Genomic DNA, 57391 nt, shown 5'->3' with positions numbered 1-57391 from the left:
GCTTCGGTGGCTTCTTCTCGGCGCAGCAACTGCAGGCCGGATTCTCCCGCAAGGCCCGCGACACGGCCGCGCTGCTGGACCGGTATATCGCCGCTTGCTACCGGATGAAGGAGGGGTTCCTGATCAGCGCCGGCCTGCACGACGAGGCCGACGCCGCACACGCCGCCGCGTTGCGGGCCATCGCGCCGAGGCAGTCGCGATGACCACGGAATTCCGCTACGGCCCACCCCCGCCGCGCCCCACCGACCCGGAATACATCAGCGCGATGGAACATTTCGAGTCGATGCCGCACGAGCAGATCTACGCCGGAACCCAGCAGATCGACGCCGGCGAGATCCTGCAGGCGTCGTCGGCGTGGCTGGAGGCCGCCGCCGCGCTCGCCACGACGATGCCGCTGGCGCACGGCTCGGTGGATCACGCCATGTTCGACGGCCACTGGGAGGGCGCGGCCGCCGAGGCCGCCGAGGCCTGCGCCCGTGGCCTCACCCGATCCGTCGAGGAACTGGCCGCGGTCCTGGGCGAGGTGGGCGCCCGCCTGGGCGCGCTGGCCGCCGCGGCCGAGGCGGTCAAGCTCGCCGTCGTCCCACCCGGGAACTCCGGCCCGATCGGCGACATCGCCCGCCTGCTGGAGAGCGCGCACGTCATCGATGCCCGGATCGCGCAGGAGGCCCTGCACCAGGAGGCCCTGCTGGCGATGAACATGATCTACAAGCCCGCCTACCAGGCCGCGGGCTCCGGCATCCCGGCCGTCCCCGATCCCCCGGCACTCCCCGGCACCACTCCCCCACCGCCGAACCCCGCTGCCCCGCAATCGACCCCACCCCACCGAACCACCCCCGACCAGCAGCAGAACCACACGCCCCCGGCCCCGAACCGAACACCCCCGCCGGAATCACCCACCCAGCCCACGCCTCCGCCGCAATCCCTCGCGCCTCCACCACAGCCGTCCACACCCCCAGCACCTCCGCCACCCGACCACACGCCCGCACCTCCGACCAGCACACCCTCGCCGGCTCCGCAGCCCCACGCCCCGGCGGAACCGGGCCCGCCCCTCCCCGACCAGGAGGGTCAGCCCGGCATCACCGGCCCGATCCCCAACACCACCACCCCGGCCCCCGGCCAGCGCGGCGTCAACTGACGACCGTCAGCTGCCTTCCCACTCCGCACGCAGTGTCTCGACGGTCCACGTCGGCCGACCACAGCCGAGAAAATCGTTGTCCCCGGTAAGGATCCCGCCATCGAAGGCAAGCGAAAGAGCCACGACGGGCCGGTCGGCAGGATCGCGCGGAACCCTGCGGCGCGCAACAGCTTCCCTGTGTGCACAGACGGAGTGCGGCACCACTTCCGACGCCCGGCCACTACTGCGCGCGCATCATCACACAGCGCCTGCGCTTGATCCGCCGACAGCCGACCGCGCTCGACGATCAGAGCGATCCGGCGCTCCAACTCGTACTGCGTCTCGCTCCACTGCGCTTCCGCGACAACTACTTGCCGAGCAGGATGCTGCAGCAATTCGCGCCCTCACCGGCGCAGCAATTCGGCAACAAGGACGCTGGCGTCGGCAACGATGATCACTCGGCCTGCTTACGCAGATCGAACAGGTCTGCGAGTTCGTCCTCCGACATCCCGGACTCGGTCAACACGCGTTCAACCGTCGCGCCCAGCTTGGCCAGGGACTCGTTCACCTCGTCCTCGTCGGGAGCGAGCGGTAGGTAGAACCCGATGATGCGGCCATGCTGACGGACAGCGATCGGGTCGGAGCCGGATAGATAAGCGGCAGCATGATCCCGGAACTCGCGCACTCCGATGCTCTTCATGTCCAGCACCTCCGGAATTTGTGTACACAATGTGGCCACAGTTATCCCCGACCGGGTTCGCTGTGCAAGCCCCGACGGTTTACACCTTCACCAGGTCGTCGGCGTGGATGACCGGGCGCTGCATGCCGTCGGGAAGGTCGGTGGTGGAGCGGCCCATCATGGATTGGAGTTCGGTGCTGTCGTATTCGACTACGCCGCGGGCGACCAATCGGCCGTCGGGGGCGACCAGGTCGATGACGTCGCCGCCGTGGAAGCGGCCGCGGACGCCGGTGATGCCGGCGGCCAGCAGGGAGCGGCGGCAGCGGGATACGGCCCGCACCGCGCCCTCGTCGAGCAGCACCGCGCCGCGGCTGTCGGCGGCGTGCCGGACCCAGAACTTGCGGGCCGACAACCGCACCGGGCGGGCGGCGAAGGCGGTGCCGACCGAGGCGCCGCTCAGTGCGGCGGCGGCCTCGGCGGCGGCGGCCAGCAGCACCGGCACTCCGGCGTCGGCGGCGAGCCGCGCCGCCGACAGCTTCGAGGCCATGCCGCCCGTGCCGAGCGCGCCGCCGCTACCGGCGATCACACCGTCCAGATCGGCGCTGCCGCGCACCTCCGGAATGAAGGTGGCGGCGCCCTTGCGGGGGTCGCCGTCGTAGAGTCCGTCCACATCCGACAGCAGCACCAGGGCGTCGGCGCCGACCAGATGGGCGACCAGCGCCGCCAGCCGATCGTTGTCGCCGAACCGGATCTCCTCGGTGGCGATGGTGTCGTTCTCGTTGACCACCGCGATCGCGTGCAGCGACCGCAGCCGGTCCAGGGTCCGCTGCGCATTGCGATGATGTTCGCGGCGGGAGAAGTCGCCCGCGGTCAGCAGCACCTGGCCGACGGTGCGGCCGTACCGGGCGAACGAGGTGCCCCAGGCGTGCGCCAGCGCCAGCTGACCGACGCTGGCCGCCGCCTGCTTGGTCGCCAGATCCCGCGGCCGCGTGGACAGCTCGAGCGGCGCCATGCCCGCACCGATGGCGCCCGAGGACACCACGACGACATCGGACCCGGCCCGCATCCGCGCCTCGACCGCGTCGGCCAGCTTGTCCAGCCGCGCCGTGTCGAGACCGCCCGCCAGGCTGGTCAGCGCCGACGACCCGATCTTCACGACCACACTGCGCGCCGTCGCGATCGCCGTGCGCGCCGCACTCGTTTCCCGCTCCGAATCCACCTGTGCCATACCGCAACTCACTCCCACAACACCGAACTACCCAGCCGCGAACGGGGATCGCACATCCCGATACCCGCCCTCCCGGCTGTACCGACGCGGGCGACGAGAGCCGATGCACCACGGCTCGATTCGCGATCCGACGGCATCCGGTCGCAGGCACGTCGACTGCCACACATCGACGCCCCCGCACCCTGCACCCGGCACCGGCACGAACCAGGAGGGTGCACATACTCCACGACGAAAACCGATGCGCTACAGCATGGTCCGCGCCCCGGCAGCACCGAACACGAGGCACCGGACAGACCGAACGCCGGTGCGCCCACGCCCTGTGTCCGAACCTCGCGCACCGCCCGGCACCACGCGCACTGTGCGGCGAGAGCCGATGCGCCGCAGTACGGTCCGCAGCCCGGCAGCACCGAGCGAGATGCACCGGACGGACCGGACAAGCCTGTCCGCGTATCCGCCGCGACAGCACGGACGGGCCGCACGACCGTCGGCGAGGTGCGCGGCGGCCGGTTCACCGCTGGTCCTCGTCCTCCGAGACCAGGCCGCGGCGCACCCGGGACGCGTGTTTGCGTTCGGCCGCCGAGACGCGGTCGGACTGATCGAGGCGCGGGTCCGTGCCCCGGCCCGACATCACCACGTCGACACCGGCGGAGACCTGCGGTTCCCAGTCGAAGCTGATGTCGCCGATGGTCACCGGGGCGCCCGGCTCGGCACCCAGCCGCGCCAGCTCCTCCTCCACGCCGAGGCGGGCCAGCCGGTCGGCCAGGTAGCCGACGGCCTCGTCGTTGTCGAACTGCGTCTGGTGCACCCAGCGCTCCGGACGTTCACCACGCACGATGAAGCCGCCCGGCACCTCCGGATCCGCCTCGACGCTGAAGCCGCTCTCGCCCCGGACCACCGGCCGGATCACCGGGCGCCGCGGCGGCGCCTTCGGATGCGCCTCGCGGTACTCGCGCACCAGCGTCGCGAGCGCGAAGGTCAACGGCCGCAAGCCCTCCCGGCTCACCGCGGAGATCTTGAACACCGGCCAGCCGCGCGCCTCGAAGTCGGGGGTCACCATCTCGGCGAGCTCGTCGGCATCGGGGACGTCGGTCTTGTTGAGAATCACCACGCGCGGGCGCTCGGCCAGATCGCCGAGCCCGGAGTCGGCCTGCAACTCGGGCTGATAGGCGGCCAGCTCGGCCTCCAGCGCGTCCACGTCCGACACCGGATCGCGGCCGGATTCCAGTGTCGCGCAATCCACTACGTGCGCCAGCACCGCGCAGCGCTCGAGGTGGCGCAGGAAGTCCAGCCCGAGCCCGCGCCCCTCGCTCGCCCCGGGAATCAGGCCGGGCACGTCGGCGACGGTGAAGGAGGTGTCGCCGCTGGACACCACGCCCAGATTGGGCACCAGCGTGGTGAACGGGTAGTCGGCGATCTTCGGCTTCGCGGCCGACAGCACCGACACCAGCGACGACTTCCCCGCCGACGGGTAGCCGACCAGCCCGATGTCGGCCACCGATTTCAGCTCGAGGGTGAGATCGTGCTCCTCGCCGTCCTCCCCGAGCAGCGCGAAACCGGGCGCCTTGCGGGCCCGCGACACCAGCGCCGCATTCCCGAGCCCGCCGCGGCCGCCGCGCGCGGCCACGAACCGGGTGCCCGCGCCGACCAGATCGGCCAGCAGCCTGCCGTTCGCGCCGACCACCACGGTCCCGTCCGGCACCCGCAGCAGCAGTTCGCCGCCCTGCTTGCCGTCCCGGTTGCCACCCTCGCCGGGCTTACCGTTGCCGGCCCGGGCGTGCGGGTGGAAGTGGAAGTCCAGCAGGGTGTGCACGTTGGGGTCGACCTCGAGGATCACGTCCCCGCCGTTGCCGCCGTTACCGCCGTCGGGCCCGCCCAGCGGCTTGAACTTCTCCCGATGCACCGAGGCACACCCGTGGCCGCCCTTCCCGGCCCGCACGTGCAGCACGACGCGATCGATGAATCTGGACATGCCCTGATCATCCTCCTTATCGATCGATCGGTCGGCAGGTGCCGAAACAGGAAAACGGGTCAGGGTGTCGCACCCTGACCCGCTTCGCAGTGTGTGGCGCGGCTCAGGCCTCCGCCGGCTCCGGAACCACGATGTTGACGGTCTTGCGGCCGCGCTTGGTGCCGAACCGGACCGCGCCCGCCTCCAGGGCGAACAGCGTGTCGTCGCCACCGCGACCGACGTTCGCGCCCGGGTGGAAGTGCGTGCCGCGCTGCCGGACCAGGATCTCGCCGGCCTTGACGGCCTGGCCGCCGAAGCGCTTCACGCCGAGCCGCTGGGCATTCGAGTCGCGACCGTTACGAGAGCTGGACGCACCCTTCTTATGTGCCATTGCTGTGGAAACTCCTCGTACTGGGGGTCGAACCCCGTAGCCGCTCTTACTTGATGCCGGTGACCTTCAGGACCGTCAGCTTCTGACGGTGGCCCTGACGCTTGTGGTAGCCGGTCTTGTTCTTGAACTTGTGGATGCGGATCTTCGGGCCCTTGGTCTGCTCGACCACCTCGGCGGACACCGACACCTCGGCCAGCTTGTCCTTGTCGGTGGTCAGCTCGGCACCGTCGACGACCAGCACCGGCGGCAGCGACACCGCGGTGCCCGGCTCGCCCTCGATCTTCTCGACCTTCACCAGGTCACCGACCGCGACCTTGTACTGCTTTCCGCCGGTCTTGACGATCGCGTACGTTGCCATCGGTCGGCTACCCTCTTCCTCTACTAGTGCTCGGCACTGTACTCGTGCGGCCGGATCGCCCGGCCTACGCCGGAAACCGCCGCACATCTGGTCTGGTAATCACGCCGCCTCGGTGCCTGGCGGGCTCTGGTATCGAATACCGCACACTCTCGTATCGAACCGAGCCCGGCCCCGCCCTTCGGAGTGCCCTGTACTTCGGAAGTACACCGGCAGTCGAGTGGCACAGCGCAAAGGCTGTCACCGGGCAGCGACTGGCCAAGATTACAGGACGTCGGTCCTCCCGGCCAAACCGGGGGTCACGCCCGGCCCGCACCGTCACCCGGCAGGCGGCGGCCGGTGCCGGGCGGCCGGCGTCGGCCCGGGGAACCTCGTTCGCCCGATACGGCCGCACCGCCGGTCAAGTACCGCTGACCGCGCCGGTACACCCCGGGTATGCGGCCCGGATCCGCACCCGGCGAGACGGAGCCGACGCGCGAGGCGGGCGAGCCCATAGAGCGCCCTCCGTTCGACGAAGGATCCGACCGGAGTGGGCCCGACCGCCGCCGCGTTGCCCCGGAACGCGTCGAGGCCCAGAACGCGTCGAGGCCCAGAACGCGTCGAGGCCCAGAACGCGTCGAGGCCCAGAACGCGTCGAGGCCCAGAACGCGTCGAGGCCCAGAACGCGTCGAGGCCCAGAACGCGTCGAGGCCCAGAACGCGTCGAGGCCCAGAACGCGTCGAGGCCCAGAACGCGTCGAGGCCCAGAACGCGTCGAGGCCCAGAACGCGTCGAGGCCCAGAACGCGTCGAGGCCCAGAACGCGTCGAGGCCCGCACCCGGATCCGGGTGCGGGCCTCGACGACGAACTAGCGACGACGAACTAGCGACGACGAACTAGCGACGACGAACTAGCGACGACGAACTAGCGACGACGAACTAGCGACGACGAACTAGCGACGACGAACTAGCGACGACGAACTAGCTCGGCCCTACTGCTCCGGGGCGCCCGCGGCCCGGCCCGCCGAGCGACGGCGTGGGCGACTGCGCGGCGCCACGGGAGCCGGAGGAGCTTCGGCGAAGTCGGCGGCCGGGGCCTCCTGCTCGGTGCTGGACAGCACGAACACCGCGCTCTCGTTGCCGCTGCTGGGCGCGGTGGCGGTGCGTGCCACCCGACGGCGACCACGACGGGCCGTGGCGGGCTGGTCCGCCGAGGCGGCAGTCGCCTCGTCCGGGGCCTCCGCCGCGGCATCGGCTCCCGCCGGGGTCTCCACACTCGAAGCAGTTCCGCTCTCCGTAGCGCCGAACTCCGCGGTACCGCTCTCGGTAGTGCCGAACTCCGCGCTACCGCTCTCCGTGGCATCGGTGCCCGCCGCAGTGCCGGACCCTGCGGTCCCGATCGCCTCGGCCGTACGGGTGCTGTCAGCGACAGCGGTCCCGCTCTCCACGGCCGCACTCCCCGCGGCAGCATCCGTACTCGCCCGAGTGCCGGTCCCCGCAGCAGCCCCGCTCGCTACGGTCGCACTCCCCGCGGGAGGCTCGGTATCCGGCGCAACGCCGGGCCCCGCAGCGGTCTCGCTCCCCGCAACGGTCTCGCTCGCCGCAACGGCCCCGGTTCCCTCGACGTCGGTCCTCGCGGCAGCGTCGGTCCCCGTAGCAACGTCGGTCCCCGTGGAAACGCCAGCCCCTGTGGAAACGCCGGTCCCCGCAGGAACGTCGGTCCCCGCGGAAACGCCGGTCCCCGCAGGAACGTCGGTCCCCGCGGAAACGCCGGTCCCCGCGGAAACGCCGCTCCCCGCGGAAACGCCGCTCCCCGCGGAAACGCCGGTCCCCACAGGAACGTCGGCCCGTGCAGGAACGCCGGTCTCCGCCGCGGTCTCCGCGGACGTGTCCACAGCGGCGTCGGTTCCCGCGACCGTGCCGGTCGTCGACACATCGCCGTTGTCCGCGGCAGTGTCGGCAGGTACGACAGTGTCGGCAGATGTGGCAGTGTCGGCAGATGCGGCAGTGTCGGCAGATGCGGCAGTGTCGGCAGATGCGGCAGTGTCGGCAGATGCGGCAGTGTCGGCAGATGCGGCAGTGTCGGCAGATGCGGCAGTGTCGGCAGATGCGGCAGTGTCGGCAGATGCGGCAGTGTCGGCAGATGCGGCAGTGTCGGCAGATGCGGCAGTGTCGGCAGATGCGGCAGTGTCGGCAGATGCGGCAGTGTCGGCAGATGCGGCAGTGTCGGCAGATGCGGCAGTGTCGGCAGATGCGGCAGTGTCGGCAGAGTCATCAGGTGCGCCGGTAGCGGCAGGCGCGGCGATCGCCGAGATTTCCTCGGGCGAGCCCACCGCCGGGGCCTCTCCCACCGGCTGCGCCTCGGCAGCGTTTCGCTCCGCCGCCGTGGGCTCCCCGGCCTCCGGCTGTGCGCCGACCGTCTCGGCCGCATCGCCGGCGGCGACGGTCTCGGCCGCATCGCCGGCGGCGGACCTACCCGCCGCGGTGTCGCCGCCGCGCCGCGCCCTGCGGCGCCGACGAGGTGCCGGGCGGCCCGAAGACGCCTGGTCCGGCGACACATCGACGTCGCCGGAAGCCGCCGCGGCCTCGGCCTCGACGGGCTCCACCGACACGGTCTCCTCGGCCTGATGCGCCGCCATCGCCAACGCCACCGGATGCGCCCGCTTGGCGGCCGCGTCCTCCTCGGACGGGGCCTCCGCCTGCACCGTGCCGTTCGTGGCGGGTGCCGCAGCGGATCCGGACGACTTGTCCTTGTCCTTGCGCCGACGACGACCCTCGCGCCGGCCCGTGCTCTCCTCGACGGCCGGCGTTTCGACGGGGTAGCTGTGCACGAGGATGCCCCGGCCGTGGCAGTGCTCGCAGGTGGTGGAGAACGCCTCCACCAGGCCGGTGCCGAGCTTCTTGCGGGTCATCTGGACCAGGCCCAGCGACGTCACCTCCGACACCTGGTGCCGGGTGCGATCGCGCCCCAGCGCCTCGGTCAGCCTGCGCAGCACCAGATCCCGGTTGGATTCGAGGACCATGTCGATGAAGTCGACGACGATCATGCCGCCGATGTCGCGCAGCCGCATCTGGCGCACGATCTCCTCGGCCGCCTCCAGGTTGTTGCGGGTGACCGTCTCTTCCAGGTTGCCGCCGCCGGCGCCGGTGAACTTGCCGGTATTGACGTCGATCACGGTCATCGCCTCGGTGCGGTCGATGACCAGCGTGCCGCCCGAGGGCAGCCACACCTTGCGATCGAGGGCCTTGGCCAGCTGCTCGTCGATGCGGTAGGCACCGAATACATCCACGCCGGAGGAACCGGAACCGTTGCCGTGCCGCTCGACGCGGACCAGCAGGTCCGGCGCCACCGTGCGGATGTAGTTCTCGACCGTCGTCCAGGAGCGGTCACCCTCGATGACCAGCTTGGAGAAGTCCTCGTTGAACAGGTCGCGGATCACCTTGACCAGCAGGTCGGGTTCCTCGTAGAGGGTCTTCGGCGCACCCGAGCCGTTCGCGGACTGATCCTGGATGGTCTTCCAGGTGGCCTGCAAGCGCTCCACGTCGCGGGCCAGCTCGGTCTCGCTGACGCCCTCGGACGCGGTGCGGATGATGACCCCGGCGTCCTGCGGCACGATATCGCGCAGGATCTCCTTGAGGCGCTTGCGCTCGGTATCGGGCAGCTTGCGGCTGATGCCGGTGGAGCTGCCGCCCGGCACATACACCAGGAAGCGGCCCGCCAGCGAGATCTGGGTGGTCAGCCGGGCGCCCTTGTGGCCGACGGGATCCTTCGACACCTGCACCAGCACCGTGTCGCCGGGCCTGAGCGCCTGTTCGATCTTGCGCTCCTTGCCGCCGAGCCCGGCGGCCTCCCAGTTCACCTCGCCGGCGTACAGCACACCGTTGCGGCCGCGGCCGATGTCGACGAACGCCGCCTCCATGCTGGGCAGCACGTTCTGCACCTTGCCCAGGTAGACGTTGCCGACCATGGACGCCTGGCCGCTGCTGGTCACGAAGTGCTCGACCAGGATGTTGTCCTCGAGCACCGCCACCTGCACGGTGGCCGCCGGATGTTCGGGGAAGGTCTTCTCGCGGACCACCATGACCCGGTCCACCGATTCGCGGCGGGCCAGGAACTCCGACTCGGTCAGGATCGGCGGCCGGCGGCGGCCCGCCTCGCGCCCGTCACGCCGGCGCTGCCGCTTGGCCTCCAGCCGGGTGGAGCCGCTGATGCCCTGCACCTCGTCGCCGTTGCGGCGCTTGTTGCGCGGCTCGCGCTCGTGCACGACCGTATTCGGCGGATCGTCGTCGTTCGAATCGCCCTCGGCGCCATCGTCGCCGGACTTGCGGCGACGGCGACGGCGGCGACGGCGGCTGGAGCCCTCCGGGACGGCGTCGTCGTCCGTGCTGTCGCCGGCGGATTCGGTGTCGCCGGAATCCGATTCGGCGGTTCCGTCGGAGTCCTGGGCCGCATCCGCATCGTCCGACTCGCCCTCGGAGTCCTGGTCGGCCTGCTGCTCGCCGCGACCCCGTCCGCGGCCGCGACGGCCGCGGCGACGGCGGCGCGACCGGCCGCCGTCCTCGCCGTCGTCGCGGGATTGATCGTCGTCCCAGGTGTCGGAGTCGCCGTCGGACTCGTCGGTGGTGTCGGCCTGGTGAGCGGCCGGCTTGTCCCTGCCGTCCTTGCCCTGAGAAGAGTCGTCCTCGACCTGAGCAGGGTCGTCCTTGCCCTGAGGAGACGTGACCTGAGAAGACTTGGCCTGAGAAGAGTCGTCCTTGCTCCGGGCGGAGTCGTCCTTGCCCCGGGCAGACCGTCCGGTCTGATCGGACTTGCCGGTGTCCTCCGGGGCCTCGCCCGCCTTGTCGCCCTTGTCCCCGGCGGGCTCGGACTGCCGCTCCGCACGCCGCTTGCGGCGCATCTCCTCGGCGGCGGTGGCGTCGGGCGGCAGGAACAGCGGCGCGGCCACCACGGACGCGGATTCGAACACCACCGGCTCGGGGGCCGGCGGTTCCGGCGGATGGAACGGGCTGGTGAACAGCGACTGCCGCTGCGGTTCCGGCGGGGGCGCGACGCCGGACGGCCCGGAGGCCGCCATCGCCGGCACCTGCGCGGCCGGGTGGTGTTCGGACGACTCGCTATCGGATCCGGCGGACTCGGTCACCTCGGTGGTGACCCGGACCTCGACCGACTCCACCGGCTCGGCGGACGCGGCCGGCCGCACCACCGCCTCGGCCGTCTCGGTCACGACCGTCTTTCCGGACGGTCCGGTCACTCCGGTCGTCTCGGCCGTACCGGACGACTCGGCCGTACCGGACGACTCAGCCGTACCGGACGACTCAGCCGTACCGGACGACTCAGCCGCATCGGACGAGTCGGCACCCTCGGGCGGGACGAGCGCCTCCCGCACCGACTCCGCGACCGTGCGGTCCAGGTTCGACTGCGGGCTGCGCGCCTCGGCGCCCAGTTCGGTCAGGTGGGCCAGAATGCGTTTGCTGGTGGTTCCCAGCAGTTTCGCCAGCGCATGGACCCGGATTCGTTCGGGCAACTGCGCCGCCTCCCCTGCCCCGGCCGCCTCGCTGGAGGCGGGTTCACCATTACTTTGCGACGTATCCTGCGGCTCTTGATCGGCCACGAAATCTCCTCGGGCCCCCGGGCGCGTCCTCCCGAACCGGAAGTGACGCGGCCGACGCGGGGGCGCTGTCCGTTCGCCTCACACCGCGGGGGCGCGAGGTCCTATGGTCTCGCCCCGCGTGCCCCGTTATCACCTTGTCGTTCATCGGCGGGCTAACTGGTCACGCGGCGCCTGGCTGTTGGCTTCAACACCGGATTCGAGCGCTCATCCAGCGGGCCGCCCGGACAGCCGAGTCTTGGTAACCGTCCGGCGGCAGCGATGATCGACGTCGCATCGCGGTGCCATCGGATATTTTCGCCCCCTGCCGCAGACGGCCGACGGCGATCACATCCGTTGCCAGTATCCCACACCGTGTGCCGGACACTCGCCATGGACGTCCTTACCGGCGCCCGGCACGGCCGCGCGCACGTCACACCGCGCCGGTGGCCCGGCCGCGGGCGCGAGCCCGCGCGGACCCCGGACAACCTCGGCGAACTCCGCCGACGCGGCCGATTCGGGCAGGGTGGGCGGGCGGACCTACTGGGTGAGTTCGGGGAACCAGAGCGCGATCTCGCGCTTGGCGGATTCGGGCGAGTCGGAACCGTGGACGAGGTTGTACTGGGTCTCGAGAGCGAAATCACCGCGGATGCTGCCCGGCACGGCCTTCTCGACCGGGTCGGTGCCGCCGGCGACCTGACGGAACGCGGTGATGGCGCGCGGCCCCTCGAGGACCGCAGCCACGACCGGGCCGGAGGTGATGAACTCGATCAGCGAGCCGTAGAACGGCTTCTCGGCGTGCTCGGCGTAGTGGGCCGCGGCGACCTCCTGGGAAACCTGCTTCAGCTCCAGTGCCGCGATCTTCAGCCCCTTGCGCTCGATGCGGGTGATGACCTCACCGATCAGCCCCCGGGCCACGCCGTCGGGCTTGATGAGTACCAACGTCTGCTCAGTCACGGCGACACTGTAACCGGCGCACGCGCCGGATTCAGAACCGTGTCGAGTTCACTACCGCCTGCGCCGACGCTACGAGCGCTGGCTGGGCAGCAGCCCCTTGTCCATCCGGCGCCGCACATCCGACCGGAGCACCAGGATGAACGCCCAGACTGCGGCGAAGATCACCCCGATGACGAAGATCGACACGTGGATGAAGCCGCCGAGCAGGAGCAGGACCTGCAGGGCCAGATTGAACGGCAGCGCCCACGGCCGCCGCTGCAGCCCCGCCCCGGCGAACATCACCACCGCCAGCCCGACCACACAACCGACCGACCACCAGCTCAGCCCGCTTCCGACAACCCCGATCACCGGCAACGCCAGCAACACGGTGATGGCCTCCAGCACGAGCGCACCGGCCATCACCCCGCGCAGCCCCTTCCACGGATCGGTAGCCGGAGCCGGCACCGCCGGCTCGCCTCCCACGGAAGCACTGTCGCTCATGCTGCTACCTCTCCGGCACGGGCACGCCCCTGCCGCCTCCGGACCCGACCGCTCACACTGCGTCGCACTGCGGCACGACCGGGACCCTCCGCAGTGACGCTCCGCCGCCACCGGGCTCGACCGCTCATACTGCGTCGCACTCCGGCACGAACGGGACCCTCCGTGGTCACGCTCCGCTGCCGTCTCCGGGCCTGACCGCTCATGCCGGGTCCTTTCCGAACAGGGAGCGGGCCGCGCCTGCGGTGACGACCGAACCGGTGATCACGATGCCGGCGCCGGAGACCGGTTCGCCGGACTCCCCGCCCTCCTCGGCGAGGGCGATCGCGGTTTCGACGGCGTCGGCGAGCGGAGCAGCGGTGACGACACGTTCGTCGCCGAAACGCTGCACCGCCAGGTCGGCCAGATCGTCGGCCGCCAGGGCGCGGGGCGAGCCGTTGCTGGTCACCACGATCTCGTCGAGCACCGGCTCCAGCTCCCGCAGGATCCCCGCGGCGTCCTTGTCGGACAGCACCGACACCACGCCGACCAGCTTGCGGAAGTCGAACTCGCCGGTGAGCGTGGCCGCCAGCGCCCGCGCGCCCGCCGGATTGTGGGCGGCATCGATGAAGATGGTCGGCGCGCTGCGCATCCGCTCCATCCGGCCGGGGCTGACCGCGGCGGCGAATCCGGCGCGGATCGCCTCGATGTCGAGCTGGTGCTGCGCGCCCGCGCCGAAGAACGCCTCGACGGCGGCCAGCGCCAGCACCGCATTGCGGGCCTGGTGCTCGCCGTGCAGCGGCAGGAAGATCTCGTCGTACACCCCGCCCAGGCCCTGGATCTCCAGCACCTGCCCGCCGACGGCGACCCGCCGCGACAGCAGTTGGAACTCCGCGCCCGCGCGGGCGACCGCGGCGTCGGCCTCGACCGTGCGCCGCAGCAGCACATCCATCGCCTCCGGATCCTGCTCGGCGATGATGGCGACGGTCTCGCGCGGCACCAGCGGATCCTCGGCGGCCTTCTTGATGATCCCGGCCTTCTCCCCCGCGATCGAGGTGAGGTCGGAGCCCAGGTAGTCCGTGTGGTCCAGCCCGATCGGGGTGATCACCGCGACCTGGCCGTCCACGACGTTGGTGGCGTCCCAGGTGCCGCCCATGCCGGTCTCCACCACCGCGACGTCCACGGGAGCCTCGGCGAAGGCCGCGTAGGCCATCGCGACGAGTACCTCGAACTTGCTCATGCGCGGGCCCCCGGCGGCCTGCGACTGCCGATCGATCATCTCGACGTAAGGCTGGAGTTCGCGGTAGATCTCGACGTAGTGGGCCGGGCCGACGGGCTCGTTGTCGATGGCGATGCGCTCGGTGGCCAGCTGCAGATGCGGGCTGGTGAAGCGGCCGGTGCGCCGGTGCAGGGCGGTCAGCAGCGCGTCGATCATGCGGGTCACCGACGTCTTGCCGTTGGTTCCGGCGACGTGGATGGCCGGGTAGCCGCGCTGCGGTGACCCCAGCAGATCCATCAGCGCGGCGATGCGGGCCAGCGTCGGCTCGATCTTGGTCTCGCCCCAGCGCTGGTCGAGTTCGGCCTCGACGAGCGCCATTTCGGCCAGATCGACCGGGGACGGGCCCGAGTGCAGACGCTCGGCCCCGCCGCGCTGCCGCTCCGGTTCGTCGTTCACACCGCTCCCTCCATAGTCACTCGGCTGCGATGATCACTCGGCCGCCATGATCACTTGGCTGCCGACTTATCGATCTCCTCGAGGCGTGCGCCGATCCGCGCCACCTCCGATTCGGCGACCTCCCTGCGGGTACGAATCTTGGCGACCACCTCGTCGGGCGCCTTGGCCAGGAACGCCTCGTTACCCAGTTTGGCAGTCGTACTGTCCAGTTCCTTGCGCGCGGCGGCAAGATCCTTCTCCAGGCGGCGGCGCTCGGCGACCAGATCGACCGCGCCCGAGGTGTCGAGTTCCACCGTGACGGTCGTCGCGGACAGGCGCACTTCCACCGCGGCGGTGGCCGAGAAATCGCCGGAGCCACCCGACGGCTCGGTGAGGCGGGCCAGCGCGGCGATCTCGGCCCGCAGCCCGGTGAGGTCGGCGGTCTCGATGCCGACCAGTCTCGCCGCGACCTTCTGCTTGTCGGTCAGTCCCTGGTCGCTGCGGAAGCGCCGGATCTCGGTGATCAGCTTCTGGGCGTCGTCGATGCGCCGGGCGGCGGCCGCATCGGTGGCGATGCCGGTGGCCTGCGGCCACTGCGCGATCACGACCGACTCGCCGCCGGTGACGGCCCGCCACAACGTCTCGGTGACGAACGGCATCACCGGATGCAGCATGCGCAGCAGGGCATCCAGCACGCTGCCCAGCACCACCCGGGTGTGCGCCGCGCGCTCGTCCGATTCCGCGGTGCTCCCGTCGGCCCCGGCGAACTGCACCTTGGCCAGCTCCAGGTACCAGTCGCACAGCTCGTCCCAGGCGAAGTGGTACAGCGCCTCGCAGCCCTTGCCGAACTCGTACCGGTCGAACGCCGAATCCACCTCGGCCCGAACGGTTTCCAGTCGATCCAGGATCCAGCGATCGGCATCGGTGAGGGCGTCGCGGACCGGGATCTCCCCGGGTGCGGCGCCGTTCATCAGCGCGAACTTCGTCGCGTTGAACAGCTTGGTGACGAAGTTGCGGGAGGCCTGCACGTGCGGCGGGCCCACCGACAGATCGCTGCCGGGCTGCGCGCCGCGCGCGAGCGTGAATCGGGTGGCGTCGGCGCCGAACTCGTCGATCCAGGTCAGCGGATCGATGCCGATACCCTTCGACTTCGAGTACTTGCGGCCGAACTCGTCGCGAATCAGGCCGTGCAGGAACACATCCCGGAACGGGACCTGCACCGAACCCGGCTGCTTCCCGGCGGCGATGGCCGGATCGCCGGAGACGAACATGCCGAACATCATCATCCGGGCCACCCAGAAGAACAGGATGTCGTAGCCGGTGACGAGCACGCTGGTCGGATAGAACTTGGCCAGTTCGGGGGTCGCGTCGGGCCAGCCCATGGTGGAGAACGGCCACAGGCCCGAGGAGAACCAGGTGTCCAGCACGTCCGGGTCCTGCACGTACCCCTCGGGCGCCTGTTCATCCGGCCCGACACAGACGACCTCGCCCTCCGGCCCGTACCAGATCGGGATCCGGTGGCCCCACCACAACTGGCGCGAGATGCACCAGTCGTGCATGTCGTCGACCCAGGCGAACCAGCGCGGCTCCTGACTGGCCGGATGAATGACGGTGTCGCCGTTGCGGACCGCGTCGCCGGCCGCCTTCGCCAGCGATTCCACCTTCACCCACCACTGCATCGACAGCCGCGGCTCGATCGGCTCGCCGCTGCGCTCGGAGTGGCCGACGCTGTGCACGTAGGGCCGCTTCTCGGCGACGACGCGGCCCTCGCGGGCCAGCCGCTCGCGCACCATGACGCGCGCCTCGAACCGGTCCATGCCGTCGAATTCGGTTCCGGTGCCCGTGATCCGGCCGGTCTCGTCCATGATCGTCGGCATCGGCAGGTCGTGGCGCAGGCCGATCTCGAAGTCGTTCGGGTCGTGCGCCGGGGTGATCTTGACCGCGCCGGAACCGAACTCCGGGTCGACGTAGTCGTCGGCGACGACCGGGATCTGCCTGCCGGTGATCGGGTGGTACAGCGTGCCGCCGAGCAGCGACCGGTACCGCTCGTCGTCGGGGTGCACGGCCACGGCGGTGTCGCCGAGCATCGTCTCCACTCGGGTGGTGGCCACGATCACGTGCGGCTCGTCGTCGTTCAGCGAGCCGTAGCGCAGCGACACCAGCTCGCCCTCGACGTCCTCGTACTTGACCTCGATATCGGAGATGGCGGTGCGCAGCCCGGGCGACCAGTTCACCAGTCGTTCGGCGCGATAGATCAATCCGGCGTCGAACAGCCGCTTGAAGATGGTCTGCACGGCGCGCGAGAGGCCGTCGTCCATGGTGAAGCGGTCGCGACCCCAGTCGACACCGTCGCCGAGGCGGCGCATCTGGCCCTGGATGCTGCCGCCGGACTCGCGCTTCCAGTCCCAGACCTTGTCGATGAACAGTTCGCGGCCGAAGTCCTCCTTGGTCTTGCCGTCGACGGCCAGCTGCTTCTCGACGATGTTCTGGGTGGCGATGCCGGCGTGGTCCATGCCGGGCAGCCACAGCACCTCGTAGCCCTGCATGCGCTTGCGGCGGGTGAGCAGGTCCATCAGCGTGTGGTCGAACGCGTGGCCCATGTGCAGATTGCCGGTGACGTTCGGCGGGGGCAGCACGATCGAGTAGGGCTCGCCGGCACTTGCCGGATCGGCGGTGAAGTAACCAGCGGCTACCCAGCGCTCGTACAGCTCGCCCTCTACCTCACCCGGATTCCAGCTCTTGGGGAGGGCGTCGGCACGATTGCGGGAGTTCTCAGAGGCTGCGCTGGTCACCGTGCGATTCTAAGGATTGGGGGGTGCGGCACCGGCGACGGGGCGTTGGTTGCGGGCGACAACGCAGGGAAATCCCGCATGACCAGGGACAACCTCGGTGCGCCGCTACTCGGAACGGGTGAACAGAGGGCGGGGTTTTCGGCGGATGAGGGACACCGAAAACCCCGCCCACGACAATCAGACTACCGCCGATTGGGGCCGGATCCCCTAATCCATATGCAATTCTCAGGTTTTGCCCGAATCCTTTGTGTTCGTGCAGGTTTGCACCTCAGTCGGTACTCAGACATCACACTATTCGCGACAGGGGGACGATGTGTGACAGCACAATCGGAAACTCGAGCGATCCACACCGGAGCCGGCGCCCGACGGGTCGGTGGACGCCCGGAGTCGAGGCCGCCCGCGAGCCCTCGCCCGGATCGGCAACCGGTTCCGCCGAAGTACCGGCAGGCCGCGCTCCCCGCGGCCGAGCCGGTCTCCCGAATCGTCCCGGAGGCTCCCGAATCGTCCCGGAGGCCGCGCGTTCGGTCGGCACGGTCGTTCGTTCGGCCGATAGCCGCGATCGGAAGGTGTAGCTCAGGGTTTTCCCTGTTGCCGAAACGATTTCGGGCCGGGAAGCTGGAAAGGATGAGTCCCCCGCTGGAATCCGGCCTCGAACCGGCTCCCGAATCGCGCGTGCTGACACCCGAGGCCGTGGTCGACCTGCGCGGCCGGACGGTCGACGAGTTACGTTATCCGGCGACGGCGGCCGTGGTGTTCAACGGCGTGCCGGGGGCGGGCAAGAGCACGGCGCTGCGGCGATTGTTCGGCAGCATCGACGACGCCGTGGACAGCGTCGAACTCGGGGGCGCGACGCTGGTCGACTCCCAGCAGTCGCGCAACTGGTGGCGGCTGCGGCTGGGCCGACTGCCGTATCCGGTGTGGCTGCCGATCGTGCACCTGACCCACTACCTCCGCATCCGTCGCGCGCTGCGTGCGGCCGCGACCCCGGTGGTCGTGCACGACTGCGGCACCCGGCGCTGGTCGCACAGGCTGATCGCGGCCTGGGCCGAGCAGGGCGGCCGGGACCTGCATCTCGTGATGATCGACGTGCCGTCCGACGCGGCGCGCGACGGCCAGCGCACGCGGGGGCGGCGGGTGAACCGGCTGATCTTCGCCCGGCACTACGGCCGCTGGCGCCGGCTCGTCCGGCGGGTCACCAGCGGCACCGGGCCGCGCCCCGTCCCGGCCTCGGCCGTCCTCGTCGACCGCACGACGATCGCGCAGCTACAGGCGGTCACCTTCTCCTCGTGATCCCTTGTCCCGCAGACAGAGCGACAGCCTGAACAACTCCGGGTGCCGCACCCGGGGCCGGTACCCCGCGGTCGGGCCGCACGGCCTGGTGTCCCGGTGCATGCCCCGATGGCGGTGCAGCGCAAAAGCCCACGGGCAGCGTCCCGCAAGACCTCCGTCGACGGCGCCGGCCGCATTCAGGGCACGAGAACAGGCTGGACGGCGGGAAGTGCGCGGAAGACCGCGGGCAGCATGCCCGCCGGGTCGCCGTCCGCGGTCACCGGGGCGTGCGGGGCGGTCAGGGTGATCTCGGCCGCGCGGTAGCGGGTGACGGCGGGGTGATCGATGCGCTTGCCGGCCGACAGCGCGGGGAGCATGCGCACCATGTCGAGGCGGGTCATGGCGCCGACCACCGTGAGGTCCAGCAGCCCGTCGTCGATCGCCGCGTCGGGACAGACCAGCATGCCGCCGCCGTAGGTGCGGGTATTGCCGACGGCCACCATCACCGCCTCGGTCTCGACCACCGTTCCGGATTCACCTGCCGCGCCGGATAATTCGATGCGGTACGGCACCGCCAGACCGCCCAGAAGTTCGGCGAGCGCCGCGACGGTGTAGCGCAGCGGGCCCTTCGGCCGGCGCATCCGGTTGGCGCGCAAGGTCACTCGGGCGTCGAAGCCGGTGCCCGTGACGGTCGCGAAGCGGAGGCGTCCGCCGTATTCGGTACCGGCCGTACCGGATTCGATCTCGCCCAGATCGAGGGCGCGGACGGTTCCGGCGAGCACGATGTCGACGGCGGCCTCCGCGTCGCCGTCGGGGATGCCGAGTTCGCGGGCCAGATCGTTACCGGTGCCGCCCGGCACCAGACCCAGCGGCACTCCGGTGCCCCCGATCGCCTGCAGCGCCAGGCACACCAGCCCGTCTCCACCCGCGCACACCACGGCGTCCGGCGCTGTCCCGGACACGGCCTCGCGCACGAGCCGGACCGATTCGGCGGCCGTCGCCCCGCGCACCTCGGTGACCTCGACGCCACGCCCGGTGAACCGTTCCCGGGCAACGGCAGCGGCCGCCAGACCACGCCCCTGCCCGGACAGCGGATTGGTGACCAGCAGAACCGAGCGTGTGCCGCTCACGAAACCAGCACCTCCCCGTTCGGGAGACCGGCGAACCCGGTGCACGCGGCACCGCGCGTGCCACTCCCGGGGCACTGTTCGCGGCGCTCCACGGCACCCGGCATCAGGACCTGCGACGCAAAGCTCGTCGACCGCCCAGCACCGCAGTCGGGCAAGCGGCCTACGACCGGCCGGGAAAGGGCAGCGATACTACCGAATTCACTCATGGAATCAACTTGCCGGGATTGAGGATTCCGGCCGGGTCGACCGCGTCCTTGACCGCGCGCAGCACCCGCGTGCCGAGTTCGCCGATCTCGGCGGGCATCCACGGGCGATGGTCCTCGCCGACGGCGTGGTGGTGCGTGATGGTCCCCGCGGCCGCCGCGATCGCATCGCCCGCCGCCCGCTTGGCCCGCAGCCATTGGTCGATCGGGTCGTCGAGTTGCTTGGCCACGACGGTGAAGTAGAGCGACGCACCGGTCGGGTAGGTGTGCGAGATATGGCACATCACCAGCGCCGGGGTGCCCTGGCCGGTGAGCGAATCGGTCAGCGCCGCGGTCACCGCCGCCTTCAGCTCGGGGAGATTCGACCAACTCGTCGCGGTTTCCAGTGTCTCGCAGAGGATTCCGATATCCAGCAGGGCGTCCCGCAGGTACGGTGCGGAGAACCGGCCGCGCTCCCATTCCCGCGCCGGCCGGTCGCCCAACGCCGCACCACCCGCCGCCGCGAGCAGCGCGCTCGCTTCGGCGTTCCGGGCGTCGACATGCGCGGCGCTGCCCTCGAAGGTCGTGATCGCCAGGCAGCCCGCCACCGGGCTGCCGCCCACATCGCCGGATCGGGCCAGATTCAGCCCGGTCTCGGCCTCGTCGGACAACCGCAGCACGGTGGGCGCGGCGCCGGACTGCACCACGGCACGCAGCGCCGCCGCGCCGGTCGCGAAGTCGGGGAACGACCAGGCATGGTAGGCAACGGTTTCCGGCACCGGATGCACGCGCAGCGTCACCTCGGTGATCACGCCGAGCGTGCCCTCCGATCCGGCGAACAGTTCCCGCAGGTCGGGCCCGGCGGCCGAGGCGGGTGCGCGGCCGAGATCCAGCGTGCCGCTGGGGGTCGCGATCCGCAGCCGTTGGATCATGTCGTCGAAACGGCCGTAGCCGGCCGACGCCTGTCCCGACGAGCGGGTGGCGGCGAAACCGCCGATACTGGCGAACTCGAAGCTCTGCGGGAAGTGGCCCAGCGAAAGACCGTGCCCGGCAAGCAGTTCCTCGGCGCGCGGGCCGGTCAGTCCGGCGCCCAGCGTGGCGGTGCCGCTCACCGGATCGACCTCGCGCAGCGTGTCGAGCCGCCGCAGATCCAGGGCGACAACGGAATCGAAGCGCCCGCCCTCCGGCGCCACGCCGCCGACCACGCTCGTGCCGCCGCCGAAGGGCACCACGGCCAGGCCGAGTTCGGCGCATCGGGACAGCACCGCCAGCACCTCGTCGTGGTCGGCGGGAAAGACGACGGCGTCAGGGGCATCCTGCGGTCCGCCCGCGCGGCGCCGCAACAGATCCGGCGTGCTCTTACCACCGGCGTGCAGGAGCCGGTCCCGGTGGCGGGCCGACACGTGATCGGCACCCACCACCGCGGACAACTCCGCGACCTGGGCAGCCGTCAGCATCGAATCGCGGAGTGGCACGTCGCCCTCATCGCGACGGGCCACCGGCTCACCGGACACTCCGAACACCTGCGCCACCAACGTGCGGATCCGATCCGGAAGTGGCGCATGACCGGACGGAATGCCCCAGGCGTCCCACACCATACCCGCGGGCACCGACGACTCGCCCGGCATTTCCGCCGACCGTATCGGTTGCTGTGTGTCGACCATGCGTTACAGTCTGACATAGAATGTCAAGCAGTAACGAAACGGTCGGCGGGCTTCCCCGGCCACGTCCACAACCCGGCCACGTCCACAACCGGTGGTGACACACCCATGCACGCGATCGATACAACCGAGTCCGACGAACTGTCCGCGATCGACCTGGCGATCCTCGACGCGGGGCGCGCCTGCCTGGCGGAGTTCGGGGTGCGCCGCACCACCCTCACCGAGGTGGCCCGCCGTGCGGGCGTGAGCCGCCCGACCGTGTACCGGCGGTGGCCCGACACCCGTTCGCTGATCGCCGAGCTGCTGGTGCGCGAGCTGCGCGGCATCGTCCAGCGCACCATCCCGGTGCGCGGCCCGGCGCGCGCGCGGCTGGTGGAGGGCATCGTCGCCGGCGCGGCGACGCTGCGCGCGAACCCGTTGTTCGCCAAGATCTTCCGCACCGACACCGACCTGATGCTGACCTACGTGTTCGGCCGCATCGGCCGCAACCAGCGGGAGCTGATGCTGCTGTTCGCCGCCGTCATCCGCGAGGGCCACCGCGACGGCTCGATCCGCGCGGGCGACCCGGAGCAGCTGGCCACCATGCTGCTGCTGATCAGCCAGTCGGCGGTGCAGTCCGCGGGCATGGTCGGCGAACTGCTCGACGAGGACCAGCTGGACGCCGAACTGGCCCACGCGGTCGACGGCTACCTGATCCCCGACGGCGGCGAACGCCTCGCATGAGAACGGGGCGACCCGGGGGTCCCGCACCCGCCCAACGGTTTACGTCGAGAGCGGGCCCCGCACCGATGCGCGAACCGGCCGCGTCGACCGGGCGGCCGGGCCGGCGGGAGACGACCACGTGACGGGAGACGAAATGCGCGGCGCCCATGGAGAACCGCGAGACTCGGCACTGAACGCGGCACGCCGGCAACGAGAGCTGGCGGAGCTCGGGGACGGTGGTGCGATCGATGTCCTGGTGATCGGGGGCGGGGTCACCGGGGCGGGTGTGGCGCTGGACGCGGCGGCGCGGGGGTTGCGCACCGTACTCGTGGAGAAGCACGATCTGGCGTTCGGGACCAGCCGCTGGAGTTCGAAGCTGGTGCACGGTGGTTTGCGGTATCTGGCCTCGGGCGGGGTCGGGATCGCGCACGAGAGCGCGGTGGAGCGGGATGTTCTGCTCACCACTACCGCACCGCATCTGACCCGGTCCATTCCCCAGGTCGTGCCGCTGCTTCCGGGGCTGGGGAGGGGCCGGCGCGCGCTGGTGCGGGCCGGGTTCGTGGCCGGGGACGTGTTGCGCCGCAGCGCCGGAACTCCCGCGGCGGTGCTGCCCCGCTCCCGCCGGGTCGCGGTGGCGGAGGCGGTGCGTCTGGCGCCTACCCTGCGCCGCAACGGGTTACGCGGTGGACTGCTGGCGTGGGACGGCCAGCTGGTCGACGACGCCCGGCTGGTGGTGGCGCTCGCGCGCACGGCCGCCGCACACGGCGCCGCCGTACTCACCCGGGTGAGCGCGGAGCGCGTGACCGGCGACTCGGCGGTACTGCACGACCGGCTGACCGGCGAAACCCTCACGGTGCGTGCGCGTTCGGTGATCAATGCCGCGGGTGTCTGGGCCGACCGGGTCGACCCGAGCATCGAGCTGCGTCCCAGCCGGGGCACCCACCTGGTGTTCGACGCCGCCGCGTTCGGCGGTCTCACCGCCTCGCTGACGGTGCCGATCCCGGGCAGCGTCAGCCGCTTCGTCTTCGCCTTTCCCGCCGCGCACGGCCGGGTGTACCTCGGCCTCACCGACGAGGACGCGCCCGGCCCCGTCCCGGACGAACCGCAGCCGACCGATGCCGAGATCGACTTCCTGCTCGACACCGTGAACACGGTGCTCCGGGAACCCTTGCACCGCACCGATGTCCGCGGCCGTTTCGCGGGCCTGCGCCCGCTGCTGCGCACCGCCGGAGACAGCACCGCGGACATCTCCCGCGAGCATGCCGTGCTGCACGCGGCAGGCGGGCCGATCACCGTCGTCGGCGGCAAGCTCACCACCTACCGGAAGATGGCCGAGGACGCCGTCGACGCCGCCGTGGCGCACGCCGCGCTTCCCGCCCGCCCCTGCCGCACGAAACGAATCCCGCTGGTGGGCGCGGCATCCGGCGCATCGCGCGACCGCATCTCCGCTTCGCCGGTCCTGGTCGAGCGCTATGGGACGGAAGCCGCGGCGATCCTCGAACCGGCCCGGCGGGATCCGGCACTCGCCGAACCCGTCGCCCCCGGGATCGACGTCCTGCGTGCCGAATTCACCTATGCCGTCTCCCACGAGGGTGCGTTGGACGAGCACGACCTGCTCGACCGCCGCACCCGCCTGGGGCTCGTCGACACCGACCGCGCCGCGGCGCTTCCCGCCGCCCGGGCGGCGTTCGCTACCGACCGGTCGTAAGGCGCACCGGATCAGGCGGGAGCATTGCCGCCGATGCTGAATCGCACACCGCCCGGATCGGCGACCGACGCCATCCGGCCGTAGGGGGTGGTCTGCGGTTCGCGATGCACCGAACCACCCAGCTCCCGCACGGTTTTCACCGCATCGTCGACATCGTCCGCGCCGAAGCACACATGCCATTCGCCGGGCGCGCCGGCCGGCAGGAGCTCGGAGGCGTCCATCACCCCGCCGAGCATCGGGCTGACCGAGTGAATGGTGGTGTACCGGAACTCCGGAGTGTCGGAGACGGTGAACGGATCGTGCCAGCCGAACACCTCGCCGTAGAACTTCAAGGTGTCGGCGTAGGCCGGAGTGTGCAGTTCGAACCACGAGGGATGGCCGACATGGCCGGTCCACTGCCCGTTGCTGGCCACGCCCAGCGCGCCGAAACCGATGTGCACGCCCGCCTGCCACACCCCCACGCCGGCACCGCTGCAGTCGGTCAGCACCGCCATGGTGCCCAGATCGCCGACCGGCATCGGCTCGACGATCACCCGGCCGCCGTGCGCGGTCGCGGCGTCGGTCGTGACTCGCGCGTCGGGGCTGGCCAGATAGACGGTCCACTGGTCGGGGGCGCCCTCGGCGCCGTCGTTACCCATCCCGCCCGCCACGGCGTTGCCGTCCTTGCGGAAGGTGATGTAGCCGCCGTGTTCCTCGGCACGCTCCGCGGTCCAGCCGAACAGCCCGTTGTAGAACTCGATGGTCCGATCGGGGTCGGAGGTGTAGATCTCGGCCCAGCAGGGATCGCCGGGCTTGAAGCTGTAGGACATGATGCTGGCTCCCTCGATAGGTATTCCGCAGGTATTCCGCCTGGTCACCTCCTGAGACGGTGCCACGCGGCGAAACTCATCGGCGCCGTGCCGAATCGATCGGGCCGATTCTCGGATCGGATCCCGGCGAACCCTTGACCTCGAGATAAGTTGAGGTTTGAGGATGGTCTCATGAACACGACGAGAACGGCACTCATCACCGGCGCATCCGAGGGTTTCGGCCGTGCGACCGCGCTCGCCCTGGCCGATCGCGGCTGGGATCTGATCCTCACCGCCCGCCGCCTCGAACCCCTGGTCCGGGTGCGCGACGCGACCGGGGCCATGGCCGTCGCCGGCGACGTCGCCGACCCCGCGCACCGCGACAGCCTCGCCACGGTCATCGATACCGCGCCGCGGCTGGACCTGGTCGTGAACAATGCCAGCGCGCTGGGGCCGAGTCCGATGCCGCGGCTGGCCGACTATTCCGCGGCGGAGCTGGCGGCCGTCCTGGCCACGAATGTGGTTGCGCCGCTGGCCATCCTGCGACTGGCACTGCCGAAGCTGCGGGCCTGCGCCGGCGCCGCCGTAAACATCAGCTCCGATGCGGCGGTGAACGCCTACGAAGGGTGGGGCGGTTACGGCGCCTCGAAGGCCGCGCTGGATCACCTCACCGCGACCTTCGCCGCCGAGAACCCGGACCTGCACGTCTACAGCTTCGATCCCGGCGATATGCGCACCGCCATGCACCAGGCCGCCTTCCCGGGCGAGGACATCTCCGACCGGCCCGGCCCCGAAACGGCCGTCCCGGCGCTGCTGCACCTGATCGACGCCCGGCCGCCGAGCGGCCGGTACGTGGCGTCCGACGTGCTTGCGGCGCAGTGATCTCCGATACGAAAGAAGGTACAGCGCGATGACTGTGGCGCTGGAGCAATTCATCGTCCCCGCCGAGCGGGCCGCCACCGCACCGCCCGAGGCGCGCGGCATCGCCCGCGACCTGGTGCGCATGCTGGTGGCCGACGGCGACACCGTGACGCACGCGCGTTTCCGGGAACTGCCGAGGTTCCTGCGCGCGGGAGATCTTGTCGTGGTGAACAATTCGGCCACGCTGGCCGCCGCCGTCGACGCCCGCTACCGGGGCCGTCCGGCCGTCCTGCATGTCGCCACCGCGCTCGACGACGGCCGCTGGGTCGTGGAGCTGCGCTCGCCCGAGGGCACACCGTTCTCGGCGGACGCTCCGGAATCCGGCCGGCGCGTGGAGCTTCCGGAAGCGACGGCCACGCTGCTCGAGCCGTGGCTGCCGCCCGCCCGGCGGCTGTGGATCGCCGACATCGACACCGACGTCGGTCGCCTGCTGGCCCGATTCGGCCGGCCGATCACGTATTCCTATGTCACCGAGCGCTGGTCGCCCGACTTCTATCGGACGATCTTCGGCCGCGAACCGGGCAGCGCCGAAATGCCCAGCGCCGGCCGCCCGTTCACCGACCGCCTGGTGACCGACCTGGTGTCGTCCGGTATCCAGCTCGCCCCGATCACCCTCCACACCGGTGTCTCCTCCCCCGAGACCGGCGAACCGCCGAGCCCGGAACGCTATACGGTCCCGGAAAAGACGGCTCGACTGGTGAATACGACGCACGCCGACGGCGGCCGCGTGATCGCCGTCGGCACCACGGTCACCCGCGCCCTGGAATCGGCCACCGACCCCACCGGCCACGTACACCCGGCGACCGGCTGGACCGACCTGGTCCTCGGCACCGCCCACCCCGCCCGCGCGGTCGACGCCCTGATCACCGGTTGGCACGAACCCGGCGCCTCCCACCTCCACCTCCTGGAGGCCGTCGCCGGCCCGAGCACGGTCACCACCGCCTACCGCACGGCCCTCACCACCGGCTACCTGTGGCACGAGTTCGGCGACACCGCCCTCCTCTTCGCCGACCGGTGATCGCACTCGGTCTGTCCGGAGTCGTTGGCCGAATACCGAAGGGCATCGACATTCTCATGACACGAACCATCGAGTAGTTGGCGACGGTGCCGGACGCGATCATGTTGTGCCCGATCGGCTCGCCCGCACCGCACGCCGGTAACCGCCCCTGAACGACCCCCACCCGGTGGTGCCGGTACCGAACCGCCCGGCACTCCGGAACCGGCCGTCGAACAGTTGCGCCCCACGGGAGGACCACAGCGAAAACCCTTGTGGCCCACCCGATAAGAACCACTATCCGAGTGCCGTGGGGTTCCCCGCCGCTGCGTCGAGACCGTACTCGGCACCCTCGACGGGATCGGACGGCCGGTCGCCCGGTGTGCGCACAGCGCGCCCGTACACCGCCGTGAGCGGACCCACCCGATCCCACGGTGACCAGCCGACCTCGCGCTCGCCGAGCCGCGCCGCGAGCACCTCGAGTGCGGCGTGCCAGCCCGCCGCCTCGCTCGCCCCGCCCTCGTGGTCGAAGACGGTGGTGAACACGAGCACGCAGCCGTCGCCGGAGGGGACGAGTTCCCAGATCATCACCTGCCCGTCCCAGGTGTATTCGAGCCGCCGGGGCGGATCGAAGACCGTGACCGTCCCCTCGCCGAGCGACTCCGCGCCGTCGGCGACGTTCATCTGCCGCTTCGCCTCCGGGGTCATGGTGAAGCGCACCCGCGCGTCGGGGGCGAAGTCGCGATCGGTGTGTGCCGCAAACCAATTCCGCAGTTGGTCGCGCCGGGTCAGGGCTCGCCACACCTTCTCCGGGGGATGCGTCAGCCGACGCTCGAAGCGCAGTTCCTGCCGACCGTCATGCTGGTCGGCGACCGTGCCGAGCGGCGTATCGTCCGGATCCGCGACGACGAGAACCGCCAACGCGTCCAGGCATTGCCGCCACCCCTCGGACGCGCCCGGCCACGCCTGCGACGCATCGAACCGATGCGTCAATGTCAGCAGGCAGCCGTCGTCGTGCGGCCGCAGCTCCAACCGGAGCAGCTCGTCCCCCTCGGTGAACGCGAATCGCCACGGGCGATCCAACTCGGTCACCACCCCCTCGTAGGTCGTCCCCTCCCCGTCGTCGAAGCTCACCCTGCCGCCCAGCCTGAGGTCGAGCGCCGTGACGGTCAGCGGATACCACTGGCTGAGGTGGTCCGGCCGGGTTAGGGCGTGCCATACCTTCTCGGGCGGGTGCGCCAGCATCCGCTCGACGCGGATCTCTCCGGACCCCTGCATCATCGTCTCCTTCGATCGGTCACCGGCTGCGCCGTCACGAGTCCTCGTCCGGCATCGTGTCGAGGTGACGTTCCAGCGCGTCCAGGCTCTGTTCCCACAGCAACCGGTACGGCGCGAGCCATTCGTCGATCTCGGCGAGCGGCTGCGGGCGCAGCCGATAGAGCCGCCGCTGGGCATCGTTCCTGACCTCGACCAGACCGACGGCCCGCAGCGCCTTCAGGTGTTTCGACACCGTCGGCTGCGCCAGCCGCAGCTGCTCGACCAGCTCACCGACCGGACGCTCGCCGGTACGGAGCAGGTCGAGAATCTGCCGCCGTCGCGGTTCCGCCAGCACCTCGAACGTACTTGCCATATCGGCAATATAGCCGTTCGGGAATATACGGTCAATCCGGCCCTTCACCCCGCTCCCCAGAGCCGCCCTCGCACCGATGCCCGGCCCCACCTGCGGCCGCTGCCGAGCGAGACCGGCCGCCCGCCCGGACCTGGCCGACCATGTGACCCATCGCCGCACACCTGGTAGGTGGCAAGTGCGGACATGATTTCCGGACCGCCATCCGCTCCTGCTGGGGCCCGTGCAGACCGAATTGCCGCCGCCCCCTGGCACATTCCGGCCGGCCAGGACGAACAGCGACGAACAGCAGCGAATGCCGAGCCCGCTGCGATCGCGCACCGCGACGACGCCGGGGCATCCGTCGGAGGCCGTTGCGACGGGCCTGATCGGCGGACTGCCGCAGCGAGTTCGGGTGATCGGGCGGATGTCCCGGAAAGACCTGTGCCCGACCGCGCGGCCGACGTCATCGAACGATGCCGGGGAGTGCCGGACCCGATCGACCGGCGGTGGGTACGTCGGCGTTATCCGCCGAAGACGGCGCAGCCGTTGCCGACGGGGTAACCGGCGCCGACGGACAGGTCCAAGGTCGCCGGGGGGAGTTCGGCGGGCTGGCCGTCCTGTACCGCCGCCAGCACGTGCCGCCCCTGCGTCGCGGGCACCCACCGAATTTGTCCGTACGCGTCGCCCGGCCTCATCCTGGCGATCGGAATTCCGTTGTCGTAGAAGGTCACCGGGGCGGACGGATCGTCGACCCTGGCACTCAGGGTGTGGTTGCAGCCGGTGCCGTAGTTGGTCCCGATTCCGAAGCTCAGGTCGGGCGTGGCGCCCAGCCTGGTCACCGCCGCGTCGGCGGGCTGGGGTGCGGCCAGCGTGCAGGCCACCACCGCGAACGCCCCGGCGGCGATCGTCCCGGCTCGCAGCACGGGCCGGCGCGTCGTGATCATGTGCATCGTGTTCCTCGTCGTTGACAACCGGGCGGCGCCCGGCGTGCGATCCATCCTGGGCTGCGCGGTCCCCGGCACGATACCGCGTAGTCTCGACCACCTGGGACGGTTTGAGCCACCGCCGCTGCCGCACGCCACACCCGGGTCGACGGAGACGGTGTCGGCAAGAGGAGGACGTCGGCAAGAGGAGGATGAAGGCATGCATCGCAAGGCGCCGATACCGGATATCGAGGAAGCCGATCTCACCGTCACGCCGCCGAAAGACCAGGCGGCCGGCCTGACCGCGGTCGCGGTCGCCTTGGAGCGCGGCATCGAGGAAATGGGCCTCATCCGCACCGGACGCACGCTGGCGCGGCTCAACCAGCGCCACGGCTTCGACTGCCCCAGCTGCGCCTGGCCCGATCCGACCGGCACCCGCCGGGTCGCCGAGTTCTGCGAGAACGGCGCCAAGGCGGTCGCCGAAGAGGCCACGCTGCGCACGGTCACGCCGGAATTCTTCGCCGCCCACCCGATCGCCGACCTGGAGACCAAGTCCGGCTACTGGCTGGGCCGGCAGGGCCGCATCACCGAGCCGATGGTGTTGCGCCCGGGCGACACCCACTACTCCCCCATCACCTGGGACGACGCCTACCGCCTGATCGCGGCGGAACTGCGCGGCCTGGCCAGGCCGGACGAGGCGGTCTTCTACACCTCCGGCCGCACCGCGAACGAGACGGCGTTCCTGTATCAGCTGCTGGTGCGCGCGTTCGGCACCAACAATCTGCCGGACTGCTCGAACATGTGTCACGAATCGTCCGGTTCGGCGCTGAGCAGCTCCATCGGCATCGGCAAGGGCTCGGTGACGATCGACGACTTCCCGCAGGCCGACCTGATCGTCATCGCCGGGCAGAATCCGGGCACCAACCATCCCCGCATGCTCAGCTCGCTGCAGCACGCGAAGAAGCACGGCGCGCGGATCATCGCGGTCAACCCGCTGCCGGAGGCCGGGCTGCTCGGCTTCCGCGACCCGCAGACGGTCAAGGGGTACACCTCCGGCATCCGCATCGCCGACGATTTCCTGCAGATCCGGCTCGGCGGCGATATGGCGCTGTTCCAGGGCCTGGGCAAGCTGCTGCTGGAGGCCGAGGACCGCGCCCCGGGCACCGTCGTCGACCGCGCGTTCATCGACGCCTGCACCGACGGCTTCGCCGGCTACGAAAAGCACCTGCGCGCAGTCGATCTCGCTGTGGTCGAGGAGGCGACCGGGCTGAGCCGCGCCGAACTGGAGCACACCGCCCGGCTGCTGGCCGAGTCGAAGGCCACCATCATGTGCTGGGCAATGGGCCTGACCCAGCAGCGCTACGGCGTGCCCACCATCGAGGAGGCCACCAACCTCCTGCTGCTGCGCGGCATGATCGGCAAGCCGGGCGCCGGCGTCTGCCCGGTGCGCGGCCACTCCAACGTGCAGGGCGACCGGACGATGGGCATCTGGGAGCAGATGCCCGAAAGCTTCCTGGCCGCACTGGATTCCGAATTCGGCATCACCTCGCCGCGCGAACACGGCTGGGACACGGTCGATTCCATCCGCGCGATGCGCGACAGCCGAGCGAAGGTGTTCTTCGCCATGGGCGGCAACTTCGTCTCCGCCACCCCGGACACCGCGGTCACCGAGGCGGCCCTGCGCGCCTGCGATCTGACCGTGCACGTGTCGACCAAGCTCAACCGCAGCCACGTCGTGCACGGCCGGACGGCGCTGATCCTGCCCACGCTCGGCCGCACCGATGAGGACCTGTCCCCCACCGGCGCCAAACAGCGTGTCTCGGTGGAGGATTCGATGTCGATGGTGCACCTGTCGACCGGGCGGTTGAAGCCGGTCGGCCCGCAGCTGCGCAGCGAGGTGGCGATCGTCTGCGAACTCGCCCGGGAGCTGTTCGGGCCCGAGCACCCGGTGCCGTGGGAGGAGTTCCGCAGCGACTACGACCGGATTCGCGACGTCATCGGCCGCGTCGTCCCCGGCTGCGCCGACTACAACGCTAAGGTGCGGCAGCGCAACGGCTTCCAGCTCCCGCATCCGCCGCGCGACGCCCGCGAGTTCCGGACCGCCACCGGCAAGGCCAATTTCGCGGTGAACGCGCTGCGCTGGCTGCCAGTGCCCGAGGGACGGCTGATCCTGCAGACCCTGCGCAGCCACGATCAGTACAACACCACCATCTACGGCCTGGACGACCGCTATCGCGGCATCCACGACGGCCGCAAGGTGGTGCTGGTCAATCCCGACGACATCACCGCGCTCGGGTTCGCCGACGGAGACCTGGTGGATGTGATCTCGGAATGGACGGACGGCACCGAGCGCCGCGTCACCGGTTTCCGGCTGGTCGGCTACTCCACGCCGCAGGGAAACGCGGCCGCCTACTACCCCGAGACCAACCCGCTGGTCCCACTGGACCATGTGGCCGAACGGTCCAACACCCCGGTCTCCAAGGCCGTCACCATTCGCCTCGAACGCGATTCGAGCGACTGAAGGGGCCGGCCGGGCCGATCGAACCCGGCATCACCCACACGGAGTCACCGACCGACGGGCGCGTCGACGAACCGGTCGCGCCCGGCGCCGAATCCCATCGCCGCCTGCCACACGGTCAGCAGGGCCAGGGTGGTCAGCGCCGCGGTCCAGCCCCCGATCGCACTGTGCAGCAGCCCCAGCAGCAACGGCCCCACCGCGGCGACGAGGTAGCCGATCCCCTGTGCCATGCCGGCCAGCGCCGCCGCCTGCGCCTCGTCGGCCGCCCGCTCGCTCTGGAAGGACAGCGCCAGCACCAGGCAGATGCCGGCGCCCAGACCGATGGCGAATACGGCCACCGGGGCGAACCCGGGTGCCACCGCGAGCAGCAGAAACCCGGCCGCGTCCAGCAGCGAGGCCGCCACGGCGAGCAGGCGCGGACCGACCACCGCACGACGCAGCAGCGGCACGCCGTTGAGCGCCAGCAGACCGAGCAGCTGAAAACCGAACAGGTAGATTCCGGCGTCCCGAGCCGACACCCCGTTGTCCCGCAGGATGCTCGGCAACCAGGAGATCGTCGCGTAGAAGCCGAGCGACTGCAGGCCCATGAACAGGCTGACCTGCCAGGCCAGCGGCGAACGCCACGGCAGGCGGGCCCGGTGGGCCGGCGGGGCCGTCTCCGCCGGACGCCGCCGCCACCAGATCGCCAACGCCACCACCGCGGGCAGCGCCCACGCGGCCAGCACGGTCCGCCAGCCACCCGGCAGGCGCTCGGCCAGCGGCACCGCGATCCCGGAGGCCGTCGCCGCGGCCGCCGTCATCGCCGTCACGTAGGCCGCGGTCACCGCCGCGATCCGCCGGCCGGGCACGCCGCCGCGCACCATCGACGGCAACAGCACGTTGGCGAATGCCAGTGCGGCGGAGAGGATCACCGTGCCCAGGAACAGCGACGGCAGGCCGGGACCCGAGCGGATCAGCAGCCCGGCGACCAAGACCGCCAGCACCGGCACCATCAGCCGCACCGCACCGCGCCGCAGCACCCGGGCGACCAGCGGAGAGAGCACCGCGAAGGTCACCAGCGGCAGCGCGGTGAGCGCCCCGCCCCACGCCGGCGAGAGTCCCGCGTCCGCCGAGATATTCGGCAGCAGCGGCCCGACACCGGTCAGGGCGGCGCGCAGGTTCACCCCGACGAGCACGACCGCGAGCACGAAGCCGGCGGCAACCCCGCGCTCGCGGCCGCCCAGCGCGACGGTCATCGCCCCGGCGACCTCCGGCCGCCGAAGGTCATCCGCCGAATCAGCGTGTCGCGCAGAATGAGTGCGTGGAACAGCACCGCGCAGATGTGTGCGGTGAACGCCGCCAGCAGGACGTACGCCAGCAGGCCGTGCAGCGTGCGCAGTGTCGCGTAGAGCCCCGCGTCGACCGGCACGATCGACGGTATGCGCAGTCCGCCAAGGATGTGGATCGGGATGCCGGAGGCCGACACCAGACACCAGCCGATGAGGGGCTGCGCGAGAAACAGTGCGTACATGAGAATTTCGGAGCCGTTGGCCACCAGCCGTTCCGGGCGGCTGAGCGGGTCGGACCGCCGCGGCGGCCGCTGCCGGAACCGGTTGACGATCCGGATGACCGCCAGCACCAGGATCACCAGGCCGAGGGTCTTGTGAATGCTCAGCAGGCGCCCGTAGTTGCCCAGCGACCCGACCATCGATCCGCCGACGAAGATCATCGCCACGATCGCGACGGCCATGAGCCAGTGCAGGATTCGCGCCAAGACACCGAAACGGGTGGTGTCGGTCATCTCGTCGTGCAGTGTCATCTGTCCCCCTGTCACCTGGCCCCCTGTCATCTCGCCGCCTGTCATCTCGCCCCCTCCGCGTTCACCGCGCCCGCCCCGCCGTTCTCCGCGGCCCGGCGCCGATACGATTCCGCGTACGATGCCGAACGCGCCTGCAGCAGCGGATCATCCGACGGCGCGATGCCGTTGGGCAGCACCAGCGGATCGAAGTTCACCTGCTGCACGTTGTCTCCCGACTCGGTGCGCACGGCGTCGACGACCACGGTCCCCACCGCTATCCGGCGGCGCTCGGCGGGCCACTGCTTGGTCGCGTCGTGGGTCGGATCGCCCGGTTCGCCGATGACCAGCACCATCGTCCAGCGCAGCGGCCCCTTCTTGATCTCCGAGACCAGCGGATCGAACAGGGCGCCGGGCGGAGTCGACGGTGCGGGACCCTCGGGCTCCAGGTGCCAGCGCACCGGCACCGTCCGGCCGTCGTCGTCGGTGCACCGGAACGCGTTGAGCCCGTAGAAGCTCGAGCTGCCGAACGTGGGCGCATGCGGCCCGCTCTCGATGATCTGCAACGCGGCGGCGGTGGCCGGATGGGTGGCGACGTGCTGTTTCATCCGCTCCGGATCGGGCTTGCCGGTCGCCGGATCGGGGGCGAACGCCAGTGTGCGCGTGTAGAAGTCGTCCGGTGTGGCGTCGAGGAAGACCGGGATGTTGATCAGCCCCAGCCGCCACTGCTCGCCGCCCGGCAGAAACAGTTGCAGGCCGAACCCGCGCGGCGCCGTCGGATCGTCGGGCATCTGCGGATTACCGCCACCGAGCGAGAAGCGCCCGGCCAGCCGGTAGCGCCCGGCCCGGAACACCGACGCCCGGCACACCTCGGTCCCGTTGCCGTTGCTCTCGAAATAGCCGGACACCGCAACCCCTTTGGCGTGGTTGCGGCGATATCCCGGAAACCGCCCGCCGGCGGTGGCCTCCAGCCGGTCGACCATGCGGCGTGCGGTCAGCCGCCACGGCCCCACTCGGTCCTCGCTGAACAGGAACCCGCCGATGCCGGCGATGCCGACCCCGGCGATGGCGGCGGCGCCCAGCAGGGTGCGGCGGTTCAACGACGGACCTTGCCCCTCGCTCATGTACTCCCCTCCTTATTCGGTTTCTGCCGATCCGCGACGACCGCGGCTCACGGCGGGCCCATCGACCAGAGCTGTTGTGCCCATTCGGCATCCACGCCCGGCTTGTCGGTCAGCATCAGGTCGGTCGGTGGCGCCGACGCGCCCGGTTCGATGAGGATGTCGATCACGTAGGGTCGGCCGCCCTCGACGACCTTGCAGCCCCGCTCGATGGCCTCGCGCAGCTTGCGCCCGTCGGTGACCACCTCGCCGTCGATGTCGAAGGTGGCCGCGATCTGCGCGAAGTCCTGGCTGGGCCGGCCGAGCCGCAGGTACCACGCCTCGTTCGCCGGTTGCCAATCGTAGAGCTTCTCGATGTTCCGCAGGCCGGTCATCAGCGTCTTGTACTCGTGGTTGTTCATCACCAGGTACAGCACCGGCAGCTCGAATTTCCTTGTGGTCCACCAGGAATTGGTGTGGAACAACGCCGACCCGTCGCCGACGATGGTCACCACCAGCCGCTCGCGCCCCACCGCCAGCGCGATGCCGATCGAGGCGGGCAGCGAAAAGCCCAGGGCGCCACCGGAGGTGCAGAAGTAGGCGTCCGGGTGGTCGTACTGGATGGCCTTCTGGATGGCGGGCAGCACCGCGAAGTCCTCGTTGACGACCGTGACCGGCTTGGTCAGCGTCTCCTGCACCTGCGCGAAGACCATGGGAACCTGGTAGTCGGGAATGGGTTTCCCTGCGGCGCCCGGGAATTCGTCGGCCGCGGCGGCGAATGCAGCGTCGCGCCGGATGTCCAGGGCCTCGATCGAGGTGTTGCGCGCCGAGGCCGCGGCGGCGGCATAGGACTCGTGTTCCTCGACGGCCGCGATGACGGCGGGCAGCGTCGCCTTCAGGTCGCCGAGCAGGCCGACCTCGGCATAATGGTTCTTGCCGATCTCCCACGGATCGTTGTGCAGGAACACCTGAGTCAGGTGGGCCGGCAGGATGGGCCCGTCCTGCCACCGGAAAACCAGGATCTGCGCCTGCGAATTGACGCCGACCTGGAAGATCGTGTCGAAGTCCTCGAGCTGTTTGTGCACGCCCTCCTGGGTCGGCATCAGCTCGCCCTGCCAGTGCGGCAGGTTGTTCGGATAGTTCATCCGGCTGGCCTGGTTCTCGGAGTACACCGCCGCCCCGAGCAGATACGACAGCCGCTCGATCTCCGGCCAGGCGCCGGCCTCGCCGACGCCGTCCCCGACCAGAAGCACCGGGTTCCGGGCCCGCGCAAGGGTTTCCGCGGCCGCGGCGATGCCGGTCGGGTCGCCGGTCACCGCGTGGGCGATGCGGGTGAAACGGCCGGTGTCGGGCATGGTGGGACGCTGCAGCAGGATGTCCCACGGGATGGACAGGAAGACCGGCCGCAGCGGCGGCACCGTCAGCTCCTTGAACGCGCGCTGCAACACCACCGGCAGCTCATCGATATCGCGCACCTCGTGCGCCCACTTGGCGTACTGCCCGGCCGTGCGCACCAGGTCCGACGCCAGGATCGGCTCATGGATCAGCAGATCGCTGTGCTGCTGCCCGCACAGCACCAGCACGGGAATATTGGAGCGATAGGCGTTGAACAGATTGTCGATGATGTTCGCCGTGCCGGGCGTGATGTGCACGATGGCGAGGCCGGGCCGGCCGGACATCCGTGCGTACCCCATCGCCGCGCCCACGGCGATGTTCTCGTGCAGGCACGGAATGTAGGACATCTCGTTCTCCGGCAGGGTGGTGCCGTCGATGAGCGGAATCTCGTGCGTGCCGGGCACTCCGAAGGCGTACTCGATCCCGGCCTCGCGAACGTAGTCGAGGATCAGGTCGCGGCCGAGCTTGGCGTCGGGTTTCTGCATGGTCCTTCTTCGAGTCGATTCGATATGTGCGGTGTCAGTGGCCGGTCCACTGGGGTAGGCGTTTCTCCACGAAGGCGCGCGGGCCCTCCTCGGCATCGGCGGACTGCATCCGGGCTGTCTCCCAGTGGTATTCGCGGGCGAAGGCGACCGCGAGCGGTTCGGTGATCGATTCGGCCGCGGCCTGTTTGATGGCGCGCACCGACAGCGGCGCGCACGCCAGGACGTCGGCGACCCACCGGTCCGCGCAAGCGTCCAGCTCGTCGGGCGCCACCACCTCGTTGATCAGGCCGAGTTCGGCGGCGCGCGCCGCGGACATCCGGCGGCCCGTCAGCAGGTGGCCCATCGCCACCCGGTAAGGCACCTGCCGGGGCAGCCGGAACACTCCGCCGGCCCCGGGAATCAGGCCGAGTTTCGCTTCGGTGAGCCCGAATTCGGCGTCCGCCGAGGCGATCACGATGTCGCAGGCGAGCACCAGTTCGAACCCGCCCCCGAGCGCGTAGCCGCGCACCTTCGCGACGATCGGCTTCGGGAAGGAGAACCGTTCGGTGATCCGGGGGAAGCCCGGCTTGCCCGCGCTCCCGAACGAGGAACGCGCGGTACCGGCATCGATCCGCGCGACCAGCTCCTTCAGGTCCTGGCCCACCGAGAACGCCCGCTCCCCGCGGCCGCACAGCACCACGACCCAGATCTCGTCGTCGGCCTCGATATCGTCCCAGACCTCGGCGAGTTCGGCGTGCATGCGCAGGTTCATCGCGTTGAGCACCTCGGGGCGCGCCAGTTCGACCGTCGCCACGTGGCCCTCCTTGCGGTATTCGACCGTGCGCGACTCCGCGACGGTCATCGGCCCGCCCCGCTGAACCGGCTCACCTTGGCCAGCACGTCGGCGCCGTAGCACCGCAGCGCCTGCTGGTACGCGAATTCGGCCAGATAGCAACGGAATACGTCCTGCGGTTCCTCCGCCGCGACCAGCATGTGCTTGTTCGCCACGACCGCGTCGGCGGCGAGCCGCCGCGCCGCCGCGTCGATTTCGCCGTCCATCTCGGCGGGCTCCACCACGGTGTCGAAGACCAGCCGCGCGGCCGGTTCGGTCGCGTGGATGCGGCGGCCCCACAGGATGACGTCCCGCGACAGCCGATGGTCGGCACCCCGGCCGAGCCGCAGGTTCGCGGCCCCGGGAACGATCCCCTCCTGCGCCGCGGGAAGGCTGAAATAGCTGTCGGCGGCGGCGATCACGCGATCGAACACCAGCAGCAGCTGCGCGCCGCCGCCGATGGCGAACGAATCCACCGCCGCCACCCACGGTTTGGTGACCGGCACCGGTTCGTCGCCCGACAATCCGCGCAGAATCTTGGCGATGTAACCGGTTTCGCGGCCGAGGATGAAGTCGACGAACGAGATCTTGCCCGCGTGCAGGTGCGCCAGGTTGATTCCCGCGCTGAACACGCGGCGGCCGCGATGCCGCGGATGATCCATCACGCCGCCGCGCACCACGCCGACCCGGGTCCGCGCATCGAGCAGCACCAGGTCCACCGCCGTCTCCATGTCGGCGACGTGCTGATTGTCCTCGGCATTGAGGCAGTGGGTATTGGTGATGGTGACCGTCGCGGTGGTGCCGGCCCGCGTCACCGTGGCCGCGGGCAGTTCCACCGACCCGGTGACCGCCCACTCATCGGCCAGCTCGAGCGCGCGCCGGGTGGGTGCGCGCATGACGTCCAGCAGGTGGTTGCCCGCCACCGGCTCGGCGAAGACGGCCGCGAAGAACAGGCCCTGATCGATCTCCCATCCTTCCTTCTCCGCCTGCGGCCGCCCGGCATCGGCGGCCAGCAGGTCGGCCGACGGCAGCAGGCCGGGGAACAGATCCGTTGCGGCATCGGCCAATTCGGCAAGCCGCAGCGGCTGCCGCAGGTCGTCGGTGGCAGCGCGGTACACCGCGGATACGTGCCGGCGCAGGAAGTTCCGGCGCCGGTGCCGCATCGAGCGGTGCCCGGCCGCCGCCCGGGCGGCCGCGGACTCGTCCCGCCCCGGCACCGGCCCCAGCTCCCGCAGCAGAGCGGCGTGTTCCGCTGCCGCGGCGGCCAATTCGGCGGCTTCGCGGGTGAGTTCCCCGGCCACGTCGGGCAGCGTCACGGTGGTCACGACGCCGCCCGTTCCCGGCGCAGCGTACGGTCCGATGCGGCGAGGTGTGCCCCGAGGGCGTCCTCGAACCGGGTCGTCATCGCGTCCAGCAGCAGCCGCCGCCGGATCGCCAGCTCGGACCCGACCGCCGACTCGAACAGCGCCAGCCCGGCCTTGATCGCGCCCACCTCCGCCTCGGCGTCGGCCACGATCGTATCCGCCAGGCCCCGTTCGACCGCCGCCTCGGCCGTCAGGCCGCGCCCCTGCACCACGAGATCGCGGGCGCGGCCGGCCCCGATCTGCGCGGCCAGCCGGTAGATGCCCATCGCGGGCCAGACACCGGCACCCGTGGTCGCGAAGCGGAATTCGGCGCCCGATCGCAGCACGCGGTAGTCCGCGACCAGAAGCAGTTCCGCAGCCGGACCGTAGGCCGCGCCGTCGACCGCCGCGATGATCGGCACCGGCACCTGCTCCAGCCGCCGCAGCGCGGCCTCCCACTTCCCGACGTCGCCGACGGCCACGTCGCCGGGCCACGGGAAGCGCTGTCCCGTGCGGGCACCGCCGACATACAGCACCACGCAGTGCCGCGTGCCGGCCGCCGCATCCTCCGCCCGGCGCGCGACCGCGATCACCGACTCGATCATGTCTGCCGACAGCGGCGCGTCCGCGGCAATTACCGCCGCAATGATGTGAACGTCGATTCCGTCTACTCCGGCACCGTTGCGGTGCGCGGTCGATTCAGTACTCATGAATTTATCCCCCGTTCGTTGTGATCGGGCACAACGTCAGAATCGAACCAGGGCGGTCTCGATCTGCGAGCCCGGACCCATGGTCATGAACACCCCGTAATCGCCCGGGCGGGTGACCTGTTCGGCGAGCAGCCGCTCGTAGGAGAACAGGAAGGAACCGCTGGACAAATTTCCGTAATCGCGCATCACACCGGTGGTATGACGCAGATCGTGTCCGGTCAGACCGAGATTGATCTTGACCGCATCGATCACCTTCTTGCCACCGGAGTGAACGATCCAGTGCGCGATGTCCTTGCGCCGCAGGCCGTTCTCCGACAACAACCGGTCCACCACGATCTCGACGTGCGCGCCGACCTCGTAGGGCACTTCCTTGTCGAGATAGAAACTGAACTTCCCGGCGTCGGAATCCCAGTCGTAGCGCATCGCCCCGATCGCGTGGCGGATCATGTAGCTGCGCTGGGCCAGCAGGGCCGGAACCGGATCGGCCGGAACCGGATCGAGCGGAACCGCGCCGGTGCCGCCGCCCGGCTCCGCGCACAGCGCCAATGCCGCCGCGCCGTCGCCGAACAGGCTGTTGACCACCGCCGTCCGCATCGTCCCGTCGAAGACGTAGGCGGCCGAACAGGCCTCCGAGCAGGCCAGGATCGCCAGCTCGCCCGGATGGGTGGCCGACCAGCTCGCGGCGGCGGACAGGCCGTTGAGCCCCGCGTTGCAGCCCATGCCGACCACATCCAGCCGGGCGGTGTGCGGCGACAATCCCAGCTCGTCGATCAGCAGCGCACTGAAACCCGGCGTGAGGAATCCGGTGGTCGTCACCGCGACCAGATACTTGACGTCTTCCAGCGGGCGGCCCAGGCCGCGCAGGCAGGCGCGGATCGCGTCGGCGCCCGTACCGACGCCGTGGCGGCGGTGTTTGTCGAGGAGCTCCGCCTGCGTCTCGACGCGGAAATTTCCGTTCTCGTCACGTGGCGGTAACGTCAGGTATCGGTGTTCGATACCGCCGTTGAGAAATACGCCCCGGATTTTCGGATCGGTGATTCCGAGTAGGTCGACGAGTTCGGACTGGCGGTAACCGGTCGGCGGATTGGCCGTCGCCACGGTGAGCAGGCGGGGCAATGCCGCCGACGTCCCGGCGGCTACCGGAATCGAATCGGCTTCGGTAGGTATCGACTGCACGGTGGTCGTCATGGCCGGAATCCGTTCACTGATACGAACGGCACGACACGACGACCCTGAACGGGTATCGACATGATGGCCTTCTCGAAAAATCGCTGAACCTGACACGGCGACTCGTCATCGGGACGCCGCAACACATCCCCCGAGCAATTCTCGAACAAGGTCAGACTAGCAACGGGCCATACCGGCGGCAACCGGGAAAAACATGGGCTCCGGGCGCAACGGCGCCGAAACAGGTTGCGCTGCTTGATACATCACGACCCGAATACCCGCAGGTCCGGCACGGCGGTCCCCCGAGATTCGGGGGCACGCCCGGACCGTGAAAACTTGTTGCACACGACGCCGCCGACCTCCGCCGCTAACAGGTGAGACCTCTGCCACACCGCCGCAACCGAGGGTGCGATTCCGCCCCCTCGGCAAGGGGATACGCTGGTCAGTGGCCTTGACCCAAGGCAAACCGCCCGACTGCCGCGTCCGGCGTGTCCGATGCGCTCGGCGTGGCGACCGTTCCTCCGGTCCGACCCACAGCAGCGAGGTACAGCAGTGAGCAGAGTGACCGCACGACGGAAGATGCTTCGAATCACGCCGGCCGGACAGATCCACCGGCCGGACTCCCTCGCCGTCGAGGAGCCGCTCGAACTGCGCCTCGGCGGGCAGTCGCTGACGGTCACCATGCGCACCCCCGGCAGCGATATCGACCTCGCGCACGGATTCCTGCTGGGCGAGAACATCATCGGATCCCGGGAGGATATCGTCTCGGCCCGGTACTGCGCCGGGACAGACGAGAACGGGCAGAACACCTACAACGTGCTCGATATCGAATTGCGCACGCCCACAATGGTTCCCGCCCGCAACTTCCTGACGACCAGCGCCTGCGGGCTGTGCGGCAAGACGGCCCTGGACGAGGTGCGCACCCACACCCGGTTCCCGCTCCCCGCCCGGGGGCCGATCGTGGATGCCGACGTCCTCGCCACGCTCCCCGGTGAGCTACGTGCGCGCCAAACGGTTTTCGACGCCACCGGCGGCCTGCACGCGGCGGGACTGTTCACCGCCGACGGCACCGCGCTGGCGGTCCGCGAGGACGTCGGCAGGCACAACGCGGTCGACAAGGTGATCGGCTGGGCACTGCGCGAGGACCGCATCCCGGCGCACGACCTCGTCCTGATCGTCAGCGGCCGCGCCTCCTTCGAACTGGTACAGAAGGCCGTCATGGCCGGCATCCCCGTCCTCGGCGCCGTCTCCGCCCCCAGCTCCCTGGCCGTCGACCTGGCCGCCGACGCCGGCCTCACCCTCGCCGGCTTCCTTCGCGGCGACACCATGAACATCTACACCGCCGCCCACCGCCTGAAGCAGGCGAGCCACACACCCGCCACCACAACGTCCTGACTCTTTCGGCCGGGCGCGGTCATCTCCGGCGCCGGACTCTTGTTCGCACCGAATGGCCGGTTTACGGTGGCTGCATCCGATGGGGGCGAACGGGAGGGTGCGATGCGGATCTCGGTGCAGCGGGCAGGTGACAGCCTGCGGGTACGGATGCGGTGGGACGTCAATCGGCGGCGGTGGCTGATCACCACCGTCGCGCTGTGGTTCCTGGCGGTGCAGGGTGTGGTCGTGGGGTTGTGGGCGATCGTCGCGCCGGGGGCCTGGTATCGCAGCTTTCCCGGATTCGGGCTGAACTGGGTGGCGGGTGACGGTCCGTACAACCATCATCTGGCCGCCGATGTGGGCGCGTTCTTCCTGGGTCTCGCGGTGGTCACCGCCGCCGCGCTCTACTACGGCGACAGCCTGCTGGGCCGGGTCGCCGGGCTGGGCTGGCTGGTCTTCGGGGTGCCGCACCTGATCTACCACGCCGCCCACAAGCCCGCCGAAATGTCCACGGGCAACTACACTTTCAGCCTGATCGCGGCGCTACTGCTGCCGGTGGCCGGTGCCGCGGCGCTGCTCGCGGCTCCTCGCGAGCGCGTCCAACTGCGCGACCCGGCGCCCTGGACCATCCGCATTCCCCGCCGCAACCGCTGATCCGGGCGCAGGACTGATCCGGGCGCAGGCTCCGGCCCGGACGATGAACTTTCCGGGCCCGCCCCGTCGTAACAGGTGAAGCCGCCCAGGCGATTTCCGCAATAACGGGATGAAGGTTCAACGGCGAACCACGGGGGATCAACGCCGATCCCCGGCAGCGGGCGCGGCCGGTACGCCGGCCGTTACCGATTCCGATTCGGGGGCGGCGTCACGCTCCGATTCGGGGGCGACGTCACGCTCCCATTCGGGGGCGACGTCACGCTCCCATTCGGGGGCGACGTCACGCCGAGGTGGCGTCACCGCCCACGATCTCCTCGCGCGGCAGCGCCGAGAGGACGGCGAGCGCATTGAGAAAGCCGCGCCGGTCGGCGGCCGGCAACCGGCCCAGCAGCCGTTGCTCGGCGGCCTGAATCTCCGCCTGCGCGGCCGAGGAGCGCCCGCGCCCCTCCGGCGTCAGCGCGAGCAGCCGTGCCCGCCGATCCGCCGGGTCGGGCCGCCGCTCGATCAGCCCGCGCTCCTGTAAGTCGTCCAGCACCGGGATGATCCGCGTCTTGTCCGCGCCGATCTCCTCCGCGAGCACCCCCTGGCCACGCGCCGGACCGCGGCCCAGCGCCAGCAGCACCGAGTACGCCCACATGCTCAGTCCGTGCGAGTCCAGGATCGGCCGTTCGATCGCCATCAGCGCGCGGCCGAGCGGCACGATCATCGCCGCCAGATCGGGACGCTCCGTCTTCGCCATGCGCACAATTTACGTCCTCCGGATAGATAGTCTTGTGCATACGATATACATCTGCTTACTATCTACACATGCCTAGTATTTGTGATCTGAACCGGCGCGCCGTGGACTACAGCGTCGAGATCGTCTCCCGCCTGACCCCCGCCGACCTCGATCGACCCACCCCGTGCACCGCATGGAATCTCGCAGATCTGTTGTCGCACATGACAGCTCAGCATCGCGGCTTCGCGGCATCGGCCCGGGGACAAGGCGCCGACCTCGCGGTGTGGCAGCCGCGTCCGCCGGCCGCCGATCCGGTCGCCGCCTACGCCGACGCCGCCGCCGATGTCACCGCCGCCTACGCCGAACCGGATGTGCTGGAAAGACACTTCGACCTTCCGGAGTTCGCCCCCGGCTTCACCGCGCCCGGCAGCCTGGCCGTCGGCTTCCACTTCATCGATTACGTCGTGCACGGCTGGGACGTCGCCCGCGCGCTCGGCCTGCCGTACCGGCTCGACGACGACCTCGCCGGGCCCGCGCTCGACATCGCGCTCGCCGTCCCCGACGACGAGAACCGGCGGCAACCCGGCGCCCCGTTCGGGCCGGCCGTGCCGCCGATCGAATCCGCCCCCGCCCTCGACCCCGCCCTCGACCGACTCCTGCGGGCACTGGGCCGCTCGCCCGGCTGGCCGGACTGATCGCCACCCGATCGGGACCGGACTGCCCCGAGTCGGAGGTTTACGGCACACGTGGCGCGGAACTCCGTTACCGGCGAGGCCGGGACAGGTCCTCGCCCTACGTATGGCGAATTCGGGCGGCAGCACAGCCGGTGACGAGTTCAACGCCGAACGAGAGGATCAGCGCCGACCCTCGCCGCCACGGGCGGGGCTGTCGCCCGACGTGCCGGTGACGCGGCTCACAGCGGCCGCCCGTCACGCCCGGACCCGGTTTCTCGTCCGAGGGATGACGCCTTCGGAAGGAGAAATCATGAGCACCACCCGGATTCCCGTCGTCGCCCCCGATCAGGCCGGACCACTCACGCGGCTGCTGTACCGCTACAGCAAGCGCCGGTTCGGCGAGGTGCCCGAGCCGTTCGCCGTGGCAGCCAACCATCGCAAGCTGCTGGTCGCCAACGCCGTGCACGAGGGGCTGGTCGAGAAGGCCTGCACCGCATTGCCGTTCCGCATCCAGGAGATCGCGGTCTACCGGGTGGCGTGGACGGTCGGCTGCTCGTGGTGCGTCGACTTCGGCGCCATGCTCATGCGGCTGAGCCACCTCGACATCGACAAGCTGGAGCACATCGCCGACTACGAGACCTCGCCCTCGTACACCGACGACGAGCGCGCCGCCATCGCCTACGCCGACGCCATGACCGCCACCCCCACCGCGGTCACCGACGAACAGGTCACCGATCTGAAGAAGCGCTTCGGCACCCAGGGCGTGCTGGAGCTGACCTACCAGATCGCCCTGGAGAATTCGCGCGCCCGCAGCTACTCCGCGCTGGGCATCACCGCGCAGGGCTTCAGCACCGACTCCTGCCGGGTTCCCTGGGCACAGTAGAACCTGGGCACGGTAGAACCTGGGCACAGTAGAACACGCCCGAAAATGCCGACGGCCCACCGCTAACCGCAGTGGGCCGTCGATCGGGGTGTAGGACTCGGGTGTAGGACTCTAGGCCGACTTCTCGCGGCGTTCCTGAGGCTGGCGCTTGCGCGGGACGATGGTGGGCAGCACGTTGTCGTTGACCGTATCGGCGTTCACGACGACCTTGGCCACATCGTCGCGGCCGGGGATGTCGTACATCACCGGGAGCAGCACTTCCTCCATGATCGCCCGCAGGCCGCGCGCGCCGGTACCGCGCAGGATCGCCTGATCCGCAACGGCTTCCAGGGCGTCGGTGGTGAACTCCAGGTCCACCCCGTCCATCTCGAACAGCCGGATGTACTGCTTCACCAGCGCGTTCTTCGGCTCCGAGAGGATGCGTACCAGCGACTCCTTGTCCAGGTTGGTCACCGACGCCACGATCGGGAGCCGGCCGATGAACTCGGGGATCAGGCCGAACTTGATCAGATCCTCCGGCATCACCTCGGCGAAATGATCGCTGGTGTCGATATCCGTCTTCGAGCGGACCTCCGCGCCGAACCCGATGCCGCGCTTGCCGACTCGGTCCTGGACGATCTTCTCCAGGCCGGCGAACGCACCCGCCACGATGAACAGCACGTTCGTGGTGTCGATCTGGATGAACTCCTGGTGCGGGTGCTTGCGCCCGCCCTGCGGCGGCACGCTCGCCTGGGTGCCCTCCAGGATCTTCAGCAGCGCCTGCTGCACGCCCTCACCCGAGACGTCCCGGGTGATCGACGGGTTCTCGCTCTTGCGGGCGATCTTGTCGACCTCGTCGATGTAGATGATGCCCGTCTCGGCGCGCTTGACGTCGTAATCGGCGGCCTGGATCAGCTTCAGCAGGATGTTCTCGACATCCTCGCCGACATAGCCGGCCTCCGTCAGCGCCGTGGCGTCGGCGATGGCGAACGGGACGTTCAGCATCTTCGCCAAGGTCTGGGCGAGATAGGTCTTACCGCAACCCGTCGGGCCGAGCATGAGAATGTTCGACTTGGTCAGCTCGACCGGCTCGTTGCGGGTGTCGCGGCCCTTGTCGCCGGCCTGGATGCGCTTGTAGTGGTTGTACACCGCCACGGCGAGCGTGCGCTTGGCCGGATCCTGACCGATCACGTACTGCTCGAGGAAATCCCGGATCTCGGAGGGTTTGGGCAACTCGTCGAGTTTCACCTCGCTGGACTCGGCCAGCTCCTCTTCGATGATCTCGTTGCACAGATCGATGCACTCGTCGCAGATGTACACCCCTGGTCCCGCAATGAGCTTCTTGACCTGCTTCTGGCTCTTCCCGCAGAACGAGCACTTGAGCAGATCGCCGCCATCACCGATGCGCGCCATCTCGTGGGTCCCTACTTCCTTGTCCGCGTGCAACCGTCTGTCCGGCTGCCGACAAGCCGCCTTCCGAACAACGCTACCCGCCACCCATCGGTCGGTGTCCGGATCGGTGTCCGAACCGATCGAATTTCCAACGCGTTCCGGCAGTGTCGCTCGGGACTTCGGCCGTGCCGACAACCTACGAGCAAAGGTCCCTAGGGTGACCGTACCCGGTAGATCCGACGGAGGTCGACAACTCGAGCATGTTTCTCATCTGAGCCGCCTCCCGCCGTGGCCGCTCGTGCTCGCGCAGCCATCCTGCGACCGTACGACGGGAGGACCGGCGTGTCACTTCGTCTGCGCGCTCAGCTTCCGATACTCGAACACCTGGTCGATGATGCCGTACTCGACCGCCTCCTCGGCGGTGAGAATCTTGTCGCGATCGGTGTCCTTGCGGATGGTCTCGGCGTCCCTGCCGGTGTGCCGGGCGAGGGTGTTCTCCATCTGGCGGCGCATCCGCTCGATCTCGGCGGCCTGGATCTCCAGGTCCGACACCTGCCCCTGGATGCCACCCTCCAGCGACGGCTGGTGGATCAGCACGCGGGCATTGGGCAGGCAGGCGCGCTTGCCGGGGGTGCCGGCGGCCAGCAGGACCGCGGCGGCCGAGGCGGCCTGGCCCAGGCAGACGGTCGCGACGTCGGCGCGCACGTACTGCATGGTGTCGTAGATGGCCATCAGCGCCGTGAACGAGCCGCCCGGCGAGTTGATGTACATGGTGATGTCGCGGTCGGGATCCAGCGACTCGAGCACCAGCAGCTGGGCCATGATGTCGTTGGCCGAGGTGTCGTCCACCGTGGCGCCGAGGAAGATGATGCGCTCCTCGAACAGCTTGTTGTACGGGTTGGACTCCTTGACACCGAAGCTCGAATGTTCGATGAACGACGGGAGGATGTAGCGCGCCTGCGGACCGGCCGGTGCGACACCGGACAGGCCGGCACGGGGATCGATGGTCATCTTCGTCTCCAAAAGGTCTCGAGTCGGTGAGCTAGCTGGCGGAGCCGTTGGTGGCCTGGCGGGCGTGCGTGATGACGCTGTCGATGAAGCCGTACTCCAGGGCCTCGGCGGCGGTGAACCAGCGGTCGCGGTCGGCGTCGGCGGTCACCTGCTCGAGCGGCTTGCCGGTGTGGTGTGCCTGCAGTTCGTTCAGCTCGCGCTTGGTGTGCGCGAACTGCTCGGCCTGGATGGCGATGTCGGCGGCCGAACCGCCGATGCCGGCCGACGGCTGGTGCATCATGATCCGCGCGTGCGGCAGCGCGAAGCGCTTGCCCTTGGCGCCCGCGGTCAGCAGGAACTGGCCCATCGAGGCGGCCAGGCCCAGGCCGTAGGTGGCGATATCGCATTCGACCAGCTGCATGGTGTCGTAGATGGCCATGCCCGCGGTCACCGAGCCGCCCGGCGAGTTGATGTACAGCGAGATGTCGCGCGTGGGGTCCTCCGCCGACAGGAGCAGGATCTGGGCGCAGAGCTTGTTGGCGATGTCGTCGTCGACCTGGGTGCCCAGGAAGATGATGCGCTCGCGCAACAGTCGCTCGAAGACCGAGTCACTGAGGTTGAGCCCAGTGGTCGGGGATGTCATGACCGGCTCGACTCGATCGAATGCGACAGCCTGATTGATTGTCACGGATACCTGCCCTCTCTCGCCTACAGTTTCGCTTTCACAAACCCTAACGAAGCAGGGCGGCACCGAACTCCCGGTACCGCCCTCGCTTCGCTGACGGCAGAAACTTCGCCGACCCGGTAGCTACGCCGGCCTTGATAACTACGCCGACCCTGATAACTTCGCCGACCTGGTTACTCGGCGCCCGCCGCCGCCTTCTGGTCGGCGGTCTCCTCGGCCTCGGCAGTCCCGGCGGCCTCGTCCGCCTCGGAATCGTCCGGGCTGCCGAACATTTCGTCGGTGTCCACGGCGTTGCCCTCGGTGTCGGTCACCGTGGCCTGGCCCACGACGCCGGCCAGCGCCTTGCCGCGGCGGACGTCGGAGAAGATCGCGCCCAGCTGACCGGCCTGCTGCACCTGCTGGATGAACTGTTCCGGCGACATGCCGTAGCGCTGCGCCTGGAACAGGATCCGCTCGGTCAGCTCCTGCTGGCCCACCTCGGTGTTCTCCTGCTCGGCGACGGCGTCCAGCAGCAGCTGGGTCTTCACCGAACGCTCGGCGGCCTCCTTGGAGTCCTTGTCGAACTCCTCGCGCGAGGAGCCCTGCGCCTCCAGCGCCTCGGCGAACTTGGCCTCGTCGTGGTCGAAGCCGTGCACCGCGTCGTGCAGCACGGCGTCGATCTCGCCCTGCACCGCACCCTCGGGCAGCGGCACCTCCGTCTGCTCCAGCAGCGCCTCGAGCACCTTGTCGCGGATGTCGCCGGCCTGCTCCACCTTCTTGCCCTGCTCGGCCCGCTTGCGCAGATCGTCCTTCAGCTCGTCCATGGTGTCGAATTCGCTGGCCATCTGGGCGAATTCGTCGTCGGCCTCGGGCAGCTCGCGCTCCTTGACCGACTGCACCGTCACGGTGATGGTGGCCTCCTTGCCGGCGTACTCACCGGCGACCAGCGTGGAGGTGAAATCCCGGGACTCCTCGGCCGACATGCCGGCCAGGGTGTCGTCCAGGCCCTCGATGAGCTGGCCGGAGCCGACCTCGTGCGACAGGCCGGTGGTCGAGGCCTCCTCGACCTTCGCGCCGTCCACGGTCGCCTCCAGGTCGATGGAGACGAAGTCGCCGTCCTGAACCGGTCGATCGACGCTCTTCAGGGTGCCGAAGCGCTGCCGCAGCGACTCCAGCTGCTCGGCGATGTCCTCGTCGCCGACCGAGATCGGGTCGACGGTCACCTCGATGCCGGAGAAATCGGGCAGGGTGATCTCCGGGCGGACGTCGACCTCGGCGGTGAACGCCAGCTCGTCGCCGTCCTCGATCTTGGTGATCTCGATCTCCGGCCGGCCGATCACCTGGACCTCGGCGGTCTCGACGGCCTCGCCGTACTTGGTCGGCAGCGCGTCGTTGACGACCTGCTCGAGGATCGCGCCGCGGCCCAGGCGGGCCTCCAGCAGCTTGGCGGGGGCCTTGCCCGGACGGAAGCCGGGAATGCGCACCTGCTGGGCCAGCGCCTTGTACGCCTTGTCGAAGTCCGGCTTCAGCTCCTCGAAGGGCACCTCGACGTTGATGCGGACCCGGGTCGGGCTCAGCTGCTCGACGGTGCTCTTCACGGACATGCTCCTTGTTCGTTGTTCCTGGGTTGGTGGTTCTGTGGGTTGGCGGTTCTATGGGGTGACGTCGTCGGTTCCCCCCGATCGCATCCCGATCAGCCTAGTCGACCTGGCCGAGCGGGCTGTAACCGGAGGCGGTCGGCCCGACTCGCCGGAGGGGTCGGCGACCGGCCGATCCTCCGCGGACCGCGGCAGCACCACCGTGAACGTCGCGCCCCGCCCGGGCTCGCCGCCCACGCTCACCCGGCCGCCGTGCGCGGTGACCAGGGCCTGCACGATCGACAGTCCGAGCCCGGTGCCGCCGCTGGCACGGGTGCGCGAGGAACACGGGTGCGCGAGGAATCGGTGCGATAGAAGCGCTCGTACACCTTGGCCGCGGCCTCCTTCGACAGGCCCGGCCCGGCGTCGATCACGTCGATCCGGGCCTCGTCGGCGGCGGGTGCGGTCTGCGTGCTTCACGCGCCCCATCTCTACCGGGCGAAACCGGGAGATCGCTGGAAGCGCACTGCGCGTTTCCTCCGCGGCCGCGGCCGGTGATCGGCTCAGGGCTCGTTCAGGCGATCGACGAGGCGGCCCAGCAGCGGCCGCTGCCCGGTGCTCAGCTTCTCCTGGGCGGCAACAACATCGAACCACTCCGCCCGGTCGATCTCCGGGAACTCCCGGAGCCTGCCGGACCGTGGCGGCCATTCCATCTCGAACGTTCCCGGATTCACCTGTGCCGGATCGAGATCGCCCTCGACCGCCCACACCGTGAGCTGCTTGCGGCCGCCCCCGCTGCCGTACCGCACCTCCCCCAGCGGAATCCAGTCGCCGCCGGGAACCTCGAGCCCCAGCTCCTCGGCGAACTCCCGGCGCGCCGCCGCTTGCGAGTCCTCCTCGTCCGGCGTGTACTCACCCTTCGGGATCGACCAGGCACCCGCGTCCTTGCGCGACCACAGCGGTCCGCCCATGTGCCCGAGCAACACTCGCGCCTCGGGCTCGCGGCGAAACAGCAGGACACCTGCGCTGTACCTCATGGACGCAGTCTGCCGCACCGCCCGCGCTGCGGTGCCGAGCGACGTGTTCCGCGCGTTGCCGGAAGGCGCGGCGGTAGGCGTTCGGGCCGACGCCCGCCCCGCGCTCGAAGTGCGCCCCGGAACGCGGTCGGCGGGCCGACATCCGTCCGGGGCACCGCCACCGTGCGCAGGGCGACAGCCTATGGAGCCCCCGGGCAGCCGGACGCGGGCTACGCGCCGGGCGATTGGCGTTCGGGAAGTGGGGTTCGGTACAGTCCAAGGCGCAGACGGCATCGTGGCGATCCTATCGATGTCGTATGCGCGCGGGCGTAGTTCAATGGTAGAACCTCAGCCTTCCAAGCTGATGGTGCGGGTTCGATTCCCGTCGCCCGCTCCGGCAGGAGCCGCCCGCGGCCCGGAGGCCCCGCGGCTTCCGCAACGGGATGTAGCGCAGCTTGGTAGCGCATCCGCTTTGGGAGCGGAGGGTCGCAGGTTCAAATCCTGTCATCCCGACTCGGCCGCGGTTCCCCGCAGGCACGGCGGAGCCGATGCGGCCCGCGTCTCTTCTCCATTCTTTTCCGACCGGTCGGTTGGCGAATGTCGCTGCCGCAGTGGGCCTTTTGCGCGACCCTCCCGAACCGCCGATCCGGCCCGAATATGCGGACACGCCCACGCGACACGCAGAACAGTGGTGTAACACCAGGTGTTCTGACGCGATGAAACGGCGATCGCCATTCGCGAGATACCGGAACAGGTTGTAAAACCATGCTTTTCGGTGTCGAGTGGCTTGCTAGGATCCTTTTTGCCGGACGGGGGTATCTGGAAAGGGGGCGGTGAGCGTGCATCGAAGGTGTACCGGACCGCAAGGTAGTGAGCACGATCCGGAGGGCGTGACCGGCCGGGGAGCCGGCGCAGACGGCGTCGGCGTGAGGTGAGCGGCGATGCCCACCGATTTCGAGACGCAGGCCGTCGCGGCCGTCGCACGGGACTGGGTACGCGCTGTCTACAGCAGCAGCGGCCTGACCGTACCGCCCGGGCAACTGGAACGGGTCTTCGCCGGGCTCATCGATGAGCTGATGGATCTGGCGCGCTCGGAACCGTTTCCGGTCGCGCCCGCCCGGGACATCGGCCGCCGCTTGGCCGAGGGACCGTTCGACCGGACCCGCATGCTGGCGCCGACCACCCGCGCGTTGCTGGGCTTCGCGCCGGGCTGTCCGGGGTCGCTGGTCGCCACGCGCTGGCCGTTCGTCGCCAGCCACGCGATCGACGCGTACGCGGAGGCGCTGCAGCAGCGCGCGCTCGCCCAGCAGGAACGCAACCTGACGGAGGCGGTGTCGGTGCGGGTGCAGGAGATCGCCGCGCTGCAGCATCGGCTGCGGCACGAGGCCACCCACGACGCGCTGACCGATCTGGCCAACCGGTCGCTGCTGCAGGAACAGGTGCGGCTGATGGCCACCGACCGCTCCCGCGGCGTCGGCCTGCTGCTGATCGACCTGGACGATTTCAAGCAGATCAACGACGGTTACGGCCATTCCGTCGGCGACGAGGTGCTGGTGGAGATCTCCCGGCGGCTGCGCGCGACCTGCCCGGAGGACACCGTGGTGTGCCGCTACGGCGGTGACGAGTTCGTGCTCGCGCTGCCCGCTCGCCGAAATACGCTGGGCGAGCTGGCCATGCGCATTCTCGGCGCGCTGCACGATCCGGTGCCCGCCTCGGCCGGGCCGGTGCCGGTGTCCGCCAGCGTCGGCACCGCATACTGCCCGCCGGGCCGCAGCTGCGATTTCTCCGATCTGCTCCGCAGCGCCGACCGCGCCATGTACTCGGCGAAGACGGCCGGCAAGCGCCGCTTCGCGCTGTCGGAACTCGACGACGCCGAGCCGGGGCCGGACGAATACGACCCGGCCCGGCTCGGTTACGACACGGCCGTCGCGGGCTGAACGACCGCGGAGGGCCGGTGCGCCGCCCGCGTACCCTGGTCGGTGTGACGACGCTTCTGGTCATCCTGGTTCTCGTACTCGTCGTGTTCGTGGGCATGTCGTACTTCGGCCGCTCCGCCCAGCGCAACCGGCAGGCCACGCAGCTGGCCGATGCCAAGGCCGAGGCGCGCCGGCTCACCGAGCGGCTCGGCGGCCAGGTCTACAACCTGGTGGGCAACGACGACGCGTCGAAGCAGGCGCTGGCCGACGCCGGTGAGCGGCTCAATGCCGCGGGTTCGCAGATCGACCAGGCGACCACGGTCGCGCAGGCCCGGCTGGCCAAGGAGACCGCGGTGGAGGGCCTGTACTACGTGCGGGCCGCCCGCACCGCGATGAACCTGGATCCGGGGCCGCCGGTGCCGGAGCTGGACGGGCAGCGCACGGCCGGCCGGGTGACCGAGGACCGCACCGTCGATTTCGAGGGCCGCCGCATCGAGGCGTCGCCCGCGCCGTCGCCGCAGACGCCCAACTATTACCCGGGCGGCCGGGTCGCCGGCCGGCCGGTGCCGGCGGGCTGGTACTCGGAGCCGTGGTGGAAGACGGCGCTCGTCGCGGGCGCCTGGGGCCTCGGTTCGGTGCTGCTGTTCGACGCGCTGTTCAGCGGCATGTCCGGAGTCGCCTACGGCGCCGCCGGATTCGAGAACGGCTTCGGCGAGGGCTACGACGCCGGCTTCGAGGCCGGGCAGGACTCGGGTGGCGACCCGGGCGCGATCGACCAGGGCGGCGGCGATCAGGGCGGATTCGACGGCGGCGGGTTCGACGGCGGCGGATTCGACGGTGGCGGATTCGACGGTGGCGGATTCGACATGGGCGGGTTCTGAGCCCGCGCCGACGCCTCGCGCAACGTCGTTCTCGCACCCCGGCTCTCACGGTGGCCACGTCGTGTATGAGCGCGTGTATCAGCGGCCATGCGAATCGGATATCCGTGCCGGGGCCCGCATTCCGGCTGCGAGGGGACCGTCCGCGATGGGTTCAGCCGGGCTGACAGGTGGGACACCAGAACAGGTTTCGGCCCTCCAGCACCGTATGCAGCACCGTGGACCCGCAGATCCGGCACGGCTCCCCCGCCCGGCGGTAGACGTAGGTGCGTGGCTTGCCCTCGGCGTACGACGGTGCGCCCCGGTCGTGTTCGGAGCGCACCACGACGATCTTTCCGCGCCGCACACCCACCCGCATCAGCTCGACCAGGTCGGTCCACAGCTCGTCCCATTCGGCCGCGGTCACGTCGCGGCCCCGGCGGTGCGGCGAGATACCGTGCCGGAACAGCAATTCCGCGCGGTAGACGTTGCCGACCCCCGCGATCACCGCCTGATCCATCAGCAGCGCGCCGAGCGGGCGCGCCGAGCGCCGGATGCGCTGCCGCGCCCGGTCCGGATCGGCATTGCGGCGCAACGGGTCCGGACCCAGCCGCGTGGTGAGCGCCGCGACCTCCGGCTCGTACAGCACCTCGCACGCGGTCGGACCGCGCAGGTCGGTGCCGTACAGCGACTCGTCGGCGCGGCCGGCGCCGATCATCCGCATCCGCACCTGCCCCACCGGATCCGCCAGCGGCGCGGCCGCTTCGGTGAACGTGCCGTACAGCCCCAGGTGCACGTGCACGACCAGGCCCGAATCGTAATGGTGCAGCAGATGTTTCCCCCACGCCTCGGCCCGCACGAGGACCCGCCCGTCCACCAGCGCCGCGCCCTCGGCGAACCGCCCCTGCGGACTCGATACCCGCACCACGCCGCCGCCGAACCGCTTGTGATGCAACCGGGCCAGCCGGTGCAGGGTGTGCCCCTCAGGCATACCCACCGCCCGAACCACCGCCAGAGCCCCTAGGGCAACCGCCCCTGCCGACACGCCGCCGCACCTTGTTCCGCACTTCCTCTCCGCACCAGGCGACCGGCATCCCCCTCGACGCCGGATATCGCACGGTCAGCGTATCGGTCACGGGCCGTACGAATGCGACCGGCGCACAGCCGCCACCGCCGATCGCCGACAGCGCCCTCCCCGGTGGCGATGCCATCGTCCGAGCGCCGCACGAACACACGACCGGACCAGCCGGACGCGCTCCATCCGGAACCTGGACCGACCCGAACCGCGCACGAGCACCACCGGACCGATCGCCTCCACTCCGCCGGAAACGAGCCCCGAGCCTCACTCGAACACACCAGCAGTCCGGTCGCGTGTCGTCGCGCACCGAGACCGGCCGGCCGAGCCGCACCGGCGTGCACCGGCGGGAATTCCGGCTGCCGTCGTCCGGAACCAGGCCGCCCCTGCCCCGCTCCGACACCGACGCCGCGGGGTGCTACACGGTGCGTGATCTGTGGGCGCACACCAGCGCCACCACTACCGGCAGCCTGCGCGCGGACGTCCCGTCGCACGCCGTGACGATGCTGAGGATCGCACCCACGTGCTGACCGGACCGGCCACCTGGTGAGTCGGCCGGGCACGTCGACCGGACCGATCGGCACATCGACGAGGCCCGGGCGACACCGTCCGGCGAGCAGCGCGCGGCCCGGTCCGTCGGCCGGCGGCAGGCCGAGCGACACCGCCTACCGGACGGCTGGCCGAGCGACACCACCTGCCGGACAGCTGGCCGAGCAACACCGCCTGCCGGACGGCAGGCCGAGCGACACCGAATCAGCTCGGGAGGGCCGGCGCCTCGCCGCTCTTCTCGTACTCGGCGATGATGTCGAGGCGGCGCTGGTGGCGCTCCTCACCCGACCACGGGGTGGCCAGGAAGGCGTCGATGATGGCCAGCGCGCCCTCGGTGCTGTGCATGCGGCCGCCGATGCCCATCAGCTGAGCGTTGTTGTGCTGGCGGGCCAGCTGCGCGGTCTCGACGCTCCAGGCCAGCGCGCAGCGGGCGCCGGGCACCTTGTTGGCGGCGATCTGCTCACCATTGCCGCTGCCGCCGAAGACCAGGCCGAGGCTGCCCACGTCGGCGACGACGCGGCGGGCCGCATCGATGCAGAACGCCGGGTAGTCGTCGACGGCGTCGTACTCGTGCGCCCCGCAGTCGACGACCTCGTGACCGGCCCGCTGCAGATGGTCCTTGACGTGGTTCTTCAGTTCGAAGCCGGCATGATCGGCACCCAGGTATACGCGCATGGCAGCGATTGTGTCAGGCGGTCGGGCGCCCGTTCGCTCTGGGCCGATGCGCCGTTCGCGGCCGGTCCGGCGGCCGTGTGCCGCGGGCTCGCAGCGCGAAGATCGAAGACTGCCTAGAGTTCACAGCATGCAGCCCGAGGACAGAACTCCGCCCCCGACAGCATATTCGGGACGGTCACCCGCCGAGCCCACCGACGTCCCGGCCGCCGGATGGGATCCGCAGGTCGGGCCGCCGGGATGGGCGCCGCAGACGCCGTACTCGCCGCCGCAGCCGCCGGTTGTCCAGCAGACCCGCGGGCTCGGCCCGTTCGGGATGCCGGCCCGGCACAGCTGGGAGATCGGGCTGCTGGTCGTGGTCATCGTGCTGACCGCCAGCGGCTATCTACTCAGCCTGCTGGTTCTGCTCGCCGGCGCGATCAACGACTACATGCTGCTGCTGTTGCTGGCGCCGGTCCTGCTGTATCTGGGCCGCGGCCTGAACTACGCGACGCAGCGGATCAACGCGGTGAAGATGTCGCCCACGCAGTTTCCCGAGGGCTACCACATGGTGGTGGAGGCCGCCCAGCGCTTCGGCATGGCGCGAGTGCCGGACGCGTACGTGGTGACCGGCAACGGGCAGATCAACGCCTTCGCGTCCGGGCACGGATTCCGCCGCTACGTCGTCGTCTACAGCGATCTGTTCGAGGTGGGCGGCCGCGCCCGCAACCCCGACGCGCTGGCGTTCATCATCGGCCACGAGGTCGGGCACATCGCCGCGGGGCACGTGTCGTACTGGCGGCAGCTGGGCATGTTCCTGGTGCCGTTCCTGCCGGTCCTGGGCAATTCGCTGATCCGCAGCCAGGAGTACACCGCCGACAACCACGGATTCTGCAACCGGCCCGGCGGCGCACCGGGCGCGATGCAGACGCTGGCCGGCGGCAAATGGCTGAACCCGCTGGTCGGATTCGACGAGATGGCCGACCGGGCGGCGCAGGAGAAGGGTTTCTTCGTCTGGGTCGCCAACGCCATGGCCTCGCACCCGGTGCTGACCTGGCGCATGTGGGCGCTGCGCGACCGCAGCCGGCACGGCAAGCTGTTCTGGCGTCCGAGCGCACCGCCACCATCGGGCACTCCCGTTGCGCCACAAGGATTTCCGCCGCCGGGCGGGGCGGAGTACCCGGAGTCCGGGGGACCGGCGTACCCGTACCCCGACGGACCGGTCTACCCGCAGTCCACCGAGTACCCTCAACTCGGCGGCTCGGGCTACCCGCAGCCGAGCGGATCGAGCTACACGCAACCAGGCGGCCCGGGGTACGCACAGCCCGGCACCTCAGGTTTCACACGGCCAGGCAGCCCAGACTTCACGCAGCCGACCGGCTCCGGATACACACAACCCAGCGGATCGGGATACACACAACCCGACGGCCCAGGCTTCACCCAACCCGGCGACTCAGGCTTCACACAGCCCGGTACCTCGGAGTTCACTCAGCCCAGCGGCCCCGGCTTCACCCAGCCCGGCAGCTCCGGCTCCGCCCAGACCAGCAGCTCGGGGCCCACCCAGCCCGGAGGCTCCGGGTTCACTCGGTCCAGCGGCTCCGGCCCCGGACAACCGGACGGCTCGGGGTACGCACAGCCCGGTAGTTCGGGCTATGACGCCGAGCCGGGGCCGGACTATCGGCAGCCGGGCGACGCCACCGGCTACGGCGAATACCCGGGCCCGCCACCGGACCGACGCTGACACCGGACGGTGGCCCCGGCAAGCGCTGCCGGATCGGATACCGTTCCGCCGCACGGGCTTCCGCCGCGCGAACAGCTGAACGCACCGGGCGGCGGACCACCGTGGGCATCAGGCTGTCCGGGGCCCGACCAGCGACTCAGCGACATGGCGGCGGATGGCCGAGCCCGCCACGCGTGTAGCCGTACCGATGTCACCCTACGAGTGGAGCACTGGGACCGGCAGGTTGTCGCCTACGACCATCCGGACCGGCCGGGGATACGCGGGAACGGCGGGTGCAGTCCGCCGGCCGGATCGGCGGTCCGGAAGGGTCGCGCAAAAGGCCCACTGCGGCAGCGACATTCGCCAACCG

At 70.2% G+C, this 57391-nt stretch carries 48 protein-coding genes, 2 tRNA genes and 2 pseudogenes (1 of these 52 running past the window's edge); 18 read left to right on the top strand and 34 right to left on the bottom strand.

Annotation, left to right across the window (positions count from 1 at the left end; all coding sequences use genetic code 11):
* Window positions 1-203, top strand: the 3' portion of a protein-coding gene (locus D892_RS0121745) for a hypothetical protein (protein ID WP_024803266.1). It extends 172 nt beyond the left edge of the window; 203 of the gene's 375 nt are visible here — the last part of the coding sequence; its start codon lies off the left edge, out of view; it ends in the stop codon at window positions 201-203.
* Window positions 200-1138, top strand: a complete 939-nt coding sequence (locus D892_RS0121740) for a hypothetical protein (RefSeq protein ID WP_024803265.1) — start codon at window positions 200-202, stop codon at window positions 1136-1138. The genes D892_RS0121745 and D892_RS0121740 overlap by 4 nt, the downstream gene beginning before the upstream one ends.
* Window positions 1139-1144: 6 nt before the next feature.
* Here the strand turns inward: D892_RS0121740 and D892_RS49665 are convergent, their stop codons facing one another.
* The 11 genes from D892_RS49665 to D892_RS0121685 all read right to left on the bottom strand — a co-directional run bounded on the left by D892_RS49665 (window position 1145) and on the right by D892_RS0121685 (window position 17142).
* A complete protein-coding gene (locus D892_RS49665) occupies window positions 1145-1339 on the bottom strand; it encodes a PIN domain-containing protein (RefSeq protein ID WP_198036963.1) in 195 nt (64 codons plus the stop codon).
* Window positions 1340-1571: 232 nt separating this feature from the next.
* The gene (locus tag D892_RS0121735; RefSeq protein ID WP_198036962.1) at window positions 1572-1826 is read right to left on the bottom strand and encodes a hypothetical protein; all 255 of its coding nucleotides are present in this window, start codon (window positions 1824-1826) and stop codon (window positions 1572-1574) included.
* A gap of 70 nt (window positions 1827-1896) precedes the next feature.
* Window positions 1897-3024 carry a glutamate 5-kinase gene (proB, locus tag D892_RS0121730; protein WP_024803263.1) on the bottom strand — a complete coding sequence of 376 codons (1128 nt, stop codon included), beginning with the start codon at window positions 3022-3024 and terminating at the stop codon, window positions 1897-1899.
* Window positions 3025-3532: 508 nt separating this feature from the next.
* Window positions 3533-4993 (bottom strand): GTPase ObgE, encoded by a 1461-nt coding sequence (gene obgE, locus D892_RS0121725; protein WP_024803262.1) that lies wholly within the window; start codon window positions 4991-4993, stop codon window positions 3533-3535.
* A gap of 103 nt (window positions 4994-5096) precedes the next feature.
* Entirely contained in the window at window positions 5097-5363 is a 267-nt protein-coding gene (gene rpmA / locus D892_RS0121720) for a 50S ribosomal protein L27 (RefSeq protein WP_024803261.1), read from the bottom strand.
* A 46-nt stretch (window positions 5364-5409) separates the two neighbouring features.
* Window positions 5410-5721: a 50S ribosomal protein L21 gene (rplU, locus tag D892_RS0121715; protein WP_024803260.1), complete on the bottom strand. Its 312-nt coding sequence runs from the start codon at window positions 5719-5721 to the stop codon at window positions 5410-5412.
* A 966-nt stretch (window positions 5722-6687) separates the two neighbouring features.
* A complete protein-coding gene (locus tag D892_RS49660; protein WP_024803258.1) occupies window positions 6688-11307 on the bottom strand; it encodes a translation initiation factor IF-2 N-terminal domain-containing protein in 4620 nt (1539 codons plus the stop codon).
* Between the two features lie 516 nt (window positions 11308-11823).
* A complete protein-coding gene (gene ndk / locus D892_RS0121700) occupies window positions 11824-12240 on the bottom strand; it encodes a nucleoside-diphosphate kinase (protein WP_024803257.1) in 417 nt (138 codons plus the stop codon).
* Window positions 12241-12309: 69 nt separating this feature from the next.
* Window positions 12310-12720: a DUF4233 domain-containing protein gene (locus tag D892_RS0121695; RefSeq protein WP_024803256.1), complete on the bottom strand. Its 411-nt coding sequence runs from the start codon at window positions 12718-12720 to the stop codon at window positions 12310-12312.
* Window positions 12721-12919: 199 nt separating this feature from the next.
* Window positions 12920-14293 carry a folylpolyglutamate synthase/dihydrofolate synthase family protein gene (locus D892_RS0121690; protein WP_051499834.1) on the bottom strand — a complete coding sequence of 458 codons (1374 nt, stop codon included), beginning with the start codon at window positions 14291-14293 and terminating at the stop codon, window positions 12920-12922.
* Between the two features lie 128 nt (window positions 14294-14421).
* Entirely contained in the window at window positions 14422-17142 is a 2721-nt protein-coding gene (locus D892_RS0121685) for a valine--tRNA ligase (RefSeq protein WP_024803254.1), read from the bottom strand.
* Window positions 17143-17766: 624 nt separating this feature from the next.
* On the opposite strand from D892_RS0121685, the gene D892_RS0121680 reads away from it, so the two are divergent.
* Window positions 17767-18432 carry an AAA family ATPase gene (locus D892_RS0121680; RefSeq protein WP_024803253.1) on the top strand — a complete coding sequence of 222 codons (666 nt, stop codon included), beginning with the start codon at window positions 17767-17769 and terminating at the stop codon, window positions 18430-18432.
* 176 nt (window positions 18433-18608) lie between these two features.
* On the opposite strand, the gene D892_RS0121675 is transcribed toward D892_RS0121680, so the two are convergent.
* Both D892_RS0121675 and D892_RS0121665 read right to left on the bottom strand, forming a co-directional pair.
* On the bottom strand, window positions 18609-19541 hold the full coding sequence (locus tag D892_RS0121675; RefSeq protein ID WP_024803252.1) for a YegS/Rv2252/BmrU family lipid kinase: 933 nt from the start codon (window positions 19539-19541) through the stop codon (window positions 18609-18611).
* Between the two features lie 202 nt (window positions 19542-19743).
* A complete protein-coding gene (locus D892_RS0121665; protein WP_024803251.1) occupies window positions 19744-21321 on the bottom strand; it encodes an FAD-binding oxidoreductase in 1578 nt (525 codons plus the stop codon).
* Window positions 21322-21492: 171 nt separating this feature from the next.
* On the opposite strand from D892_RS0121665, the gene D892_RS0121660 reads away from it, so the two are divergent.
* Window positions 21493-22107 carry a TetR/AcrR family transcriptional regulator gene (locus tag D892_RS0121660; protein ID WP_024803250.1) on the top strand — a complete coding sequence of 205 codons (615 nt, stop codon included), beginning with the start codon at window positions 21493-21495 and terminating at the stop codon, window positions 22105-22107.
* A 133-nt stretch (window positions 22108-22240) separates the two neighbouring features.
* On the top strand, window positions 22241-23794 hold the full coding sequence (locus D892_RS0121655) for a glycerol-3-phosphate dehydrogenase/oxidase (protein WP_024803249.1): 1554 nt from the start codon (window positions 22241-22243) through the stop codon (window positions 23792-23794).
* Between the two features lie 11 nt (window positions 23795-23805).
* On the opposite strand, the gene D892_RS0121650 is transcribed toward D892_RS0121655, so the two are convergent.
* Window positions 23806-24603 (bottom strand): VOC family protein, encoded by a 798-nt coding sequence (locus tag D892_RS0121650; RefSeq protein ID WP_024803248.1) that lies wholly within the window; start codon window positions 24601-24603, stop codon window positions 23806-23808.
* A 171-nt stretch (window positions 24604-24774) separates the two neighbouring features.
* Here D892_RS0121650 and D892_RS0121645 point away from each other — a divergent pair, with 171 nt between their 5' ends.
* Window positions 24775-25464, top strand: a complete 690-nt coding sequence (locus tag D892_RS0121645) for an SDR family oxidoreductase (protein ID WP_024803247.1) — start codon at window positions 24775-24777, stop codon at window positions 25462-25464.
* Window positions 25465-25492: 28 nt separating this feature from the next.
* Window positions 25493-26521 carry an S-adenosylmethionine:tRNA ribosyltransferase-isomerase gene (locus tag D892_RS0121640; protein ID WP_024803246.1) on the top strand — a complete coding sequence of 343 codons (1029 nt, stop codon included), beginning with the start codon at window positions 25493-25495 and terminating at the stop codon, window positions 26519-26521.
* Window positions 26522-26794: 273 nt separating this feature from the next.
* On the opposite strand, the gene D892_RS47840 is transcribed toward D892_RS0121640, so the two are convergent.
* The 3 genes from D892_RS47840 to D892_RS43905 all read right to left on the bottom strand — a co-directional run bounded on the left by D892_RS47840 (window position 26795) and on the right by D892_RS43905 (window position 29050).
* Window positions 26795-27778: an SRPBCC domain-containing protein gene (locus D892_RS47840; protein WP_024803245.1), complete on the bottom strand. Its 984-nt coding sequence runs from the start codon at window positions 27776-27778 to the stop codon at window positions 26795-26797.
* A gap of 31 nt (window positions 27779-27809) precedes the next feature.
* Window positions 27810-28127 (bottom strand): helix-turn-helix transcriptional regulator, encoded by a 318-nt coding sequence (locus tag D892_RS0121630; RefSeq protein ID WP_024803244.1) that lies wholly within the window; start codon window positions 28125-28127, stop codon window positions 27810-27812.
* A 500-nt stretch (window positions 28128-28627) separates the two neighbouring features.
* The gene (locus tag D892_RS43905) at window positions 28628-29050 is read right to left on the bottom strand and encodes a hypothetical protein (RefSeq protein ID WP_024803243.1); all 423 of its coding nucleotides are present in this window, start codon (window positions 29048-29050) and stop codon (window positions 28628-28630) included.
* 199 nt (window positions 29051-29249) lie between these two features.
* Here D892_RS43905 and D892_RS0121620 point away from each other — a divergent pair, with 199 nt between their 5' ends.
* Window positions 29250-31550 carry an FdhF/YdeP family oxidoreductase gene (locus D892_RS0121620; protein WP_024803242.1) on the top strand — a complete coding sequence of 767 codons (2301 nt, stop codon included), beginning with the start codon at window positions 29250-29252 and terminating at the stop codon, window positions 31548-31550.
* A gap of 44 nt (window positions 31551-31594) precedes the next feature.
* On the opposite strand, the gene D892_RS0121615 is transcribed toward D892_RS0121620, so the two are convergent.
* The 8 genes from D892_RS0121615 to dpgA are packed head-to-tail and all read right to left on the bottom strand — an operon-like array spanning window position 31595 to window position 40353.
* Window positions 31595-32782, bottom strand: coding sequence for an MFS transporter (locus D892_RS0121615; RefSeq protein WP_024803241.1), 1188 nt, complete (start codon window positions 32780-32782; stop codon window positions 31595-31597).
* On the bottom strand, window positions 32779-33327 hold the full coding sequence (locus D892_RS0121610) for a cytochrome b (protein WP_024803240.1): 549 nt from the start codon (window positions 33325-33327) through the stop codon (window positions 32779-32781). The genes D892_RS0121615 and D892_RS0121610 overlap by 4 nt, the downstream gene beginning before the upstream one ends.
* Before the next feature lie 59 nt (window positions 33328-33386).
* Window positions 33387-34445: a catalase family peroxidase gene (locus D892_RS0121605; protein WP_024803239.1), complete on the bottom strand. Its 1059-nt coding sequence runs from the start codon at window positions 34443-34445 to the stop codon at window positions 33387-33389.
* Between the two features lie 47 nt (window positions 34446-34492).
* A complete protein-coding gene (locus tag D892_RS0121600) occupies window positions 34493-36301 on the bottom strand; it encodes a thiamine pyrophosphate-binding protein (RefSeq protein WP_024803238.1) in 1809 nt (602 codons plus the stop codon).
* Window positions 36302-36335: 34 nt separating this feature from the next.
* The gene (gene dpgD / locus D892_RS0121595) at window positions 36336-37142 is read right to left on the bottom strand and encodes an enoyl-CoA-hydratase DpgD (protein ID WP_024803237.1); all 807 of its coding nucleotides are present in this window, start codon (window positions 37140-37142) and stop codon (window positions 36336-36338) included.
* Entirely contained in the window at window positions 37139-38437 is a 1299-nt protein-coding gene (dpgC, locus tag D892_RS0121590) for a (3,5-dihydroxyphenyl)acetyl-CoA 1,2-dioxygenase DpgC (RefSeq protein ID WP_024803236.1), read from the bottom strand. The genes dpgD and dpgC overlap by 4 nt, the downstream gene beginning before the upstream one ends.
* The gene (dpgB, locus tag D892_RS0121585) at window positions 38434-39165 is read right to left on the bottom strand and encodes an enoyl-CoA-hydratase DpgB (protein ID WP_024803235.1); all 732 of its coding nucleotides are present in this window, start codon (window positions 39163-39165) and stop codon (window positions 38434-38436) included. Before dpgB ends, dpgC begins: the two co-directional genes overlap by 4 nt.
* 36 nt (window positions 39166-39201) lie before the next feature.
* Window positions 39202-40353: a 3,5-dihydroxyphenylacetyl-CoA synthase DpgA gene (gene dpgA, locus D892_RS0121580; RefSeq protein ID WP_024803234.1), complete on the bottom strand. Its 1152-nt coding sequence runs from the start codon at window positions 40351-40353 to the stop codon at window positions 39202-39204.
* Window positions 40354-40884: 531 nt separating this feature from the next.
* Here dpgA and fdhD point away from each other — a divergent pair.
* Window positions 40885-41727 (top strand): formate dehydrogenase accessory sulfurtransferase FdhD, encoded by an 843-nt coding sequence (fdhD, locus tag D892_RS0121575; protein ID WP_024803233.1) that lies wholly within the window; start codon window positions 40885-40887, stop codon window positions 41725-41727.
* Between the two features lie 102 nt (window positions 41728-41829).
* Entirely contained in the window at window positions 41830-42360 is a 531-nt protein-coding gene (locus tag D892_RS43900) for a hypothetical protein (protein ID WP_051499136.1), read from the top strand.
* Between the two features lie 280 nt (window positions 42361-42640).
* Here D892_RS43900 and D892_RS0121565 read toward each other — a convergent pair whose 3' ends face one another.
* Window positions 42641-43099: a MarR family winged helix-turn-helix transcriptional regulator gene (locus D892_RS0121565; protein WP_024803231.1), complete on the bottom strand. Its 459-nt coding sequence runs from the start codon at window positions 43097-43099 to the stop codon at window positions 42641-42643.
* Window positions 43100-43167: 68 nt separating this feature from the next.
* Here D892_RS0121565 and D892_RS0121560 point away from each other — a divergent pair, with 68 nt between their 5' ends.
* Together D892_RS0121560 and D892_RS0121555 are read left to right on the top strand one after the other, a co-directional pair.
* Window positions 43168-43773, top strand: coding sequence for a TIGR03086 family metal-binding protein (locus D892_RS0121560; RefSeq protein WP_024803230.1), 606 nt, complete (start codon window positions 43168-43170; stop codon window positions 43771-43773).
* A 289-nt stretch (window positions 43774-44062) separates the two neighbouring features.
* Window positions 44063-44635 (top strand): carboxymuconolactone decarboxylase family protein, encoded by a 573-nt coding sequence (locus tag D892_RS0121555; protein WP_024803229.1) that lies wholly within the window; start codon window positions 44063-44065, stop codon window positions 44633-44635.
* 111 nt (window positions 44636-44746) lie between these two features.
* Here D892_RS0121555 and clpX read toward each other — a convergent pair whose 3' ends face one another.
* The 6 genes and pseudogenes from clpX to D892_RS0121520 all read right to left on the bottom strand — a co-directional run bounded on the left by clpX (window position 44747) and on the right by D892_RS0121520 (window position 50274).
* The gene (clpX, locus tag D892_RS0121550; RefSeq protein WP_024803228.1) at window positions 44747-46027 is read right to left on the bottom strand and encodes an ATP-dependent Clp protease ATP-binding subunit ClpX; all 1281 of its coding nucleotides are present in this window, start codon (window positions 46025-46027) and stop codon (window positions 44747-44749) included.
* Window positions 46028-46351: 324 nt separating this feature from the next.
* Entirely contained in the window at window positions 46352-47017 is a 666-nt protein-coding gene (locus D892_RS0121545) for an ATP-dependent Clp protease proteolytic subunit (protein ID WP_024803227.1), read from the bottom strand.
* A 31-nt stretch (window positions 47018-47048) separates the two neighbouring features.
* Window positions 47049-47639: an ATP-dependent Clp protease proteolytic subunit gene (locus D892_RS0121540; RefSeq protein WP_024803226.1), complete on the bottom strand. Its 591-nt coding sequence runs from the start codon at window positions 47637-47639 to the stop codon at window positions 47049-47051.
* 215 nt (window positions 47640-47854) lie between these two features.
* A complete protein-coding gene (gene tig / locus D892_RS0121535; protein WP_024803225.1) occupies window positions 47855-49258 on the bottom strand; it encodes a trigger factor in 1404 nt (467 codons plus the stop codon).
* A gap of 183 nt (window positions 49259-49441) precedes the next feature.
* Window positions 49442-49689: pseudogene (locus tag D892_RS45500) on the bottom strand (ATP-binding protein); the annotation flags it as partial.
* 111 nt (window positions 49690-49800) lie between these two features.
* Window positions 49801-50274 carry an NUDIX domain-containing protein gene (locus D892_RS0121520; protein WP_024803223.1) on the bottom strand — a complete coding sequence of 158 codons (474 nt, stop codon included), beginning with the start codon at window positions 50272-50274 and terminating at the stop codon, window positions 49801-49803.
* A 302-nt stretch (window positions 50275-50576) separates the two neighbouring features.
* Between D892_RS0121520 and D892_RS0121515 the strand changes: the two genes are divergently transcribed.
* The 4 genes from D892_RS0121515 to D892_RS0121500 all read left to right on the top strand — a co-directional run bounded on the left by D892_RS0121515 (window position 50577) and on the right by D892_RS0121500 (window position 53050).
* Window positions 50577-50647, top strand: a tRNA-Gly gene (locus D892_RS0121515).
* A 45-nt stretch (window positions 50648-50692) separates the two neighbouring features.
* Window positions 50693-50766: transfer RNA gene (locus D892_RS0121510), tRNA-Pro, on the top strand.
* 428 nt (window positions 50767-51194) lie between these two features.
* Window positions 51195-52190, top strand: coding sequence for a GGDEF domain-containing protein (locus D892_RS0121505; protein ID WP_024803222.1), 996 nt, complete (start codon window positions 51195-51197; stop codon window positions 52188-52190).
* A gap of 95 nt (window positions 52191-52285) precedes the next feature.
* Window positions 52286-53050 carry a DUF1542 domain-containing protein gene (locus D892_RS0121500; RefSeq protein WP_369801829.1) on the top strand — a complete coding sequence of 255 codons (765 nt, stop codon included), beginning with the start codon at window positions 52286-52288 and terminating at the stop codon, window positions 53048-53050.
* Window positions 53051-53201: 151 nt separating this feature from the next.
* On the opposite strand, the gene D892_RS0121495 is transcribed toward D892_RS0121500, so the two are convergent.
* Window positions 53202-54017 carry an Fpg/Nei family DNA glycosylase gene (locus D892_RS0121495; RefSeq protein ID WP_024803220.1) on the bottom strand — a complete coding sequence of 272 codons (816 nt, stop codon included), beginning with the start codon at window positions 54015-54017 and terminating at the stop codon, window positions 53202-53204.
* 380 nt (window positions 54018-54397) lie between these two features.
* On the opposite strand from D892_RS0121495, the gene D892_RS48705 reads away from it, so the two are divergent.
* Window positions 54398-54631, top strand: coding sequence for a hypothetical protein (locus tag D892_RS48705; protein WP_024803219.1), 234 nt, complete (start codon window positions 54398-54400; stop codon window positions 54629-54631).
* 223 nt (window positions 54632-54854) lie between these two features.
* Here D892_RS48705 and D892_RS0121485 read toward each other — a convergent pair whose 3' ends face one another.
* Entirely contained in the window at window positions 54855-55325 is a 471-nt protein-coding gene (locus D892_RS0121485; protein WP_024803218.1) for a ribose-5-phosphate isomerase, read from the bottom strand.
* Window positions 55326-55638: 313 nt separating this feature from the next.
* On the opposite strand from D892_RS0121485, the pseudogene D892_RS48700 reads away from it, so the two are divergent.
* Window positions 55639-56529: pseudogene (locus D892_RS48700) on the top strand (M48 family metallopeptidase); the annotation flags it as partial.
* Window positions 56530-57391: the final 862 nt, after the last annotated feature.

It is taken from the genome of Nocardia sp. BMG51109 (genome assembly GCF_000526215.1).
In the GTDB taxonomy this organism is placed as follows: Bacteria; Actinomycetota; Actinomycetes; order Mycobacteriales; family Mycobacteriaceae; genus Nocardia.
This window is presented reverse-complemented; position numbering and strand designations above follow the sequence as displayed.

Excerpts from the sequence above, each read along its gene's own strand:
- D892_RS0121605 (WP_024803239.1), bottom strand. The coding sequence starts at position 34,445 with ATGAGCGAGGGGCAAGGTCCGTCGTTGAACCGCCGCACCCTGCTGGGC.
- D892_RS0121695 (WP_024803256.1), bottom strand. The coding sequence starts at position 12,720 with ATGAGCGACAGTGCTTCCGTGGGAGGCGAGCCGGCGGTGCCGGCTCCG.
- D892_RS0121655 (WP_024803249.1), top strand. The coding sequence starts at position 22,241 with ATGCGCGGCGCCCATGGAGAACCGCGAGACTCGGCACTGAACGCGGCA.
- proB (WP_024803263.1), bottom strand. The coding sequence starts at position 3,024 with ATGGCACAGGTGGATTCGGAGCGGGAAACGAGTGCGGCGCGCACGGCG.
- rplU (WP_024803260.1), bottom strand. The coding sequence starts at position 5,721 with ATGGCAACGTACGCGATCGTCAAGACCGGCGGAAAGCAGTACAAGGTC.
- obgE (WP_024803262.1), bottom strand. The coding sequence starts at position 4,993 with ATGTCCAGATTCATCGATCGCGTCGTGCTGCACGTGCGGGCCGGGAAG.
- D892_RS0121540 (WP_024803226.1), bottom strand. The coding sequence starts at position 47,639 with ATGACATCCCCGACCACTGGGCTCAACCTCAGTGACTCGGTCTTCGAG.
- D892_RS0121650 (WP_024803248.1), bottom strand. The coding sequence starts at position 24,603 with ATGTCCTACAGCTTCAAGCCCGGCGATCCCTGCTGGGCCGAGATCTAC.
- D892_RS0121485 (WP_024803218.1), bottom strand. The coding sequence starts at position 55,325 with ATGCGCGTATACCTGGGTGCCGATCATGCCGGCTTCGAACTGAAGAAC.
- D892_RS0121520 (WP_024803223.1), bottom strand. The coding sequence starts at position 50,274 with ATGAGGTACAGCGCAGGTGTCCTGCTGTTTCGCCGCGAGCCCGAGGCG.
- dpgA (WP_024803234.1), bottom strand. The coding sequence starts at position 40,353 with ATGACGACCACCGTGCAGTCGATACCTACCGAAGCCGATTCGATTCCG.
- clpX (WP_024803228.1), bottom strand. The coding sequence starts at position 46,027 with ATGGCGCGCATCGGTGATGGCGGCGATCTGCTCAAGTGCTCGTTCTGC.
- D892_RS0121555 (WP_024803229.1), top strand. The coding sequence starts at position 44,063 with ATGAGCACCACCCGGATTCCCGTCGTCGCCCCCGATCAGGCCGGACCA.
- D892_RS0121645 (WP_024803247.1), top strand. The coding sequence starts at position 24,775 with ATGAACACGACGAGAACGGCACTCATCACCGGCGCATCCGAGGGTTTC.
- D892_RS0121630 (WP_024803244.1), bottom strand. The coding sequence starts at position 28,127 with ATGGCAAGTACGTTCGAGGTGCTGGCGGAACCGCGACGGCGGCAGATT.
- D892_RS0121495 (WP_024803220.1), bottom strand. The coding sequence starts at position 54,017 with ATGCCTGAGGGGCACACCCTGCACCGGCTGGCCCGGTTGCATCACAAG.
- D892_RS43905 (WP_024803243.1), bottom strand. The coding sequence starts at position 29,050 with ATGATCACGACGCGCCGGCCCGTGCTGCGAGCCGGGACGATCGCCGCC.
- D892_RS47840 (WP_024803245.1), bottom strand. The coding sequence starts at position 27,778 with ATGATGCAGGGGTCCGGAGAGATCCGCGTCGAGCGGATGCTGGCGCAC.
- D892_RS0121680 (WP_024803253.1), top strand. The coding sequence starts at position 17,767 with ATGAGTCCCCCGCTGGAATCCGGCCTCGAACCGGCTCCCGAATCGCGC.
- dpgD (WP_024803237.1), bottom strand. The coding sequence starts at position 37,142 with ATGACCGTCGCGGAGTCGCGCACGGTCGAATACCGCAAGGAGGGCCAC.
- D892_RS0121565 (WP_024803231.1), bottom strand. The coding sequence starts at position 43,099 with ATGGCGAAGACGGAGCGTCCCGATCTGGCGGCGATGATCGTGCCGCTC.
- dpgB (WP_024803235.1), bottom strand. The coding sequence starts at position 39,165 with ATGAGTACTGAATCGACCGCGCACCGCAACGGTGCCGGAGTAGACGGA.
- rpmA (WP_024803261.1), bottom strand. The coding sequence starts at position 5,363 with ATGGCACATAAGAAGGGTGCGTCCAGCTCTCGTAACGGTCGCGACTCG.
- D892_RS0121545 (WP_024803227.1), bottom strand. The coding sequence starts at position 47,017 with ATGACCATCGATCCCCGTGCCGGCCTGTCCGGTGTCGCACCGGCCGGT.
- D892_RS0121690 (WP_051499834.1), bottom strand. The coding sequence starts at position 14,293 with ATGGCGCTCGTCGAGGCCGAACTCGACCAGCGCTGGGGCGAGACCAAG.
- D892_RS43900 (WP_051499136.1), top strand. The coding sequence starts at position 41,830 with ATGCGGATCTCGGTGCAGCGGGCAGGTGACAGCCTGCGGGTACGGATG.
- D892_RS0121740 (WP_024803265.1), top strand. The coding sequence starts at position 200 with ATGACCACGGAATTCCGCTACGGCCCACCCCCGCCGCGCCCCACCGAC.
- D892_RS0121665 (WP_024803251.1), bottom strand. The coding sequence starts at position 21,321 with ATGGTGTGGGACGCCTGGGGCATTCCGTCCGGTCATGCGCCACTTCCG.
- D892_RS0121500 (WP_369801829.1), top strand. The coding sequence starts at position 52,286 with ATGTCGTACTTCGGCCGCTCCGCCCAGCGCAACCGGCAGGCCACGCAG.
- D892_RS0121505 (WP_024803222.1), top strand. The coding sequence starts at position 51,195 with ATGCCCACCGATTTCGAGACGCAGGCCGTCGCGGCCGTCGCACGGGAC.
- D892_RS0121610 (WP_024803240.1), bottom strand. The coding sequence starts at position 33,327 with ATGACCGACACCACCCGTTTCGGTGTCTTGGCGCGAATCCTGCACTGG.
- D892_RS0121615 (WP_024803241.1), bottom strand. The coding sequence starts at position 32,782 with ATGACCGTCGCGCTGGGCGGCCGCGAGCGCGGGGTTGCCGCCGGCTTC.
- D892_RS0121660 (WP_024803250.1), top strand. The coding sequence starts at position 21,493 with ATGCACGCGATCGATACAACCGAGTCCGACGAACTGTCCGCGATCGAC.
- D892_RS0121640 (WP_024803246.1), top strand. The coding sequence starts at position 25,493 with ATGACTGTGGCGCTGGAGCAATTCATCGTCCCCGCCGAGCGGGCCGCC.
- D892_RS0121600 (WP_024803238.1), bottom strand. The coding sequence starts at position 36,301 with ATGCAGAAACCCGACGCCAAGCTCGGCCGCGACCTGATCCTCGACTAC.
- D892_RS0121560 (WP_024803230.1), top strand. The coding sequence starts at position 43,168 with ATGCCTAGTATTTGTGATCTGAACCGGCGCGCCGTGGACTACAGCGTC.
- D892_RS0121620 (WP_024803242.1), top strand. The coding sequence starts at position 29,250 with ATGCATCGCAAGGCGCCGATACCGGATATCGAGGAAGCCGATCTCACC.